At 69.8% G+C, this 43,658-nt stretch carries 91 protein-coding genes and 1 pseudogene (1 of these 92 cut by a window edge); 7 read left to right on the top strand and 85 right to left on the bottom strand.

Annotated features, from left to right (window positions below; translation table 11 throughout):
• The 8 genes from C1N81_RS39700 to C1N81_RS39665 all read right to left on the bottom strand — a co-directional run.
• Nucleotides 1–100 carry the 5' portion of a hypothetical protein gene (locus tag C1N81_RS39700; protein ID WP_394436259.1) on the bottom strand. It extends 77 nt beyond the left edge of the window, so 100 of the gene's 177 nt are visible here — the first part of the coding sequence; its start codon is at nucleotides 98–100; its stop codon lies off the left edge, out of view.
• A gap of 2 nt (nucleotides 101–102) precedes the next feature.
• Complete coding sequence (locus C1N81_RS39695; RefSeq protein WP_394436258.1) at nucleotides 103–342, bottom strand: hypothetical protein; 240 nt, start codon at nucleotides 340–342, stop codon at nucleotides 103–105.
• Nucleotides 339–545, bottom strand: coding sequence for a hypothetical protein (locus C1N81_RS39690; RefSeq protein ID WP_394436257.1), 207 nt, complete (start codon nucleotides 543–545; stop codon nucleotides 339–341). Before C1N81_RS39690 ends, C1N81_RS39695 begins: the two co-directional genes overlap by 4 nt.
• Nucleotides 542–820, bottom strand: coding sequence for a hypothetical protein (locus C1N81_RS39685; protein WP_394436256.1), 279 nt, complete (start codon nucleotides 818–820; stop codon nucleotides 542–544). Before C1N81_RS39685 ends, C1N81_RS39690 begins: the two co-directional genes overlap by 4 nt.
• Nucleotides 821–863: 43 nt before the next feature.
• On the bottom strand, nucleotides 864–1,853 hold the full coding sequence (locus C1N81_RS39680; protein WP_394436255.1) for a DNA methyltransferase family protein: 990 nt from the start codon (nucleotides 1,851–1,853) through the stop codon (nucleotides 864–866).
• Nucleotides 1,850–2,239, bottom strand: coding sequence for a hypothetical protein (locus tag C1N81_RS39675; RefSeq protein WP_394436254.1), 390 nt, complete (start codon nucleotides 2,237–2,239; stop codon nucleotides 1,850–1,852). Before C1N81_RS39675 ends, C1N81_RS39680 begins: the two co-directional genes overlap by 4 nt.
• Before the next feature lie 10 nt (nucleotides 2,240–2,249).
• Entirely contained in the window at nucleotides 2,250–2,609 is a 360-nt protein-coding gene (locus C1N81_RS39670; protein WP_394436253.1) for a hypothetical protein, read from the bottom strand.
• Nucleotides 2,610–2,677: 68 nt separating this feature from the next.
• Entirely contained in the window at nucleotides 2,678–3,016 is a 339-nt protein-coding gene (locus C1N81_RS39665; protein ID WP_394436252.1) for a hypothetical protein, read from the bottom strand.
• Nucleotides 3,017–3,103: 87 nt separating this feature from the next.
• Here C1N81_RS39665 and C1N81_RS39660 point away from each other — a divergent pair, with 87 nt between their 5' ends.
• Together C1N81_RS39660 and C1N81_RS39655 are read left to right on the top strand one after the other, a co-directional pair.
• The gene (locus C1N81_RS39660; RefSeq protein WP_394436251.1) at nucleotides 3,104–3,388 is read left to right on the top strand and encodes a sigma-70 family RNA polymerase sigma factor; all 285 of its coding nucleotides are present in this window, start codon (nucleotides 3,104–3,106) and stop codon (nucleotides 3,386–3,388) included.
• 49 nt (nucleotides 3,389–3,437) lie between these two features.
• The gene (locus tag C1N81_RS39655; protein WP_394436250.1) at nucleotides 3,438–3,638 is read left to right on the top strand and encodes a hypothetical protein; all 201 of its coding nucleotides are present in this window, start codon (nucleotides 3,438–3,440) and stop codon (nucleotides 3,636–3,638) included.
• A 1-nt stretch (nucleotide 3,639) separates the two neighbouring features.
• Here the strand turns inward: C1N81_RS39655 and C1N81_RS39650 are convergent, their stop codons facing one another.
• From C1N81_RS39650 to C1N81_RS39535, 24 genes are all read right to left on the bottom strand, one after another.
• The gene (locus tag C1N81_RS39650) at nucleotides 3,640–3,930 is read right to left on the bottom strand and encodes a hypothetical protein (protein ID WP_394436249.1); all 291 of its coding nucleotides are present in this window, start codon (nucleotides 3,928–3,930) and stop codon (nucleotides 3,640–3,642) included.
• A 76-nt stretch (nucleotides 3,931–4,006) separates the two neighbouring features.
• A complete protein-coding gene (locus C1N81_RS39645; RefSeq protein ID WP_394436248.1) occupies nucleotides 4,007–4,192 on the bottom strand; it encodes a hypothetical protein in 186 nt (61 codons plus the stop codon).
• Nucleotides 4,189–4,530, bottom strand: a complete 342-nt coding sequence (locus C1N81_RS39640) for a hypothetical protein (RefSeq protein WP_394436247.1) — start codon at nucleotides 4,528–4,530, stop codon at nucleotides 4,189–4,191. The genes C1N81_RS39645 and C1N81_RS39640 overlap by 4 nt, the downstream gene beginning before the upstream one ends.
• Entirely contained in the window at nucleotides 4,527–4,937 is a 411-nt protein-coding gene (locus C1N81_RS39635; RefSeq protein WP_394436246.1) for a hypothetical protein, read from the bottom strand. The genes C1N81_RS39640 and C1N81_RS39635 overlap by 4 nt, the downstream gene beginning before the upstream one ends.
• A 15-nt stretch (nucleotides 4,938–4,952) precedes the next feature.
• On the bottom strand, nucleotides 4,953–5,603 hold the full coding sequence (locus tag C1N81_RS39630) for a hypothetical protein (protein WP_394436245.1): 651 nt from the start codon (nucleotides 5,601–5,603) through the stop codon (nucleotides 4,953–4,955).
• 183 nt (nucleotides 5,604–5,786) lie between these two features.
• Complete coding sequence (locus C1N81_RS39625; protein WP_394436244.1) at nucleotides 5,787–7,823, bottom strand: hypothetical protein; 2,037 nt, start codon at nucleotides 7,821–7,823, stop codon at nucleotides 5,787–5,789.
• Between the two features lie 8 nt (nucleotides 7,824–7,831).
• Nucleotides 7,832–9,301, bottom strand: coding sequence for a hypothetical protein (locus C1N81_RS39620; protein WP_394436243.1), 1,470 nt, complete (start codon nucleotides 9,299–9,301; stop codon nucleotides 7,832–7,834).
• Between the two features lie 68 nt (nucleotides 9,302–9,369).
• Nucleotides 9,370–9,654 (bottom strand): hypothetical protein, encoded by a 285-nt coding sequence (locus tag C1N81_RS39615; protein ID WP_394436242.1) that lies wholly within the window; start codon nucleotides 9,652–9,654, stop codon nucleotides 9,370–9,372.
• The gene (locus tag C1N81_RS39610; RefSeq protein ID WP_394436241.1) at nucleotides 9,654–9,860 is read right to left on the bottom strand and encodes a DUF4236 domain-containing protein; all 207 of its coding nucleotides are present in this window, start codon (nucleotides 9,858–9,860) and stop codon (nucleotides 9,654–9,656) included. The genes C1N81_RS39615 and C1N81_RS39610 overlap by 1 nt, the downstream gene beginning before the upstream one ends.
• Nucleotides 9,860–10,051, bottom strand: coding sequence for a hypothetical protein (locus C1N81_RS39605; RefSeq protein WP_394436239.1), 192 nt, complete (start codon nucleotides 10,049–10,051; stop codon nucleotides 9,860–9,862). Before C1N81_RS39605 ends, C1N81_RS39610 begins: the two co-directional genes overlap by 1 nt.
• A gap of 28 nt (nucleotides 10,052–10,079) precedes the next feature.
• The gene (locus C1N81_RS39600; protein WP_394436238.1) at nucleotides 10,080–10,235 is read right to left on the bottom strand and encodes a pRL2-8; all 156 of its coding nucleotides are present in this window, start codon (nucleotides 10,233–10,235) and stop codon (nucleotides 10,080–10,082) included.
• Between the two features lie 6 nt (nucleotides 10,236–10,241).
• Nucleotides 10,242–10,388: a zinc finger domain-containing protein gene (locus C1N81_RS39595; protein ID WP_394436237.1), complete on the bottom strand. Its 147-nt coding sequence runs from the start codon at nucleotides 10,386–10,388 to the stop codon at nucleotides 10,242–10,244.
• A 190-nt stretch (nucleotides 10,389–10,578) separates the two neighbouring features.
• Complete coding sequence (locus C1N81_RS39590; RefSeq protein ID WP_394436236.1) at nucleotides 10,579–10,755, bottom strand: hypothetical protein; 177 nt, start codon at nucleotides 10,753–10,755, stop codon at nucleotides 10,579–10,581.
• An 87-nt stretch (nucleotides 10,756–10,842) separates the two neighbouring features.
• The gene (locus C1N81_RS39585) at nucleotides 10,843–11,031 is read right to left on the bottom strand and encodes a hypothetical protein (protein ID WP_394436235.1); all 189 of its coding nucleotides are present in this window, start codon (nucleotides 11,029–11,031) and stop codon (nucleotides 10,843–10,845) included.
• Nucleotides 11,032–11,119: 88 nt separating this feature from the next.
• A complete protein-coding gene (locus C1N81_RS39580) occupies nucleotides 11,120–11,293 on the bottom strand; it encodes a hypothetical protein (RefSeq protein WP_394436234.1) in 174 nt (57 codons plus the stop codon).
• Between the two features lie 56 nt (nucleotides 11,294–11,349).
• A complete protein-coding gene (locus C1N81_RS39575; RefSeq protein WP_394436233.1) occupies nucleotides 11,350–11,781 on the bottom strand; it encodes a Pycsar system effector family protein in 432 nt (143 codons plus the stop codon).
• Nucleotides 11,781–11,972 (bottom strand): hypothetical protein, encoded by a 192-nt coding sequence (locus C1N81_RS39570; protein WP_394436232.1) that lies wholly within the window; start codon nucleotides 11,970–11,972, stop codon nucleotides 11,781–11,783. The genes C1N81_RS39575 and C1N81_RS39570 overlap by 1 nt, the downstream gene beginning before the upstream one ends.
• Complete coding sequence (locus C1N81_RS39565) at nucleotides 11,972–12,202, bottom strand: hypothetical protein (RefSeq protein WP_394436231.1); 231 nt, start codon at nucleotides 12,200–12,202, stop codon at nucleotides 11,972–11,974. The genes C1N81_RS39570 and C1N81_RS39565 overlap by 1 nt, the downstream gene beginning before the upstream one ends.
• A 170-nt stretch (nucleotides 12,203–12,372) precedes the next feature.
• Entirely contained in the window at nucleotides 12,373–12,639 is a 267-nt protein-coding gene (locus C1N81_RS39560) for a hypothetical protein (RefSeq protein ID WP_394436230.1), read from the bottom strand.
• The gene (locus C1N81_RS39555) at nucleotides 12,636–12,857 is read right to left on the bottom strand and encodes a hypothetical protein (RefSeq protein ID WP_394436229.1); all 222 of its coding nucleotides are present in this window, start codon (nucleotides 12,855–12,857) and stop codon (nucleotides 12,636–12,638) included. Before C1N81_RS39555 ends, C1N81_RS39560 begins: the two co-directional genes overlap by 4 nt.
• Entirely contained in the window at nucleotides 12,857–13,123 is a 267-nt protein-coding gene (locus tag C1N81_RS39550) for a hypothetical protein (RefSeq protein ID WP_394436228.1), read from the bottom strand. Before C1N81_RS39550 ends, C1N81_RS39555 begins: the two co-directional genes overlap by 1 nt.
• Entirely contained in the window at nucleotides 13,123–13,572 is a 450-nt protein-coding gene (locus tag C1N81_RS39545) for a DUF6197 family protein (protein ID WP_394436227.1), read from the bottom strand. The genes C1N81_RS39550 and C1N81_RS39545 overlap by 1 nt, the downstream gene beginning before the upstream one ends.
• Nucleotides 13,572–13,799, bottom strand: a complete 228-nt coding sequence (locus C1N81_RS39540; protein WP_394436226.1) for a helix-turn-helix domain-containing protein — start codon at nucleotides 13,797–13,799, stop codon at nucleotides 13,572–13,574. The genes C1N81_RS39545 and C1N81_RS39540 overlap by 1 nt, the downstream gene beginning before the upstream one ends.
• A 144-nt stretch (nucleotides 13,800–13,943) precedes the next feature.
• Nucleotides 13,944–14,699, bottom strand: a complete 756-nt coding sequence (locus C1N81_RS39535; protein WP_394436225.1) for a GntR family transcriptional regulator — start codon at nucleotides 14,697–14,699, stop codon at nucleotides 13,944–13,946.
• 178 nt (nucleotides 14,700–14,877) lie between these two features.
• Between C1N81_RS39535 and C1N81_RS39530 the strand changes: the two genes are divergently transcribed.
• Nucleotides 14,878–15,486 (top strand): endonuclease domain-containing protein, encoded by a 609-nt coding sequence (locus C1N81_RS39530; protein ID WP_394436224.1) that lies wholly within the window; start codon nucleotides 14,878–14,880, stop codon nucleotides 15,484–15,486.
• Between the two features lie 472 nt (nucleotides 15,487–15,958).
• On the top strand, nucleotides 15,959–16,444 hold the full coding sequence (locus C1N81_RS39525) for a DUF6907 domain-containing protein (RefSeq protein WP_394436223.1): 486 nt from the start codon (nucleotides 15,959–15,961) through the stop codon (nucleotides 16,442–16,444).
• 60 nt (nucleotides 16,445–16,504) lie between these two features.
• Here C1N81_RS39525 and C1N81_RS39520 read toward each other — a convergent pair whose 3' ends face one another.
• From C1N81_RS39520 to C1N81_RS39510, 3 genes are all read right to left on the bottom strand, one after another.
• A complete protein-coding gene (locus tag C1N81_RS39520) occupies nucleotides 16,505–17,197 on the bottom strand; it encodes a hypothetical protein (protein ID WP_394436222.1) in 693 nt (230 codons plus the stop codon).
• Nucleotides 17,198–17,312: 115 nt separating this feature from the next.
• Complete coding sequence (locus tag C1N81_RS39515; protein ID WP_394436221.1) at nucleotides 17,313–17,609, bottom strand: hypothetical protein; 297 nt, start codon at nucleotides 17,607–17,609, stop codon at nucleotides 17,313–17,315.
• Between the two features lie 13 nt (nucleotides 17,610–17,622).
• Entirely contained in the window at nucleotides 17,623–17,775 is a 153-nt protein-coding gene (locus C1N81_RS39510; protein WP_394436219.1) for a hypothetical protein, read from the bottom strand.
• A gap of 134 nt (nucleotides 17,776–17,909) precedes the next feature.
• Here C1N81_RS39510 and C1N81_RS39505 point away from each other — a divergent pair, with 134 nt between their 5' ends.
• Complete coding sequence (locus C1N81_RS39505; protein WP_394436218.1) at nucleotides 17,910–18,161, top strand: hypothetical protein; 252 nt, start codon at nucleotides 17,910–17,912, stop codon at nucleotides 18,159–18,161.
• Between the two features lie 171 nt (nucleotides 18,162–18,332).
• On the opposite strand, the gene C1N81_RS39500 is transcribed toward C1N81_RS39505, so the two are convergent.
• The 22 genes from C1N81_RS39500 to C1N81_RS39395 all read right to left on the bottom strand — a co-directional run bounded on the left by C1N81_RS39500 (nucleotide 18,333) and on the right by C1N81_RS39395 (nucleotide 29,123).
• A complete protein-coding gene (locus C1N81_RS39500) occupies nucleotides 18,333–18,569 on the bottom strand; it encodes a hypothetical protein (protein ID WP_394436217.1) in 237 nt (78 codons plus the stop codon).
• On the bottom strand, nucleotides 18,566–19,138 hold the full coding sequence (locus C1N81_RS39495) for a hypothetical protein (protein WP_394436216.1): 573 nt from the start codon (nucleotides 19,136–19,138) through the stop codon (nucleotides 18,566–18,568). The genes C1N81_RS39500 and C1N81_RS39495 overlap by 4 nt, the downstream gene beginning before the upstream one ends.
• Nucleotides 19,135–19,584 carry a hypothetical protein gene (locus C1N81_RS39490; protein ID WP_394436215.1) on the bottom strand — a complete coding sequence of 150 codons (450 nt, stop codon included), beginning with the start codon at nucleotides 19,582–19,584 and terminating at the stop codon, nucleotides 19,135–19,137. The genes C1N81_RS39495 and C1N81_RS39490 overlap by 4 nt, the downstream gene beginning before the upstream one ends.
• Nucleotides 19,581–19,841, bottom strand: a complete 261-nt coding sequence (locus C1N81_RS39485; protein WP_394436214.1) for a hypothetical protein — start codon at nucleotides 19,839–19,841, stop codon at nucleotides 19,581–19,583. Before C1N81_RS39485 ends, C1N81_RS39490 begins: the two co-directional genes overlap by 4 nt.
• Nucleotides 19,838–20,098, bottom strand: a complete 261-nt coding sequence (locus tag C1N81_RS39480; RefSeq protein WP_394436213.1) for a sigma factor-like helix-turn-helix DNA-binding protein — start codon at nucleotides 20,096–20,098, stop codon at nucleotides 19,838–19,840. The genes C1N81_RS39485 and C1N81_RS39480 overlap by 4 nt, the downstream gene beginning before the upstream one ends.
• Nucleotides 20,095–20,295, bottom strand: a complete 201-nt coding sequence (locus C1N81_RS39475) for a hypothetical protein (protein WP_394436212.1) — start codon at nucleotides 20,293–20,295, stop codon at nucleotides 20,095–20,097. The genes C1N81_RS39480 and C1N81_RS39475 overlap by 4 nt, the downstream gene beginning before the upstream one ends.
• Nucleotides 20,292–20,663, bottom strand: a complete 372-nt coding sequence (locus tag C1N81_RS39470; RefSeq protein WP_394436211.1) for an HIT family protein — start codon at nucleotides 20,661–20,663, stop codon at nucleotides 20,292–20,294. Before C1N81_RS39470 ends, C1N81_RS39475 begins: the two co-directional genes overlap by 4 nt.
• The gene (locus tag C1N81_RS39465) at nucleotides 20,660–21,064 is read right to left on the bottom strand and encodes a hypothetical protein (RefSeq protein ID WP_394436210.1); all 405 of its coding nucleotides are present in this window, start codon (nucleotides 21,062–21,064) and stop codon (nucleotides 20,660–20,662) included. The genes C1N81_RS39470 and C1N81_RS39465 overlap by 4 nt, the downstream gene beginning before the upstream one ends.
• Before the next feature lie 115 nt (nucleotides 21,065–21,179).
• Nucleotides 21,180–21,392 carry a hypothetical protein gene (locus tag C1N81_RS39460; protein ID WP_394436209.1) on the bottom strand — a complete coding sequence of 71 codons (213 nt, stop codon included), beginning with the start codon at nucleotides 21,390–21,392 and terminating at the stop codon, nucleotides 21,180–21,182.
• 62 nt (nucleotides 21,393–21,454) lie between these two features.
• Entirely contained in the window at nucleotides 21,455–21,610 is a 156-nt protein-coding gene (locus tag C1N81_RS39455; protein WP_394436208.1) for a hypothetical protein, read from the bottom strand.
• Nucleotides 21,610–21,927 carry a hypothetical protein gene (locus C1N81_RS39450; RefSeq protein WP_394436207.1) on the bottom strand — a complete coding sequence of 106 codons (318 nt, stop codon included), beginning with the start codon at nucleotides 21,925–21,927 and terminating at the stop codon, nucleotides 21,610–21,612. Before C1N81_RS39450 ends, C1N81_RS39455 begins: the two co-directional genes overlap by 1 nt.
• Before the next feature lie 531 nt (nucleotides 21,928–22,458).
• Nucleotides 22,459–23,313 carry a hypothetical protein gene (locus C1N81_RS39445; RefSeq protein ID WP_394436206.1) on the bottom strand — a complete coding sequence of 285 codons (855 nt, stop codon included), beginning with the start codon at nucleotides 23,311–23,313 and terminating at the stop codon, nucleotides 22,459–22,461.
• Complete coding sequence (locus C1N81_RS39440; RefSeq protein ID WP_394436205.1) at nucleotides 23,310–23,579, bottom strand: hypothetical protein; 270 nt, start codon at nucleotides 23,577–23,579, stop codon at nucleotides 23,310–23,312. Before C1N81_RS39440 ends, C1N81_RS39445 begins: the two co-directional genes overlap by 4 nt.
• Nucleotides 23,580–23,607: 28 nt before the next feature.
• Nucleotides 23,608–23,835 (bottom strand): hypothetical protein, encoded by a 228-nt coding sequence (locus C1N81_RS39435; protein ID WP_394436204.1) that lies wholly within the window; start codon nucleotides 23,833–23,835, stop codon nucleotides 23,608–23,610.
• Nucleotides 23,832–24,137 (bottom strand): hypothetical protein, encoded by a 306-nt coding sequence (locus tag C1N81_RS39430; protein WP_394436203.1) that lies wholly within the window; start codon nucleotides 24,135–24,137, stop codon nucleotides 23,832–23,834. The genes C1N81_RS39435 and C1N81_RS39430 overlap by 4 nt, the downstream gene beginning before the upstream one ends.
• Nucleotides 24,134–24,643 (bottom strand): hypothetical protein, encoded by a 510-nt coding sequence (locus C1N81_RS39425; RefSeq protein WP_394436202.1) that lies wholly within the window; start codon nucleotides 24,641–24,643, stop codon nucleotides 24,134–24,136. The genes C1N81_RS39430 and C1N81_RS39425 overlap by 4 nt, the downstream gene beginning before the upstream one ends.
• Before the next feature lie 213 nt (nucleotides 24,644–24,856).
• Complete coding sequence (locus tag C1N81_RS39420; protein WP_394436201.1) at nucleotides 24,857–25,573, bottom strand: hypothetical protein; 717 nt, start codon at nucleotides 25,571–25,573, stop codon at nucleotides 24,857–24,859.
• Entirely contained in the window at nucleotides 25,570–25,866 is a 297-nt protein-coding gene (locus tag C1N81_RS39415) for a hypothetical protein (protein ID WP_394436200.1), read from the bottom strand. Before C1N81_RS39415 ends, C1N81_RS39420 begins: the two co-directional genes overlap by 4 nt.
• Nucleotides 25,866–27,266, bottom strand: coding sequence for a replicative DNA helicase (locus tag C1N81_RS39410; RefSeq protein WP_394436199.1), 1,401 nt, complete (start codon nucleotides 27,264–27,266; stop codon nucleotides 25,866–25,868). The genes C1N81_RS39415 and C1N81_RS39410 overlap by 1 nt, the downstream gene beginning before the upstream one ends.
• Nucleotides 27,263–27,508, bottom strand: coding sequence for a hypothetical protein (locus tag C1N81_RS39405; protein WP_394436198.1), 246 nt, complete (start codon nucleotides 27,506–27,508; stop codon nucleotides 27,263–27,265). The genes C1N81_RS39410 and C1N81_RS39405 overlap by 4 nt, the downstream gene beginning before the upstream one ends.
• The gene (locus C1N81_RS39400; protein ID WP_394436197.1) at nucleotides 27,505–28,218 is read right to left on the bottom strand and encodes an ATP-binding protein; all 714 of its coding nucleotides are present in this window, start codon (nucleotides 28,216–28,218) and stop codon (nucleotides 27,505–27,507) included. The genes C1N81_RS39405 and C1N81_RS39400 overlap by 4 nt, the downstream gene beginning before the upstream one ends.
• A 2-nt stretch (nucleotides 28,219–28,220) precedes the next feature.
• Nucleotides 28,221–29,123 (bottom strand): helix-turn-helix domain-containing protein, encoded by a 903-nt coding sequence (locus C1N81_RS39395; protein ID WP_394436196.1) that lies wholly within the window; start codon nucleotides 29,121–29,123, stop codon nucleotides 28,221–28,223.
• A gap of 202 nt (nucleotides 29,124–29,325) precedes the next feature.
• Here C1N81_RS39395 and C1N81_RS39390 point away from each other — a divergent pair, with 202 nt between their 5' ends.
• Complete coding sequence (locus tag C1N81_RS39390; protein ID WP_394436195.1) at nucleotides 29,326–29,499, top strand: hypothetical protein; 174 nt, start codon at nucleotides 29,326–29,328, stop codon at nucleotides 29,497–29,499.
• 65 nt (nucleotides 29,500–29,564) lie between these two features.
• Here the strand turns inward: C1N81_RS39390 and C1N81_RS39385 are convergent, their stop codons facing one another.
• The 28 genes and pseudogenes from C1N81_RS39385 to C1N81_RS39250 form a co-directional block, all read right to left on the bottom strand.
• Nucleotides 29,565–29,879 carry a hypothetical protein gene (locus tag C1N81_RS39385; protein WP_394436194.1) on the bottom strand — a complete coding sequence of 105 codons (315 nt, stop codon included), beginning with the start codon at nucleotides 29,877–29,879 and terminating at the stop codon, nucleotides 29,565–29,567.
• 65 nt (nucleotides 29,880–29,944) lie between these two features.
• Entirely contained in the window at nucleotides 29,945–30,100 is a 156-nt protein-coding gene (locus C1N81_RS39380; RefSeq protein WP_394438610.1) for a hypothetical protein, read from the bottom strand.
• Between the two features lie 23 nt (nucleotides 30,101–30,123).
• A complete protein-coding gene (locus tag C1N81_RS39375; protein ID WP_394438608.1) occupies nucleotides 30,124–30,963 on the bottom strand; it encodes a hypothetical protein in 840 nt (279 codons plus the stop codon).
• Nucleotides 30,964–30,997: 34 nt separating this feature from the next.
• Nucleotides 30,998–31,579, bottom strand: a pseudogene (locus C1N81_RS39370) (DNA cytosine methyltransferase); the annotation flags it as partial.
• Nucleotides 31,576–31,989 (bottom strand): hypothetical protein, encoded by a 414-nt coding sequence (locus C1N81_RS39365; protein WP_394436193.1) that lies wholly within the window; start codon nucleotides 31,987–31,989, stop codon nucleotides 31,576–31,578. The pseudogene C1N81_RS39370 and the gene C1N81_RS39365, both read right to left, overlap by 4 nt.
• Nucleotides 31,986–32,837, bottom strand: a complete 852-nt coding sequence (locus tag C1N81_RS39360) for a helix-turn-helix domain-containing protein (protein ID WP_394436192.1) — start codon at nucleotides 32,835–32,837, stop codon at nucleotides 31,986–31,988. Before C1N81_RS39360 ends, C1N81_RS39365 begins: the two co-directional genes overlap by 4 nt.
• 112 nt (nucleotides 32,838–32,949) lie before the next feature.
• Nucleotides 32,950–33,075 carry a hypothetical protein gene (locus tag C1N81_RS39355; RefSeq protein ID WP_394436191.1) on the bottom strand — a complete coding sequence of 42 codons (126 nt, stop codon included), beginning with the start codon at nucleotides 33,073–33,075 and terminating at the stop codon, nucleotides 32,950–32,952.
• Nucleotides 33,075–33,452 (bottom strand): hypothetical protein, encoded by a 378-nt coding sequence (locus tag C1N81_RS39350; RefSeq protein ID WP_394436190.1) that lies wholly within the window; start codon nucleotides 33,450–33,452, stop codon nucleotides 33,075–33,077. The genes C1N81_RS39355 and C1N81_RS39350 overlap by 1 nt, the downstream gene beginning before the upstream one ends.
• A gap of 77 nt (nucleotides 33,453–33,529) precedes the next feature.
• The gene (locus C1N81_RS39345; RefSeq protein ID WP_394436189.1) at nucleotides 33,530–34,072 is read right to left on the bottom strand and encodes a hypothetical protein; all 543 of its coding nucleotides are present in this window, start codon (nucleotides 34,070–34,072) and stop codon (nucleotides 33,530–33,532) included.
• Between the two features lie 66 nt (nucleotides 34,073–34,138).
• Nucleotides 34,139–34,993 carry a hypothetical protein gene (locus C1N81_RS39340; RefSeq protein WP_394436188.1) on the bottom strand — a complete coding sequence of 285 codons (855 nt, stop codon included), beginning with the start codon at nucleotides 34,991–34,993 and terminating at the stop codon, nucleotides 34,139–34,141.
• Nucleotides 34,990–35,868, bottom strand: a complete 879-nt coding sequence (locus tag C1N81_RS39335; RefSeq protein WP_394436187.1) for a PD-(D/E)XK nuclease-like domain-containing protein — start codon at nucleotides 35,866–35,868, stop codon at nucleotides 34,990–34,992. Before C1N81_RS39335 ends, C1N81_RS39340 begins: the two co-directional genes overlap by 4 nt.
• Nucleotides 35,869–36,107: 239 nt before the next feature.
• Nucleotides 36,108–37,220, bottom strand: coding sequence for a DNA polymerase III subunit beta (locus C1N81_RS39330; protein WP_394436186.1), 1,113 nt, complete (start codon nucleotides 37,218–37,220; stop codon nucleotides 36,108–36,110).
• On the bottom strand, nucleotides 37,217–37,477 hold the full coding sequence (locus C1N81_RS39325) for a hypothetical protein (protein ID WP_394436185.1): 261 nt from the start codon (nucleotides 37,475–37,477) through the stop codon (nucleotides 37,217–37,219). The genes C1N81_RS39330 and C1N81_RS39325 overlap by 4 nt, the downstream gene beginning before the upstream one ends.
• A 66-nt stretch (nucleotides 37,478–37,543) precedes the next feature.
• On the bottom strand, nucleotides 37,544–38,095 hold the full coding sequence (locus tag C1N81_RS39320; RefSeq protein WP_394436184.1) for a hypothetical protein: 552 nt from the start codon (nucleotides 38,093–38,095) through the stop codon (nucleotides 37,544–37,546).
• Nucleotides 38,092–38,346, bottom strand: a complete 255-nt coding sequence (locus tag C1N81_RS39315; RefSeq protein ID WP_394436183.1) for a hypothetical protein — start codon at nucleotides 38,344–38,346, stop codon at nucleotides 38,092–38,094. Before C1N81_RS39315 ends, C1N81_RS39320 begins: the two co-directional genes overlap by 4 nt.
• Nucleotides 38,346–38,603, bottom strand: a complete 258-nt coding sequence (locus C1N81_RS39310; protein ID WP_394436182.1) for a hypothetical protein — start codon at nucleotides 38,601–38,603, stop codon at nucleotides 38,346–38,348. Before C1N81_RS39310 ends, C1N81_RS39315 begins: the two co-directional genes overlap by 1 nt.
• The gene (locus tag C1N81_RS39305; protein ID WP_394436181.1) at nucleotides 38,600–39,181 is read right to left on the bottom strand and encodes a DUF6197 family protein; all 582 of its coding nucleotides are present in this window, start codon (nucleotides 39,179–39,181) and stop codon (nucleotides 38,600–38,602) included. Before C1N81_RS39305 ends, C1N81_RS39310 begins: the two co-directional genes overlap by 4 nt.
• Entirely contained in the window at nucleotides 39,178–39,546 is a 369-nt protein-coding gene (locus tag C1N81_RS39300) for a hypothetical protein (RefSeq protein ID WP_394436180.1), read from the bottom strand. The genes C1N81_RS39305 and C1N81_RS39300 overlap by 4 nt, the downstream gene beginning before the upstream one ends.
• Nucleotides 39,543–39,722: a hypothetical protein gene (locus tag C1N81_RS39295; protein WP_394436179.1), complete on the bottom strand. Its 180-nt coding sequence runs from the start codon at nucleotides 39,720–39,722 to the stop codon at nucleotides 39,543–39,545. Before C1N81_RS39295 ends, C1N81_RS39300 begins: the two co-directional genes overlap by 4 nt.
• Nucleotides 39,719–40,117: a hypothetical protein gene (locus tag C1N81_RS39290; RefSeq protein ID WP_394436178.1), complete on the bottom strand. Its 399-nt coding sequence runs from the start codon at nucleotides 40,115–40,117 to the stop codon at nucleotides 39,719–39,721. The genes C1N81_RS39295 and C1N81_RS39290 overlap by 4 nt, the downstream gene beginning before the upstream one ends.
• A complete protein-coding gene (locus C1N81_RS39285) occupies nucleotides 40,114–40,413 on the bottom strand; it encodes a hypothetical protein (RefSeq protein WP_394436177.1) in 300 nt (99 codons plus the stop codon). The genes C1N81_RS39290 and C1N81_RS39285 overlap by 4 nt, the downstream gene beginning before the upstream one ends.
• The gene (locus C1N81_RS39280; protein ID WP_394436176.1) at nucleotides 40,410–40,691 is read right to left on the bottom strand and encodes a hypothetical protein; all 282 of its coding nucleotides are present in this window, start codon (nucleotides 40,689–40,691) and stop codon (nucleotides 40,410–40,412) included. Before C1N81_RS39280 ends, C1N81_RS39285 begins: the two co-directional genes overlap by 4 nt.
• Nucleotides 40,688–40,894, bottom strand: coding sequence for a hypothetical protein (locus C1N81_RS39275; RefSeq protein ID WP_394436175.1), 207 nt, complete (start codon nucleotides 40,892–40,894; stop codon nucleotides 40,688–40,690). Before C1N81_RS39275 ends, C1N81_RS39280 begins: the two co-directional genes overlap by 4 nt.
• Nucleotides 40,891–41,556: a hypothetical protein gene (locus C1N81_RS39270; RefSeq protein WP_394436174.1), complete on the bottom strand. Its 666-nt coding sequence runs from the start codon at nucleotides 41,554–41,556 to the stop codon at nucleotides 40,891–40,893. The genes C1N81_RS39275 and C1N81_RS39270 overlap by 4 nt, the downstream gene beginning before the upstream one ends.
• Nucleotides 41,553–41,864 (bottom strand): hypothetical protein, encoded by a 312-nt coding sequence (locus tag C1N81_RS39265; protein ID WP_394436173.1) that lies wholly within the window; start codon nucleotides 41,862–41,864, stop codon nucleotides 41,553–41,555. Before C1N81_RS39265 ends, C1N81_RS39270 begins: the two co-directional genes overlap by 4 nt.
• The gene (locus tag C1N81_RS39260; RefSeq protein WP_394436172.1) at nucleotides 41,861–42,130 is read right to left on the bottom strand and encodes a hypothetical protein; all 270 of its coding nucleotides are present in this window, start codon (nucleotides 42,128–42,130) and stop codon (nucleotides 41,861–41,863) included. Before C1N81_RS39260 ends, C1N81_RS39265 begins: the two co-directional genes overlap by 4 nt.
• A gap of 88 nt (nucleotides 42,131–42,218) precedes the next feature.
• Nucleotides 42,219–42,515 carry a hypothetical protein gene (locus tag C1N81_RS39255; RefSeq protein WP_394436171.1) on the bottom strand — a complete coding sequence of 99 codons (297 nt, stop codon included), beginning with the start codon at nucleotides 42,513–42,515 and terminating at the stop codon, nucleotides 42,219–42,221.
• 1 nt (nucleotide 42,516) lies between these two features.
• Nucleotides 42,517–42,771 carry a helix-turn-helix domain-containing protein gene (locus C1N81_RS39250; protein WP_394436170.1) on the bottom strand — a complete coding sequence of 85 codons (255 nt, stop codon included), beginning with the start codon at nucleotides 42,769–42,771 and terminating at the stop codon, nucleotides 42,517–42,519.
• A 187-nt stretch (nucleotides 42,772–42,958) separates the two neighbouring features.
• Between C1N81_RS39250 and C1N81_RS39245 the strand changes: the two genes are divergently transcribed.
• Nucleotides 42,959–43,381, top strand: coding sequence for a helix-turn-helix domain-containing protein (locus C1N81_RS39245; protein ID WP_394436169.1), 423 nt, complete (start codon nucleotides 42,959–42,961; stop codon nucleotides 43,379–43,381).
• Nucleotides 43,382–43,658 lie beyond the last annotated feature (277 nt).

The raw sequence follows: 43,658 nt of genomic DNA, 5'->3' as shown, positions 1-43,658 counted from the left end.
GCCACATGCGTTCGTCGTCGGTACGCGGCCCGGCCGTGACGGGCGGCACACGTGCCTCGAGTTCGGCGGCGCGTGCGCGGAGTTCGTCGGCGGCCTGCATGATCAGTCTCCGTGTCGGTCGTAGCGGTCGTCGAACCAGGCGCGGTCGGCCCGTGCGGCTTCCTGCGGCGTCTCGTCCCAGTCCCGCCCCCGGTGCTCCTCCAGCCGCTCCGCCTCGTGGTCCTGTACGTGTGCGGGGGGCGGCAGTCCGGCGAGGGCCGCACGCACGGTGTCGCGAACGTCGGCGGCCAGGCGGGGGTCGATCGGGTCCGTATCGGCCAGGGTCGGGTTCGGGGCGGTCATTCGGCTTCCCATCCGCAGTAGGGGCAGGGGTGTTCATCAGGGTCGATGCAGACAACGCAGTTCTCGTCCTCGTCGACCTCCGGCACGCCCGTGAGGTCGACGCCGCAGATCGCCCGGTTGGGGTCGCAGCAGTAGAGATGGGTGATCTCGTCGCCGACCGAGGTGGCGGCCGACGGGGAGGGCGCCGTGAGGGTCACGCTCATCGCGGCCCCCTCTCGTAGCGTTCGAGCATGTTGTTCCACCCGCGCACGAGGCGCGGATTGCGCGCGGCCAGGCGCTTGTTGACCGCCGCGATCGTCTCGGCGGTGTTCCAGCGCTCCTCCTCGTCCTGCGGGCGGGCGAGGTCGCGGCTGGTGTAGCGGCGGCAGGCGTCGGCGGCCGTCGTCACGTCATCCCGCAGCTGGTCGGTCCACTGGCGGGCGGACAGGGAGGCGACCGCGTCGGGGATCGGGATGGCGGTGCGGATCGCGGCGATCATGGGGTCCTCCTCTGCCTCATCGGAAACGTTCGGGGCGAGTCGCTCATGCGGCGTCGAGGTCGTCGAAGCCGAGTTGGCCGTCTGCCCCTGACGTTGTGGCGTCCGTCTTCGGGCGGGGCCGTTCCAGAGATCTAGCGACGGCCTCAAAGGCTCGCGTGGCCTTGCGGAGGTCTGCGGCGATCTGCCGGGCAAGCGCGGCCGGGTCGGCGAACTCTGCCTCTTCGGCAGCGGGCGGCTCAACGCTCCGGCTCGGCCAGGCTGTCGGTGCCGCATTCGAGTCGCGCATCGCCGGGATGGCGACGATGACGGTGGACACGGTGGTACCGGACTCTACGAACGCCCCCTTGGGGAGCGCCTCGACGGTCCCCCTGCGCGTCTCAACCAGGCTCCGGAAGGCGGCCGTGCGCCCGCAATCTTCCAGGATGGCTCCCGACATGACGGAAACGAGGATCCCGTCCGGCTTCAGAAACCGCAGCGCGTGTTCCACGTGCCGCATGTCGGCGCCCTTGGTGAACGGCGGGTTCATGACCACGCGGTCGTAGACGGGCCGGGCGGGGACGGTGAGGAAGTCGGCTACGTGCACGCTGCGGGCCATGCCCGCGTCGGTGAGGACGGCCGCAAAGCCGGGGTCCTGCTCGAAGCAGTCCACGGCCGCACCTGCGGACGCCAGCGCTGTGGCAATCGCGCCGGACCCGGCGGACGGCTCCAGAGTCTCCATCTCCGCCTCGATGGCCGCCAGTTCCATGAGCCGTTCGACGACCGGGCCGGGTGTAGGGAAGTACTGGGCCTGGTTGCGCTTCTCCCGGAGCGTGACGACCTGCCCGCTGGCCAGAACAGGGGCTATCGCCTCCGCGGCATCCATCGGGAACAGGTGGACTGCTGCGGCACGACTCCACCGTCCGCCGGCGGCCTCCAAGACTTCGTTGACCCGCTGGTACGTCTTGGGGTCCATGCGCGGTCCGGTCAGGGCGAGCCTGGGCCCGTCTATGGATGCTTCGCGCAGCGCCTGAAGGATGTCGGGGGCGACGTTCATCGCGGACCGTCCGGTGTGGCGGTGAGGGATGCGGCGTGAGCCCAGTCGTCGGTGCTCGCCGGTATGTCGCGGGTGAGGCCGAGCAGGAGGCGCCGTACACCGTCGGCGACGTCCATCGGGTCAGCGGCAAGGGTGAACGGCAACGGCTCGCGGACGTCCAGGTCGCGGTCGGTGCTGTAGTGCCAGCCCATGGTGTGGTGCCAAATCACGTACAGGCCTGCGGGCCAGGCGCTCTCGTTGACGGCGTGCTGCTTCGGTGTCCACTGGAACCACCCCTGCTCGTAGTCGTCGAGGTGGGCGTAGAGGACGGGGAAGAACCCGGCCTGCGTCATCGCAGTGTGGACGGCGTCGAGGTAGGCGCGACGCGAATCGATGCGGTTCTTCATGGCGGGCTCCTTACGCGGCGAGTGCGAGTCGGGCGGCGCAGGTCTTGAACAGGTCGCGCCGGGGCTTGTAGTGGAGGACGATCACGGCCACCTGCCGGGGCGTGTACCGGGTACAGTCCCGCATCCGGCGCCCGGCGTGGGTGCGGCCCGGGATGCCGTCGACTCCAGCCTTGGCGGCGATCTTGCGGAGGGTGCCGACCATGCTGGCCGCGTCCCGGCGGGAGAGGCCCTGCGCCATCGCGTGCGTGGCGAGCGTTCCGGTGCCGTTGCGGCGGATCCGGCGGGCGGCGCGTGTGGCGGTGCTGCGGGCCTTCACTGTCGCGCGGCGTGCGAGTGCCGCCTGACGCTTCGCTCGGACCTTGCGGTGCATGCGGTTCCCCCTGGGTGCGGATGTGCGGGCGTGCGGAGGGCCCGGTGGCGGCCGGGCCCTGGGGTGGGTCAGGACCTGCGCGCCAGCAGGTACGGCTTGCGGGAGCGAGGTCCTCGCCGCTCGACCGTCCAGCCAGCGGCTTCGAGGGTCTTCGCGTAGGCGTCGACCATCCGGTGACGCTCGGCCGCCATCTCGTCACTGCTCATCCGGTCGTCGTAGCCGTCGTCCAGGACGGTGAGTTCGGGCATGCAGTGCGTGATCCGGACCGTGTCATCGTCCGGGGTGCCGTCGATCGTGTAGCCAGCCTTGATGCACTTGCCGTACCGGTCATCCACGGCGACATCGTGCTTGGCGAACAGGATCCGCCCAGCCTTGTCCAGTGCCTCGGTGTACTTGAAGCGGGTCATTTCCGTCTCCCCTGCTGGTCCCCTTGGCGACACTTCAAATGTAAGGGGACCCCTTACAGGTGTCAACCCACCCCTTACACTGAATCCATGACCACGCCGCCGAGCCCCTTCGAGAGCCTTGAAAACCTGTCCAAGCAGGCCAATCCGACCGAGCGCGCCAAGAGCGTCGGCAAGGTGCTCGAAGCGATCCCGGACCTTCAACACTGGCTTCGCCAGGTCAGACAAGGCGCCGTGCAGGAGATGCGCGAAGACGGTATGAGCCACGCCGACGTCGGCCGGGAACTCGGCATCAGCCGCGCCCGAGCACAACAGATCGCCGAGGGCCGGGCCACAGGAAAGCGCGCCGAGAAGTCAGCCGCGCCCGACGCCTGATCCGCGGATTCCCGCCCCGCCCCCGCACCGCCTGCGCCACACTGCCCCCATGGACGATCTCGTCTTCATGGTGCGCGCCACCACCCGCCGCGCCTGCGCCGAACAACTCCAGCGCCTCTGCGAGCAGATGAGCCTCCAGCCCGCCACAGCGCCCACCGACACCGCCGGCCGCGGCTGGGTCGCACGGGCCGTACCCGCGACGAAGGCCCCGGACGCCGATGGCGGCCGGGGCCCTGTCGTGAGCGGGTAGTTCAGGCGGGCAGCGTCATCTCCTCCGGGTCCGGCTTGTTCTTCTCCCACGCCTCGGAGCAGCTGGCGCACAGCCCCTCGGAGACGGGGGCACCGGAGCCGAGGAACTTGTGCTCGGCGCAGAAATACCCGCCGCAGCCGTACTCGTCGCCGCCCGGCGTGTTCCCGCACAGGTAGGCGAGGCCGCGGTCGATCTCCGTCTCGCAGCCGTCCTGCTCGCAGACCGCGCCGATGCCGTAACCGGCCTGGATCGGCTCGCCGTTGCGGGTGATCTCGTAGCTTGCGTGTCCCATGGGGTGATCCCTTCTCGTAGTCTCTAGTGCAGCACCCCGGGCACTTCGATTGCCCGGGGTGCGCTGATGTTGCCGGTCAGGTGTGCCGCGCCTCTGCCCGCAAGCGGTGGGCCGTGTCGACGGCGACAGCCGAAGCGACGAGCAGCCATGCGGCCACGGCCACGCCTGCGGTGAAGACGGCGGACTCGCCCGCCACGATCGCCGCTGACGCGGTGGCACCGGCAGCAGCAGACGGGGCGGCAACCGCGACAGGACGGATCATGCGGTAGCCCCGGCCGCGTCGACGACGACGCCGAACTCGTCCTCCGGGTGCTCCAGGTCGCCGTCGAACGCGATCGTCGGCTCGTAGCCGGGCTGGGTGGCCAGGTTGAGCAGGTAGGTGGCGAACCGGATGGCGATCTCGTCGGCGTGCTTCGGGTCGAAGCGAAGAGCGTTCAGCGCCTCGAAGGCCAGCTGGTGGACGGGACCGCTGCGGTCACCCGACCACCACGCCTTGCACGCCTCGACATTGAGGGCGATGGCACGCTCACGCGTCCGGTCGGTGGACTTCGGGGCGTCGGGGGCGCCGGCGTGCTGCGACGACTCGATGGTCATGGTCATTTCTTCTCCTTGGGGTTGGGTCGGATCTTGGTTGCGGCCCATCCGGCGGCGAGGATTACGCCCGCCAAGGTGAGGCCGATCATGGGGAGGTTGGCGGTAGCGGTGCCGATGATCCCCATCAGCGTTCCACCGACGAGGACGACGACCGCGCAGATCGCTCCGGTGCAGACGACGACCACGGCGAGGATCAGAAACGTGATGACGATCAGGCGTTCCAGCTCCGGGGACAGCCGCCGCGTCTCCGGCATCTGCACGACGATCTGCTGTGGGGCCGGCGGCTGGCCGACCGTGAAGTGGTAGGGCCGCCCGTCCGGGCTGTACATGATGTTCGGCGGGCGGTGGTGGGCGGGGGTCCACTGCCCGGCCGCAAGGTTGTCGGTCGGGCGCGGCTCGGGCAGCGCGGTCATGTGTGCAGGTCTCCTTCAGAGGGTTTCGCCGGTGCCGTGACATGCACTGCACTGGACGTCGGGCATCCCGTGGATACGGGAGTCGAGGGGGATCCGGCCCTTCTTGCAGCCCGCACCGCAGGGGATGACGGGCGTGGCCGTGTAGTCGGGATCGGGTTCGTGGCCGCCCGCCTGGATGTCCCAGGCGGCGGTGACTGCGGCGGCCTTGACGGTGGCGGCAGCATCGTCGACGACACCGCGGACCTTGCGCGCCGCAGCCTTCGCCGCCTTCTTGCCGGGGCTGGCCGCGGCCCGGACAAGGGCGCGGCGGTGACGTCGCAGGCCGGGCTTGTAGCCGCGCCGCCACAGCGTCTTGACGCCCTGCCGGAGGTCATCGACGACCAACTCCGGGTGGAGGGTGCCAGCGAGGTGGACGCCGCCGTGGGTGACGTCGAAGGTGTCCTTGTGACGGGCTTTGGTGCGGCCGGTGCGTGCGCCGAGGATCATGACCAGACTGGCGCCGTTGATCTTCCCGTCGGTCCAGTGGTGGCTGTAGTCGCAGTTCGCGTGGGCGGGCTCGCTCTCGAAGCGGCCTGCGTCGAGCGTGAAGCTCGGCGAGCCGCACTCGGGGCACAGCATCGGCTCCCCGTCGACCGTCATCTCGACGACCTTGACTGTGCCGCTCATATCGGGATCTCCTTCTCATTTCTACCGCTACATGAACCGCTAGGTACCGCTACCGTGCAGGTCAGGGCCGTGAGGGGTACCGCTGCGAACCGCTTCCACATAGCGGCGCCGGTGATCGTCTAGCGGTTCATAGCGGTTGGTCTCACGGCTCTGACCTGCGGCGCAGCGGTTCATAGCGGTTGGTCAGGCCGCTTCGGCGAGAGCCTCGCCGGTGATCTGCTTGATCGTTTCCAGGCGGTATCCGCGCGCCCCGCCCGTGCCCTGCGTCGTCGACAAGTCGACCCTGATGCCGAGTCCGTCGACGGCCAGCTTCAGCTCCGCCATCAGACGGCGAGCCGCGAGCAGGCTCGTCCTGCCCTCCTCGTCGCCGAACTTGTCGGCACCCCAGGCGGACGGGTCATGCTTCGCCAGGTACTCCAGGATCTCGGCCGTGAACATGAAGTCGGGGTCATCGAATGCGGTGAACGCGCCCCGCACCATCTCCACGATCCGCGGCAGGTCGGTGCGGATCCGGTCCGCCTCCGTCGCCCCGAAGTGGTCCAGCCCGGCGATCCGCAGCGACTCCTCGTCGACGACCGGGCGGCCCGCCGCAGCCCGCTCCTTGCCGCGGCGGCGCCCGTCCTTCCCGTCGAGGAACACGAACTTGTACTTCAGCGGCTCCCGGGAGCCGCAGCCGCGGATGTACGCCTGGGAGGCGTCCCGCAGGTCGTCGCCCTCCGCGTTGCCCTCCGCCGGGTCGAGCCGGTCAGGGCGCCATCCCTGGTCGCCTGCGCCGCCGCCGAACACCTGCACGACGTCCTGGCGGCGGCACGGGCCGACGATCCGCAGCGCGATCGTGTCCGCGATGGCAGCGCCGATGGAGTCCTTCGTGGCCTCCTGCGCGGCGAGGACCAGCGTCACGCGGGACTTGCGGCCCGTCTGCAGGATCTTGACCGCGAGTTCCTTGGCCCGGTCGGACAGCTGCGGGTACTCGTCGATGAACAGGACGATCGCCGGGCGCTCCCGGGACGGCTCCCAGTTCTCCTTCATCCCGTACTTGGCGAACAGCCTCGGCCGCGCCTTCCCGATCTTCAGGGCTTGTTCGAGGATCGTCTCGATCTGCCCCATGGCGTCGTCGCCGATCGCCCGCACCCCCATCGCCTCCGCGAGCGGGGCGAGCCCGTTGCCGCCCGGGTCCAGGTCGCCGACGACCACGTCATCACAGGCGGTCAGCGCATCGGCGAGGGTGCGCAGGATGACGGACTTGCCGCCGCCCGATCCGGCGATCACGATGGCGTGGTTGCCGAGCAGGGACGGCTCGAACTTCTGCCCGTCCATCCGGTAGGCGACCAGCTGCTTGTCCTTCAGGTGGCGGCTGTTGGGCTTGCGCTCCGGCGCCGCGGGAATCTTCTCGAACGGATCCGACTCCACCAGGCGCAGAATGACCTGCCCGCGGGACTTGCGGACGGGCTGGCAGTGCAGACCGTTCTCCGGCAGGTCCAGCGGGGTTTCCAGGTCGGGCGCCTTGGTGACGATGTTGGCGGGTGTGCCCTTCGCCAGCCGGACGGTGACCTCCCAGCCCCAGGAGTGACGGCGGTTCGCCTCCACGTCCGCGACCGCGATCCCCTCGGACGCGAGCGCCCGGCGAACGCATTCGGCGGCCTCGGTGCGGTTGCGGGCATCCGCGATCGGGAACGGGTCCCCGTCCTCCGGGTTCACCTGGACCCTGCCCGGGTCGGCGCCACGCGGGCGTCCACGCCAGGTCCCATAGGTGACTGCGGCCATCGCGTACAGGGCGGCCATCCACAGCCCACCCTCGACGAGCCCGAACGTACCCGCAGCGGTGACTGGCACGGCGACGATGCCGCGGCGGATCAGGTACTTGCGGCGGCGCTCCTGCAACTGCTCGGCACGCCGACGGTAGACGCCCTCAGCGGCGCCTTCCTTGGCGGGGTCGCCGGCTGATGCCTCCACGTGGGCGAGGGCGGTGCGCATCATCTGCGGGTACGGTCCGACCATTTTGCCGCGTTCGATGCGGGCGATGTGCCACCAGCCGCGCGCGGACCAGCCGATCCACACCACCGTCCAGTGGTTACCGACGGCTTGGGCGTGACGGCGGGCGATCGCGGCCCGGGAGTGGATCCAGTCAGGCAGGTGGCGTTGCTGCGGCACAGGCCGCTTGTCGACGGCCACCGTCACCGGCGGGGACGGAACCGTCTGCTGGGTGGTCTCGGTGGTCATGGCGGGGCTCAGTCCTTCTTTTCGGCGGGGGTCTGGGAGGCGGGGGCCGGCTGCTTCCCGCGGGTGACGCCATGCTCAGCGAGGACGGTGGCGAGGAGCTGGCGGGCGGTTCCCGAACGGCAGCCGACCTTGCGGGCGACGATTCGATTGGAGGGGTGCTCCCGAAGGTCTTCGCCCTTCGCGGCGGCGTCGGCGACGAGCTTGCGGACGGTGTCGAGACGGTTGTCGGCGACGGCCTTTCGGACGCGGCCGGTTTTCGTGTCCTTCCCTTGCGGGAAGCGGGGTGCAGCGGTTCCGGCACCACGCGTCCGGGGGCGCTTCGGCGTACCCATGGGAAGCACTGGGACGCGGTGCTCCACCCATCCGCCCTGCCCTCCGGGAACCAGCAGGGCGACCGGAAGGAAGGGGGCCTGTACGGGGGTACGCGTGTCACGGGACGCGTCCGCCTGCGAGCCTGCTGCCGTGTCCGGAGTCGCTGCGGGAACCGGCGGGCGGGACGCATTCGGGCGCGTCCGCAAACGCCACCGACCGTCCCACGACTGCGCCTCCCCGCGCCGGAACGCAGCCCGGCGGGAAGCACGGATCTCCCGGATCGACGGCTCCCCCGGAGCCGCCCCGTTCGCCCGCTCCCACACCTTGTTCCACGCGGTCGGCAGCGAGAGGCCGGTGTTGTCGGCGACCCGGCGGGCCCGCCGCATCAGGATCGGGTGGCGGCGGCCGAGACGCTTCCAGCGAGCGATCTCGTCGGCGGTCTTGCCGGAGATCGCGGCCCGCCGGGACCGCATCGACACGGAGAACAGGATCATCGCGGCCAGCGAGGCAAGGGTGTAGGCCCCGGCCCGGTACATGCCCGCCGGCGAGTCGTCCTCGATCAGATGCCCGGCGCCGTTGATCGCCGCGGCGATGAGAGTGGTGGCCCACGTGATCCGCATGAGGCCCTTGTGGGGGCGGCCCTTGTCGATGGCCTGCCCGGTGAGCCCCGCGAAGGTCAGCACCATACCTTCGGTGAGGACCGGGACGCCCGCGGCGAACAGGCCCATGCCGAGGTAGGCGGCGGCCCCAGCCTGCCCGGACCAGCCCATGACCAGCGACACGGCGACAACGGGCAGCCCCCACACCGGCATGTGCTGCATGAGCCGGTTCTGGGCGCGCTGCCAGGCGGCGCGGCGCTCCTTGCGGCGGCGAGCCCGCAGCTTCTCCTTCTCGGCGCGCGCCTGCTGCTTGCGCTCCTGCTTGGCGCGGCGGACCTCTTCCTTGAGCTTCCGCTGGTGCTCGGCGTCCTTGCGGCGCTCCTCACGGTCCTGCGCCCGGTCGGCGCGGGCGTTCTCCCGGTCAACCAGGGTGTCGCGACGCTTCTCCTCCCGCCGCGACGGGGCGGGGGGCACGGGCGCCTGCTCGTCGACGGGTTTGGGCCGCCCTTCCCCGAGGTCGGGCACGGGCGTCCCGTTGACCTTCTTCTCGACGGATGTGGCGGTCACGGGGTGTCCTTTCAGATGCGGTCGCGGGGGCGACGGGGTTGTCGATCAGGTACGGGATGGCGCGGGGATCACTCGCCCGGCTTCGGCAGGGCGCGGCAGTTGGCCGCGTGCGCGTTGGCCTGGTCGCGGGCGCTGCGCAGCCACCAGCCGACGCCGTTATCCGTGGCGTCGCAGCCGAGGCACCGCCAGCCGTGGTCTTCGACGGAGCCGCCCGAGCCGCAGACGATGACGGTGGCGCCGCCTTGGGTCAGGAAACGCATGTGGATCTTCCACTTGGTCTCGGCGGGGGCGGTGGTCTCGGGCATGGCGGTCTCCTTGCGGCGGGTCATGAACGCGGGCAGGGGCAGGGACATCAGCGGCCTCCTCGGCTGCGTCGGGTGGTCGTGCGGCGATACCCGAAGGGGCCGGGCAGGTCCATCGAGGTGGTGTGGCGGCCGGTGGAGCTGCGGGTGTGGTGCGGGCCGCCCTTGAATCCGAACGTCCACGAGATCGACTTCGCGTTGATGTTCAGCCGGACTCCGGGCAGGATCCGGAAGCTCTTGCGGAACGTGAGCGGCATCAGGCCGTCCTCCTCTGCGGCGAGCGGCGGCGGTAGGCGACGACCGCCAGGCCGAGCAGCACGAGGCCGGGGGCCGCGTTGACGACCGCCATGGCGCCGTCGGCGACGAGCCCGATCGGGGCGGCGGCACCGGACCACAGCCCGGCGATGAAGAGGTAGGCCGTCACGAGGGCGATCAACAGGGGCCGCATGACGGCCTCCTCTCGGATAGGGGGTGGATCAGGTGACGAGCTTTCCGGCGTGACCGCTGGCCTTGCAGGCGATGCACGCCTGGCAGTCGCCGGTGTTGCGGCGGTGGATGTCAGGGTCGTAGGCGTGGGCCCAGCACTGGCGGCACTGGCCCTTGGGCGGGTTCGCGGCCCGCTGCTTCGACACGAGCGCCTACTTGTTGCTGGAATCGGCGAAGAGCGAGCCCACGAGCCCCACCTCGTCGGCGTGGTTCTCGCACCAGGAGCACGGCAAGTCCTTGCCGCCGCGATGCTTCTCGTAGTGGGTCTTGCAGCCGGAGCAGTGGAATTCGGGGGGCATCAGCGGTCGTCGCCCTTCGGCTCGGGTTCCGGCATCCGCATGGAGAAGGTGACGGTGAAGTCGCCGTCGTCCTCGATCTCGACGTCGCTACCGGTCTCCGGGTTGGTGGGCATTGCGTGCTCCTTCCTGGCCGGGGCTGTCCCGGCTCCCCACTCCCGCCCGTACCGAGACGGGCGGGATAGGCAGCCGGTCAGCGGCGCCACCAGGGCACGTGCTCGGCGGTCTCGCCCTTGCGGTCGTTGGCGGCGAGGTAGCCGGGGTCGGTGTCGTCGGCGTCCCGGGTGTTGTAGCGCTCCAGGTCGGCCGACGCCTGCCGGTGCGCGGCGACCGCTTCCGGCGTGCCGAGCAGCTTGTCCCTCAGGCTCATGTCGGATTCCTCTCGGGTTGGGTTGGTGCCGCTGATCGCGGTTCCCCTCGACCGGGTCCGTGCGAGACGGGCCCGGCGGGCAGCCGGTCAGCGGTGGGTGATCTCCTCGGGGTAGACCCCGGTCACGCTGCCGTCGCGGTCGTCCTGGAACTGCACGACCTCGGTGCCGCTGACGTTGGTGGTGCCGACGACCGTGCCCGTCTCGCCGCCCTTGTGGGCGGTCGGCTCGACCGGGTTGGTGACGGTGACCTTGTCGTCCTTGCTGAACCGGCCCATCAGGGCTCCTCTCGGGTTGGTGCCGGACTGTCCGCCACCCCTTCACCGCCGGGGGTGCAGGGTCCGGCGGATCGGGCTGGGGGCAGGCTCAGCGGCCCTTCTGGACCTTGGCCGCCTGGGTCATGGCGGTGACGGTCTCCTGGAACGTGCCGGTGTTCTCCTTGATCGCCTCGGTGATGACCTGGGCGGCCCGCTGGCCGTCCCCCCGCTGCATGGCGGCGGTGGCCTCGGCGGTCTTCTCGCTGATGAAGTTGCGAGCCATATCGGGTCCTCTCGGTTGGGGTGGGCCGCCGCATCTGATGGCGCGGCGGGGCAGAGCTACAGAAGGTTGGTGGCGGCGGCCAGCACAGCCACAGCCAGGGCGGTGAGCGTCAGGTCGACGGCGAACTGGAAGGCCCGCATCTTCGCCACCGTGATCTTCGAGAGGGCGACGACATGCGCGGCCTCCTCCTCCGAGGCCAGCGCCGCATCCGCCTCCGACGGCGACATCCGCGCCCACAGCAGGAACCCGGACCGGCCGTCCCCCAGCCGGGGCCGCACCGTCAGCAGTGCGACCACGATCGAGACGAGCAGCAGCACGCCCGCGATCACGGCCAGGGTGAGCGGCAGACGCCCCAGACCGAGGTCGTGCCCGGCGGTCCACAGCCCGGCCAGTGCCACACCGTCGAACGCCAGCAGCAGGCTGGCCTTGCCGTCCACGCGGGCGATCAACGACTGCGCCTCGGACCGGGCCGTCGACAGACCGGACATCACGACTCCTCGTGCGCGGCGTCGAAGTCGGCGCGCGTGCATCCGGCAGCGATGGCGTCTTCGGTCATCTCGGTCGCCACCGACAGCACCACCCCGGCCTCGTGACTCCCCCGCCCGTACACGTCCACGACCTTCACGGCCAGAGACACGGCCTTCACCGCGCGCCGGGCGGCGTCCTCACGGGCGGACATCAGGCAGCCGCCGGGTAGTTGAAGCCGTCCAGCTCGTCGGCGAGCTGCGGGCCGACCGAGCGCAGGATGCGGCGGGCGCCGACCTCGTCGCCGGACTCGCGGGCAGCCGCGTACCGGGTGAACAGGTCGCTGATGCTGAACGCCGACGGAACAGCGATCAGAGTCGTGGCGCGCGCCTTCTCCCCCTCGGGGGTGTGCGCGGCATCGGCGTCGAGCAGGATCGGAGACATGACAGGGGTCCTCTCAGGGACGCAGGGATATGGGGTGGTGCTGGATGGGCGGGGAGCCGCCGGTACGGGGCGGAGGGGAGTTGGTACCGGCGGCCACCGGCCCGGCCAGAGCCAGGGGTGGAGCCGCGATCTGCGGGGCCGGGGGATGTGGCGCCCGCAGACCGCGGGGATCAGGGAGTGCTCGCGGTGACCAGGCGCAGCCCGCCCCGACGCGCGGCCGGGCTCGGCTTCGACGCCCCGGACGGCCTCTCTGGACGGTCCGTGTCCGGCACGTCGTAGGCGACGAACGCCGTCGCCATGTGCTCGTCGGTGACCGGGTCCGAGATCGAGATCCGCAGCCTCGGACCGTTGCTCAACGGCAGCAGCGCGTTGTACCGGGCCGCGATCTCCTCGGCCATCGCCCGCGCCGCCACACGACGCGCCCGCTCAGCGGTCATGACGTCACCGCCACGACGAGGAACCGGTCACGGCCGATGTCCTGCCGGACGGTCGCCGGGGTACCGGCCTCCGTCAGCTGGCGCGCCTTCTCCTCCGCCGGGAACTGGCCGCGGGGGTGGCCGACCGGGAACTCGGCGAGGATCTTGCGGGGCGGGCGGACGTAGGAGGCGGCCTCGTGGGCGGCGACGTCGGCGGGGCTCATGGTGGGGGTCGCCATCACGACCACCCCAACAGGCGCCGCACCCGACGAACCCGTTCGATCCGGCGCGCCGCAGCACGGTGCGCGGCAGCCAGACGGGCGTAGGAGTCGCGGGCCTTGCGCACGCGCTTCAGCTCGTCGGGGGTGGCGCCGCCCGGGAACCCGGAGGCGAACGTCATCACCGAATTGCGGACCGACAGATCGCGGGCCTGCTGCTCGGCCCGGCGGGCCATCGCCTCGTGGACGGCGGGGGTGATGCGCGGGGCGGGGAGTTGGGTGGTCATCACGCCACCGCCTTCGCCGCATACGAGCGGGCGAACACGGCCGACTCGCCGACCAGATCCAGCACCTCGGCCAACGTCCGGCCGGGGGTGTCGTTCCAGGCGGGCATCGCCACACCCTCACCACACCGGACCCTGATCATCAGGTGCAGCAGGTAGTAGACAGCCCGGAACACGGGACCGTTCGTGACCTGGCAGGCGGCCCCGGCCAGACACCAGCCGCCCTCCGCCGAACCGAGCTGGTACTGCACCCAGCCGTCGCGGGCCAGCAGCACGGCCATGGCATCCAGACTCTCGGCCGCCGGCAGCGCCGTACCGAGGTCGTCCAGCTCCCGCCGCAGCAACACAGACTCCGGCAGGGCGATCAGATGGAACGCGGCCGACAGGCGGGACAGGCGCTCCGCCTCGGCGACCGGGGAGTAGGGGGCGGGGGTGGGGGTTGCCGTGGCCATCAGGCCACCTCCTCGGCGGTCGTCACGACCGCGTTGCGCTCGAACTCGTCGAGCGAGGTCTGAGGGATGCGGAAGCGGGGGCGGATGCCGCCTTTGGCGATGTCGATTGCCGTGAGGTGGCCCGCCCGGATCAGCTGGCGGACGTGCTGGGTGGTGCTGCCAAGTCGCTTGGCGACCTGCTTGGTCGTGAGGTAGTCGCCCTGGGGGGCGACGGAGACAGACGTCACTGGGTGCTCCCCTGCGGTCGACTGGGGTGGACACCTAGATAGAAGCAGACGCTCTAGAGCACTGCAAGTACTCTAGAGCGATTGGAGCTGTTTTTAGGCATCAAAAAAGCCCCCGCCGTCAACGGAGGGGGCTGTTGGTGCAGGTCAGCGCTCGAAGTCGTAGACCAAGAGGAACCGTGACGCGTCCAGAATCATGCGATTGACCTCGACGACCCGGCCGTCAGCCTGCCTAGCGATCCGGTGCTGCTCGAGCACGGGGGCACCTGCCGCAATCTGCAAGTCCTGAGCCTCAACCGCCGTGGCGGCACGGGATCTGAACTGCTCACTAAAACGAACCGGCTTGTGCCCAGCCTCTTCCAGGCGGACATAGATCCCACCCTGCCCGGCGTCGAGTTCGGTGATCCGTGTATCGCGGGCGAACTCGTCAGGAATGTACGAGGTTGCCCGCATGACGGGAATCGCATCGACGGTGTACTTCCGGTTGCGACGCCACGCTTTAGCTCCAAGCTCAAGCCCCAAGACGCGCGCAACATCGTCCGGCACGTGCGGAAAGTCGACCTGCAAGTCGGTAACTTCCCAGTCGCGTCCGTCAACATCGACTTCCCACATCGAGAGAGCATCACCCCACTGCTCTGGGTACAACCGCTTAAGCGCGTTGCGAACGATCGGCTTCCACTCCGCGAGGAACCAGCCCGATCCTCCGCGAGCCTCGACGAGGCCCTCGTCGCGCAGGACTCCGAGCGCTTGCCGAACGGTCATCAGCGAAACGCCGTAGTGATCACGCAGGGCCCGCTCCCCAGGAAGCTTGCGCTCCGCCTCGAACTCGCCGGCGGCGATCCGCTGGCGCAGGTCGTCGGATACCCCAACGTACTTGTGGGGCTCGCCGGACTTGGGTGGCACAGGCTCTCCTTCTGACGGATTCATCTAGAGCAACGCTACCCGCTCTATATCACTGCTGGTCAATGACCCTCTCACGCCATTCCAGCGGAAGGGCTAGCTTGAATTGCTCTAGAGCGCTACGGTTCCGTAGTCGTCACGTTGCTGTGCGTACCGCCACAGCAGAGGGGAGTCCTGCCGTATGCACTTCCGAGGGAAGTCCAAACACGAGAGCGGCATCAGCTGCAAGACGCACAAGATCTACTCGCTCTCCTGCGACGACTTCGACGCACTCTGGGCGCGCAGCTGCGGCGCTTGCGAGTCGTGCGGCTATGAGCCAACCGACTCGCAGTACGGGCTCGTGATCGACCATGATCACAAATACGGCAGCACGGCCGTCCGGGGGCTCATCTGCCGTTGGTGTAACGCGGCTTTGGGGAAGCTGGAGAACCCGGACATCAATCCGGCGTTCGGGCCAGGACCGGGCGCCTGGTTCCGCAGCTACTTTCGTCGCGCATGGTTCGTGCGCGTCCCCGATCCTCAGGCCGACGTCGACGTCCCCGTGGATCGCGCGCGACTGAAACAGGAACTCGCGGAGTGGAGGTCGTACAACAAGGCGCTCTTCTCCACCAACCCTCAGACCGCTCTCGTCCCACTCAACAAACCGTCGGTGGCGGCTCAAATCCTTCGGGAGGAGATGAGCCATCAGGCATTCGGCGCCCTCGCCCGCACCGTCAAGGCCCTTGCGGAGCAGCCGAGGGGCAGTGGCGCCACCCAAGGTACTGGCAGCTCGGCACAAGAGACCGGGTGAACCCATGAACCTCTTCGCGCCGTTCCCCGCCGTACCCCGTTCCGCCCGCGCACTCCGTGGGGCGCGCGCCAGACCCTACCGTCTCGGGCAAGTCGGGCGTGCCGCTGGTGGGCGCCTTGAAGTCGGCCGTCTGGATTGCGACGGGCGCCCTTCGACGGCATGCGATGGTCGTCTTCTGGTCAGCTTCGAGAGGCAGGGGGCTTGCACGGATGCAACTTGCGCGGATGCATGCCGCCTGGTCATTGACGTGCATATTCCCGCTCTCGCGAATGTGTCACCCGGGTCTCGGTGAGTCTCGGCGAGTCTGGCGGAGCCGGTTTTCGATGGCCTGAACATGAACTCGCCCCGCAACAGGCTAGGTTCGACCCCGTTCGGAAAAGCGAAGGGCCCGGTGCGCGAACACCGGGCCGACCAGGAGCGCGAACTCGCTGGTCACAGATCCACCCACCCTGCGAAGAGATGAGGTATCCGAATGTCCGACACTCTAGCGCAACACGTGTTGCGCGTCCCTGCGCCGGAGGCTGAGCCCGCCCCCTCCCCCGCTCCCCGCAGCTGGTCGTTCGTGGACCGCACGTCGGGTGAGCGCCGGTCCTACACCTGCATGGAGGGCTGCACCCTCAACCACGCGTCCGACCAGGAGTCGCCGACGTCGCGTGAGGACATCTGGTGCTGGCTGTGGGATGAGTCGCTGACGCTGCCGGTGAATGAGAACGGCACGCCGGAGGAGTTCCGCGTCCTGTCGACGGTGATCAAGGTGGAGCCGTGGTCGCCGACGATGGCGGAGCGTCTGCCGTATGCGGTGGTGGAGCTGGTCGACGACCACTTCATCTCCGGTCTGGACCCGGACGGCTACGAGACGCTCATCAACACGTTCGCGGCGCGGCTGGAGCGGATGCGGGCGACGCACCGCCGGCTGGTCGAGGTGCGGGCGGAGTGGATGGCGCGCTCCACGGCCTGACCCCGGACGCACAGCAGAGCGCCCCCTGCCGACTCCACGCGGCAGGGGGCGCTCTGCTGTTCAGGCGGCCGTCCGTTTGCGGACGGTCTTCACCGCCACCGCTCCGTTGTCGTCTTCGGGTCGGTCGTCGATGACGATGCGGACGGGGGTGCCGCCGGCTGTGTCGGTGACGGCCTCGACCGCTGCCGTGATCTTGCTTTGGATGCGTTGGGCGATGGCTTTGGTGACGGGGTCGTCGGCGTCGGCGCGGGCGCGGTGGAGGCTGACGATGGCGGCGACGAGGCTGGGCCCGGAGAGTCGGACGCTGACGAACCCGTCATGGTCTTTGACTTTGCCGGGGATGTGGAAGTGGCGGGTGTTTCCGGCGACTTGGATGAGGAATGCCCAGGTGTCGCGGTGGGCTCGGATGGTGGCGTGGGCGATGCCGGCTGCGGCGAGCAGCGTGTCGGAGCCGAGTTCGGGGTCGCCTTCCGCCGTGGGGGCCAGCTGTGCCGCGCGGGCGGCAGACTGGAGGCGGTTGAGTCCGCTGTTGATGGTGGCGAGTTCGGTGCTGAGCCGGTTGAGGCCGTCGGTGATGGCGGCGTTGGCTTGCCGCTGGTTCTGGTCGATGGCGTGCTGCTGGTTGGCGACTTGCTGGGCGAGTGTCGCTACGTCGTTGCCGATCTGTGCGAGCCGGTCGAGGACTGGCTGCAGGTCGACGACGCTGTTGGTGCTGCCGTTTCCCTTGTTTCTGCCGTTGCCGATTGACGGCATGGCGCCCCCCTGTGGTCGTCAGCTGACCTGGTCAGGGTGGGGCCCGGTTGAATTGTCGACAAGTGCATGAACCGGCCAACGAGAGGCACGTACCCGGCGCACATGCCAGCGCGCGCTACCTCAGCTTCCCCCGCCCGCCACCGGGCGCAGCATCCGCCCGCCGTCCCCGCATGGCCCGCCGGTTGACCCGGGGCCGGCGTGGTTCGCCTTCGAGTCCGACGGCACGCCGCGCCAGCTGGCCGATCCTCTCCTCGCTCAGCCCGGACATCTGGGCTGCTTCGCGGACGGCGGCCCCGCAGGCGGGGTCGGTGCAGTGGGCGGGGGACGCGGTGAGCCCGAGGCTCGGGTAGGTCATGTCTTCGGGCGGCAGGTAGATGGCCGCGCATCCGACGCACACGTAGATCGTCCGCATACTGCTCCGCTCCTCAGCCTTGGCCGCTGCCGTGGCAGGTGTCGCATGGCCCGGTCCATCGCCGGACGACGGGCACTTGCTTGCCGTCCTTGTCGATCTCCACGGTGTGCTGCTCATGCTCGGTCACACCGCGTCCGCTGCACGCTTTGCACGGCTCGTCGGCCATGGCTCCAGGATGCCCGCTGCGGGCGGCCGTGTCAGGCGGCTGGGTCGGCTTCACCGGTTGTGGTGACGGGTGATCTCGTCGGCGGCGTGTGGACGTGCCCGTGCCTCTCGTGTCGTTTCTTCGGTTTGCTGGTCATGTTCTATGACGAGATCGACAACCCGCTGTCGGTGCAGATGGACGCTGGCGGCGAGCTGCTGCCGTTGTTGGCGCACGGGGAGGCTCGGGCGGCACGATACGCGTTGTGGCTGTTCGGACAGGGCGACGGGCCGGCGTCGGAGGCGGCACGGGAGCTGGCGGGGCGGCTGGACCGGCGGCTTCGGCTGGCGATTCCCGATGCTTCGACGGAAGTCCCCGGCGTTCCGGGTGCGCAGTACGGGGATCTGTAATGGACGCCGACTGCTACGCCCCCGCCGAGCCCCCGCTTCTCCCTCTCCTGTCGCTGCCGGAGGCCCACGACGTGCTCGTCGTGCTGGCCGCGGTGGTGCACGGCGGGGACCCGGACCGGGAGGTCGCGCGGGGGCTGCTGATGAATTGGCGGCCCGGGTGCCGTCCGCGGACTAGCGGCCCGTCTTGGCGATGGCCATGAAGTCGATGTTGTCGGCTTCGTAGTCGATGGCTGCGGCGGCGCTGTGGAGGTCGCAGTCGGGGTCGTCGGCGAGGTTGCGGTGGGTGTTGGCGATGGCGCGGAGCAGGGTGACGACTTCGTGCGCGGAGATCCACGTCTGACCATCGCAGTCGGTGATGATGTTGAGGTGGCGGCTGGCGGGCTGAAGGTCTTCGTCGTCGTCGCTCACCGTCGCCTCCTCGCGGGCCCATACGGGCTCTGCCATTCCGGGCGCCCGTCGCGGCGCGGCAGGCGCGGAGACGGGCGTACAGGCGGCTGCACGGGGTCGCCGCAGTCGTCGCAGCCCTCGGCTTCGGGCGTGTGCCGGAACGTGTCGGCGCCGCCGTATCGCTCGGCCAGCCGCCCGATTGCCCGGTTGACCAGCTCGAGGATTATCGCCGCGCGCATGGCCCGCGCCTCCTCGATGCGCTCGATCGCCGCCTGCAAGTCGTTCCAGGTGGCGGCCGACGGTTGTCCGGCGGTGGGGTCGATGGTGGCCGGGTCGAGGGTAATCTCGCCGAAGTCGACACTGGCCACGCAGTCGAGCCGCTCCCAGCCGTCGCCGCGGAGATCGGTGCCTGCGGGCGCGATCCACACCTCGGTCGGGCCGGCGACCGCCTCGTCGATCCAGCCGCCGACGACGCTGCACCCGTCCGCCTGACGCTCGCCCTCGGGCGCTGGCCGGCTGCGCATGGCGTCGCCGCTGACGGTGTAGTCGTGCAGCACCTCGTCGATCCGGGCCAGGTGGTCGTCGGTCACCGCTGCTCCCCCGGTCCGACGGCCGCATCGAGGGCGGCGTGGACGGCCCGCCAGATCATGGCGTTGCGGTGGACGGTGTCGGAGGGCAGGTGCTGACCGAGTGCCCGTATGTGGTCCCACACGGCGTCGTAGGCGGACTGCCGGAGGTCGGTCGCTTGAGTCGCTGCCTGCACATCCAGGCCGAGGCCGACGCGTCCCACGATCCGGCGGGACAGCGGCCACCTTGCCGGATCGGCCATGAAGGCGTGCGCCCAGTCCTGCCGGTAGTCGCAGGGCTCGCCGTAGGGTTCCGGGCAGCGCCAGCCGTCCTCGCGGGCGATGAGCACGGGCGAGCCGGGCGTGTGCTCCCCGCCGCAGGTGAATGGATGCATGTCGCCCTCCCGCTGGAAACGGTTCAGGGCTTCGACCTGGTTCGGCGTCCAGGGGGCACGGATGATGTCGGTCACCGCTGCTCCCCCGCACTGTTCGCCTTGCGGCTGTCCAGGATTGCCCGGGCGCCGTCGATGCTCTCCTGCGCGATGTCGCTGATCTCCCGTAGGGCGGGTCGGAAGACGGTCTCATCTGCGGTGTCGCACCGCTGTTGGGCGTTGCGGAGGCGCTTGGCGAGTTCGGGATGGGCGGCCATGTAGGTGGCGCGGGCGGCCAGCAGGAAGAGTGCCCATGGCTGGACGCCGGGGTGGAAGTGAACGGGGCGGTTGATCATGCGGCTTGCTCCTGTTCTGCGGGTGGGATGAGACCTTTCCGTCGGGCCACGGCGATGGCTGCGGGGCGCTTCTCGTCGCGGGGAAGGTAGGCGACGTCGAGGCGGCGGTAGGCGCCGTTAAGGAGGCTGGCGACCTGTTCCCGGGTGATGCCGAGATCGCGGGCAGCGGTGGCGAGGGTGGCCCCGTCGGCTGCGACAGCGGTAAGGGCTTGGGCTTGGCGCGGGGTGAGCGGCATCCGCTTCGGTCCGGGGGTCACGGCGTCCTCCTCGTCGTCCGCCCACCGATGCCTGTCTTGATCGCCCCGTTGGGGTGGAGGTGCCCGTCGGCGGTGGCCAGCATCTTCATGGCGCGGGCGATGACGTCGCGGCGGGGTTCGCCCCGGTAGCAGCGGGTGAGGATGTCGTCGGTCGCCTCATCCGGGGTGATCGACTTAGGGCGGTGGGTGGTGGTCATGACGTCGCCTTTCGTCGTCCGCTGTACCAGGGCAGTGCGAGCCCGTCGTTCTCGGCGCGCGGAATCAGGTGCAGGTGGAGGTGGAAGACGGACTGGGTGGCTTCCCGCCCCCGGCTGGTGATCAGGTTCATGGGGCGAGTGCTCCACTGCATCAGTTCGGCCGCGCGCCGCATCGTCGCGGCAGACACCTCCGGGTCGGCCGCGAAGTCCCGCACGTGAGTCTTCGGGATGACGAGCGCGTGGCCCTCAACGACGGGGTTCAGGGGGATGATCGCCATGGCGTCGGGCCAGTAATGCCGGTGTACGACCAGAGCTGCGGGTGCGCGACCGGCGACGATCTCGCAGAACGGGCAGGTCTCGTGGGTCATGACGCCACGTCCTCGTCGTCGGCGGGGTCCCAGGTAGCGAGCGGGTCGCGGTCGGTGGTCGCCCACGTGTAGGTGGGGCAGGGCCAGGGCTGCTCGCATTCGTCGCAGTCGCCGGAGGTGAGTCCGCCACCGCCGTGGTTCTTGCTGTGGGCTTCGGCGATGCGGGCGAGCCGCTGGCCGGGGTCGTTGAGGACGATGCGGGTGGCGCCGCCGTGACCGTGAACTGCCTTGATCGACCGGAGTCCGGCCGGGTGGGCGGTGGTGGTGGGCCAGGTGCCGAGCCAGTGGATGACGGCTTCCCCGTCGCTGAAGATCACGCCTTCGGCGACCTTGCCGGTGCCGGAGACGCCGGAGATGTCGGTGTCGCGGACGAGATCGAAATGGGTGGGCTTGCTGGTCACTACTGGCTCCTGTCGTTGCGGGTGGCGGTGATGCGGCGGGCCTGCCAGGTGAACCAGGCGGCGGCTGCGGTGGTGGCGGCGAGGGCGAGCATGGCGATCACGGCAGGCCAGGAGGTCACGGCTGGCTCCTTCGCGCTGCGACCGGCCTGGACGGCTCGGTGCGGTCGAGGAGGTCCATGGCGTGCTGAAGCAGGGCGCGGCAGATGGCTCGCTCGCGAGGGTCTTCGACGGCGGCGCGGTCGATGTACTGGACGATGCGGTCGCCGGTGTCGCTGGTCGTGGCGTAGGCGAGGGTCGGGCCGTTGGGGAAGTCGATGTTCAGGTTCACGGTGTTCCTCACGGTTGGTGCGGGGCGGCGGCCGGAACCACCGCCCCAGGCGGGTGGGCTGGTCAGTCGTCGACGAAGATCAGGGCTGCGATGCCGAGCCAGGTCAGGACGGCGGCGATCCCGCCGACAATGGCGGCGAGTTGGCCGTCTGCGGTGAGGCCGAAGGTGACGCCTCCGGAGATGCCGCCGAGGGCGAGGCCGAGAAGGAACAGAGGCATCAGACCGCCTCCCCGATCTCCAACACGAGCCCGTCCTGGAACCCGCCGCGGGCTGCCGCCTTATCGGCCCGCGTCCGCTCGAGGTCGGCGAGACTGTGGCCGTGCAGGGCGGCGAGCGCGTGCACGACCTCGACCACGTCGGCGAGCTCCTCGAGGAGCCCGGCCTTGTCGGCGTCGATGACCTCGCGGGTTTCCTCGGCCAGCTTCATCCGCAGCAGGACAGGCAGTTCGGCGGGGTCGGCTTCGCGGACGGCGAGGGCCTGACCGTGGTTGGCGGCCAGCTTCGGGATGCCGTCGCGGATCAGCTTCTCGGTCACCGGCCCTCCCCCGCCTGCACCCGGCCGCCCGCAGCAGCAGGTCGGCGATCCACTTCTCGGTGGCCTGCCTGGCAGCGGCCTGCAACACCCCGGCCCGGTCCCGCTCGGGGAGCAGCGCCAGCATCGCGCCGATCAGCACGTCGACCACCGCCGTGTGGGCTGCGACCATGTCCTGCGCCATCGGGTCGTCGGCGGCGAGGACGACGGTGCGGTCACGGTCGGGGGCGGCCAGACGGGCACGGAGGGCGGCGTTCTCGGACTCCAGCGCAGTGAGGCGATCCGTTGGGGTGTTGGGGCACCGCCGCGTCTCACCAGCCTTCCGGCGGAGGGTTGCGGCGGCCCAGTGCCCGAAGCGTCGGCTAGTCTTGTCGCGCCCGTACAGGTCGAACTCGTCGGCAGCCTCGTGCAGAACGGCGGCACGGTGGGCGTCGACCGCGGCGTCGAAAGCGCGCGGCTCGACGATCTCGCCGGTGTCGCTGGCGAGGCTCAACGCCATCGAACGAAGCCGCTCCCGGGCGGCAGCAACAGTGGTCATGACGCACCACCCGCCGCCTCGTCGGCGAGCCGGAGGAGTTCGTCCCGGCACATGTCGACAAAGTCGCCGCCATACGGGATCCGCTTCTCTTCGACCGCCCGCCACAACGCATCGGCGGCCTCGCGGTACATGCTGGCCCGGTCGGCGGACACGGCCTGCAGTTCGGCGGCCCGCTCGCGGATCGCATCCCACGGCGCGCCAGTGCCCAAACCCAGCGCCACGGACAGTGACAGACGGCGGTCATCGCTGGCCGCACGAAGATCCACGATGGTGGCGCGCATCTCGGTGAGGGCCGTGCGGTCCTCGTCATGCCACTGGTGCAGCTTGGTGTTCTCGGCCGCGTACTCGCCGAGCAGTGGGGCGCGGCGGGTCAGCTCGTCGCTGAGCACCTTGGCGCGCGCCCGAGCGTTCCGCCACGCTGCCTGGTAGCGGTCGGCGGGCGCGGACGTCGCGGTGAACGGCTGCTGGGCCTGCGCGATCATCAGCTCGATGAGCATTCCGCTGATCGCGTCACCGGACGCGTGTCCCTCCTCGGACAGCCAGACATCCGAGTACCTGTCCATCGTGAACTCGCCGCCCTTCCAGCCGGTGTAGGTGGCGCCGACGGCGGACCGGGCGGCGGCGAGCATCTCCCCGACCGTGATGTTGTGGGCGGGCTCGAAGGCCAGCTCGTGGTAGTAGCCGCGATACGAGTGCGGGTTGTTGAAGCCGCGCTTGCAGACGAGCGTCGGATCGGCGGCTTCCAGGGCGGTGATCAGCTCACCAAGTTCCATGGTCATCTCCAGATCGGTCTGGGAAGGTGGGGCGAGCAGCGCCCGGGTTCCGGCCGGGCGCTGCGCGGGGGCGGTCACGGGGCGGGCGTCAGCCGGGCCGGGCAGAAGGTCGCGCTCATCCCCTCGGCGAGGTTGATCCACATGAACGAGCCGCTGGTCAGCTCCCGGTCGGTGCGGAAGAAGCAGTCGGCCAGCTCGGGCCGCCCCTTCTCCGCGAGAACCGATGTGAGGTGCGGGATCGCGTGCGCTGAGACGGCACGGATCGCGTCACCCCGGTCCGCGAAGTCCACGGTGATCGGCGGAATGTTCCAGTCGGTATCGAAGTCGATGCGGTAGGCGGTCACGGGCTGCTCCTTCGGGTCGAGTTGGGGATCACGGGGCGGGGTGGGTGGCGGCGGTGAAGCACGCCTCGCAGTTCCGGTCGCCACACGGCTCACCAGCGGCGTGCGCGGCGCCGATCCGGTCCAGTTCGGTGCGGATCTCCGGGTCGTTGACGATCGCGTCTGCGATGGAGAACGCGAGCTTCCACGTGTCGACGTTGCAGTTGATCTCCTGGGCCAGCAGATGGCGGAGACGGTCATCGGCGGGCGGGTAGGTCACCGCTGCACCGCCTTCGAGATCAGCTCGGCGAGCGGCGGGATCGGCTCCCCGCTCCGGGCGTTCGCCGACGCGCACCCGTCCAGCCAGTCCGCAACCTGCATCGCCAACTCCGGCGTGAACGTCGCGGCCAGCACGCCCTCCGGGCCGCCGATCGCGCCCGTGACACCAGCCGCCCAGCCCGAACCCCAGTACGTGTTGATCGCCATCGCCCGGAACGCATGCTCGGCGAAGGTGCGGAGACGGGCCGCGGACTCGTGCACGGCCAGCGCCGGAGACGGGGGCGGGAGCTCGACGGCGGTCACCGCTGCACCGCCCCAGCCTTGGCGTGCGCGCAGTCGGCCCACGCGACGACGGGCGGGAACGGGTCGGCGTCTCCCGGCGGCGGCTCGGAGCAGGCCTCGCAGACCTCCATCGACTGGAAGTGCGAGCATGCCTCAAGGCTGGTGATCTCGTTGCCGTTGTCGTCGAAGAACTCGTCGCACTCCCGCTCCAGGCACTCCAGCCCGGCGGCCTCGACGGTCACCGGCCGGTGCTCCGGCTTCGCAGCCCCTTGCTGCGGCCGGGTGTGGGAACGGTTCTCGCAGCGAGACCACGGGATCATGTCGCCGGATTCGGCGGTGCAGGCCGGGCAGCCGGTTCCGGCGGGAGCGGACAGGCAGAGGATGCCGTCGTCGTAGGGCTGGTGGCCCAGCGTCATCCACTCGTCCCAGGCGTCGGTGTGGCGCTCGGGGATCGGCTTGTGGGGGCAGTGCTCGGTTTCGGCGTCCCAGTAGAACTGCTTGGGCTCGTGGTCGTGGAGTTCGGTCATCGGGGTTCTCCTTCAAGTGGGCTGTTTTGTCCTGCTATCGGTGGTTCAGGTGCCGAGCGGAGCGGTCACGCGCCTCGCTGGCGTTCGCGGCGCCGGACGACCTCCGGGACCCTGGAGCGCTCCCGGGCTGTTAGAGAGCCACACAGGGACCTTCTCGGGGCCGCGGCGGGCCAGGGGTGCGGTTGTGGGCAGGACCGGTCCCCGACGCGGGCATCACGCGGCCCGGTGTTCGGCTGGCAGATCGGCGTCGCAGTAGAAGCCGATCGTCAGCATCGGATGGCCGTCCGCCGACGTGTGCTGCCGGACGACCTTCCACACCGCGGTCGCCATGCAGGCCGGGCGGCCGTCCTGCTGGCGGTGGAAGTTCGTGGTGCAGTCCGCGTAGTCGCTGTAGTCCGGCAGCAGCCAGCCCCTTGCGCTGTGGTGGGCGCGGACGGCGGTCTCGTCGCGGCCGACGAACGCCGGGTCGCCGTCGACGATGAGCCGGTCATAGACGGCGGCGATCTTCGCCAGGTCGCGGCAGGATCCGTCGCAGCGCTCGCCGTTCAGCCGCATCACCTCGGAGCCGGTGCGGGCCAACTGCCGGGCATGCAGCCGCTGGTGGAGTTCCTCCGCGGTCGTCCAGTCCATGTCGGCGGCGGTCCACTTCGGGCTGCGGGTGCAGCCACGAAAGTGCTGGACGGCGACGAGGGTGGCCAGGTTGGTGTACTCGTCGCGGCGCTTGGACTGCATCCACAGCCAGCGGGCGAACGTCGGCCGCAGTGTGATCAGCGGGAGACTGCCGTCGCCGGTGCAGCCGTGGGCGTACAGGCGGCCGTTGCCGCGGAGACGAATCTCGTCGCCGCACCAGTCGCAGCGGCCCAGGTTCGGCAGCGGGACGGGGGTCGGCTCCGTCGTGTGGGCGGGCCAGGTGGTGATCGTGGCGGTCATGCTGCGTCCTCCTCGGCGTTCCGGTGCTGGACGGTGGGCAGTTGGACGACGGCTGCCTGGTCGCAGCGGATGCAGGAGCAGCGGCCGTGCATCGGGGTGGGGCCGGTCGCGGCGGCGCCGATGGGCCAGCCGCCACGATGGGCAAGCGTGTGGCCGTAGTCGGCCGGGGCGGGTGCGGCGGCGGGCTGGGGTTTGGCCGGGGCGGGTGCGGCGGCGATGACTGAGCGGAGGTAGTCGCCGAGGTCGCCCTGCTTCCGCATGGCTGCGATGTCGTCGGTGCTGAGCTGGGGCATCAGGGGGCCTCCATGTCGACGAAAGATGCGTAGTGCAGCTGGGCGGCGACGGTGACGTCCCCGATCTGGCCGCCGCGGTGCTTGTCGACGATCAGGTCGGCTTCGCCTGCTCGAGGGCTCTCGCGCTCGTAGGCGTCTTCGCGGTGGAGCAGGATGACGATGTCGGCGTCCTGCTCGATGGAGCCGGATTCGCGGAGGTCGGACTTGGTGGGCCGCTTATCTTGGCGCTGTTCGGGGCCGCGGTTGAGTTGCGCCAGGATGATCACGGTGATGCCGAATTCGCGGGCGAGGAGCTTGATGCCGCGGGACAGCTTGGAGACTTCGTTCTGCCGGTTCTCCGCCTTGGGTGCGGTCATCAGTTGCAGGTAGTCGACGATGACGAGCCGCAGGCCGTCGGCGCGCACGTGGTGGCGGACCTTGGCGCGCAGGGCGGGCAGGGTGAGGCTGGAGACGTCGTCGATGTACAGCGGCGCTGCGGCGATCTTCTGTCCGGCTTCGGCGGCGCGGGCCACGCCGGCGTCGTCGACGATGCCTTGCTTGAGGTGATGGAGGGCGACGCGGGCCTGGGCGCACAGGATGCTGTTGGTGATCTCGTCTTCGCTCATCTCGAGCGTGTGCAGCAGCGTCGGAATGCCGTTCTTGATCGCGGCGGCGCGGGCGAAGCCGGTGGCGATGGTCGTCTTGCCCATGGCCGGGCGGGCGCCAATGACGACCATCTGGCCGGGCGCCCATCCGCCGCACAGCAGCTTGTCCAAGTCCATGAAGCCGGTGGGGATGCGCTGTTCGTTGGTGGGCGGGGTGATGCAGCGGTCGAGGGCGGCGCCGACGAGTTCCCGGATGTGCTTGGCCTGCCGGGCGGCGTCGGGCTTGGCGACGCCGTCGAGGGCGTCTTGGAGGGCGGCGACATCGGTGTCGGGGTCGAAGGCGGCGCTGTTGCCGCGGCCGGCGGCGTCGTGGCCGAGGGCGACGATGCGGGCGGCGATGGCTTTCTTGGCGACGCGTTCGGCGTGCCAGGAGGCGGCGCCGGGCTGCGCCCACCGGTACAGCTCGGAAAGTTCGTTCTCGGCGAGGGGGCGGACGGGCATGCGTCCGTCGGCGTGCCAGGCCTCGAGCTGGCGGGCGATGGGCAGCCAGCGGATCTCGCCGTCGCGGAAGCGGGTGCGGAGTTCTTCGACGGCGAACCACACCCAGCGAAGTTGTTCGGTGCTGATGTCGGCGGGGTCGAAGCCTTCGGCGGCGAGTTCGTCGACGATCTCGGGGCGGGCCATGGCGGAGGCGGTGACGACGCGTTCGGCTTCGATGTCGCGTGGCATGCGGGGGCCGAGGCTGTCGTTGGCGTCGGGGTTGTCGTCGCGCCACAGGTCCCAGTCGGGGCTGTCGATGTCGGGCTCGGTTGTCACGCCTGCGGCTCCTTGCCTGGTTCGGAGATCTGGGCGTTCCAGCAGTGCTCGCAGTTCCGGTCGCCGCAGTGCTCGCCTGCGGTGTGGGCTTCTGCGATGCGCTTGAGTTCGCCGCGGACTTCGCGGGAGGTGACGATCCCGTCGGCGATGAAGAACGCCAGCTTCCAGCTGGTGACGTGCGGATTGATCTCCTGCGCGATCAAGTGGCGCAGGCGGTCATCGCGGGGCGGGTAGTCGCTCACGCGGCCTCACCCCGGCGGCGGTCCGGGCCGGTGAAGACGACCCGCTCGCACATCTCGATCAGGCGGCTGGTGACGCGATCGCCTAGACGCTCGGCGATCTCCTTGGGCAGCAGGTTCGAGGTGATCAGCGTCGGGAGATGGTGCTCGTACCGGTGGTTGATCAGCCGGAAGTTCACTTCCTCGGTGAACTCGGTGGGCTTGCGGTCGGCACCGAGGTCGTCGATGAGGAGGATGCGGGCGTCGCGGTACTTGCGGAACTCGGCTTCGGAGTCGATGCCGTGGCGGGGGCGCAGGGCCGCGTACAGGTCGGCGGTGGTGGTGACGACCCAGCGGGCGGCGACGCCGGTAATGGCGAGCTCCCGGATGGCGCCGTAGGCCTCGTGCGTCTTGCCCGTGCCGGTCGGGCCGAGCAGCAGCAGGGAGCGGCCCTGGAAGACGGACGCCACCGGGGCGCTGCGCTCCGCCTGGTGGTCGCGGGCGCTGGCGACGAGCTCCTGCATCCAGGTGTGGATCGCGGGGTTGTCCACGGTGGCGGTCCGGTAGTGGAACGGGACGATCTTCGCGGCTTCGGTGATCGAGTAGCGGGCGACGTTGGCCGGGGTGTACGGGTCGGTCTCGCCGGAGTTGAGCCAGTCGACGGTGACGCCGCGGAGGGCGAGCAGCTTCTCGAGGTGGAAGCGCTTCGGGTTGATCGGCGGAATCCACTGCATGGTCAGTCCCATCCCTGGTGGTAGTCGGAGTCGTTCGCGGGGTTGCGGTGCGGGCCGCTGTGCGATGACGGCGGGGTGTCGATCGGGTCGTCGTAGCTGCCTGCGTCGAGCCAGGTGTTGGAGTAGGGCGTGTAGTTGTTGTCTTCGTTTTTGCGGGCGAAGGCGTAGGCCTTGGCGGCCTTGACGATGTGGCCGGGATCGGCGCCGCGGTCGAGCGCGTCGCGCCACGCCTGCTTGGTCTTCTCGGGCTTCATGGGGCGCGGGTAGAGGAGCCAGAAGTCGCCGAAGAGCTTCCAGGCGTAGTCGCGCTCTTCGTCTCCGTGCGCCGCTCGAGAGCCGTCGCGGGCGCCATAAGAGTCTTTTGGTTCAGCTCTTGGTTCTGTCTTTTGGTTTGGGTGACGTGGGCGTCGCCCCTCCTGCGACGTGGACGTCACCCCATCCGCGACGTCGGCGTCACCGGTGACGTCCACGTCACCCCTGACGTCCACGTCACCCGTCATATCGGGCGTCGCACTGTCTGAGCTGGGCTTCTTCTTTCCGCCGCGCCGACGGGATGACGCCAGCGTCACCCGTGACGTCCGCGTCACCTCATCGGAGCTGGCGCGACCTCCCGGAACGACGAGATGGAGAGCCAGGTCGTACACCTCCGGCCGTTTCCCCTGCGGCAGGTGAGCAGCCTTGCTTTGGTCGCCGAGCCGGATGAGGCCGAGCTCGCGGAGCTGCTTGAGGTCGCGCTGGACGGAGCGCTCGGCCTTGCAGGCGTAGGCGGCCAGCCGGGCGACCGACGGGTAGGACCCGCGGCCTTTCTTGTCGGCGTGGCGCGCTAGTCCCGTCAGGGTGGCGACGAGCTGTGCGGGCATCGGTGGAGCCTTCTCGAGCGCCCAGTCCATGGCCTCAGTGCTCACTTCTGATCTCTTCTCAAGGAGGGGTGTCTCTCGGGTGGCGACTGTTCTTGGACAGCCCTCATGGAGGCTTCGGCGGGGCGGAGTTGATGCCCCGGATGCACTTCGATCCTACCGCAGGGTGCCCGTGCACCCGAGGGGCAAACGAGAGGCACTCCGTAACAGAGTGGTGCCTAGTCAGTGCACGGTCAGCTACGCTGGTTGTATGACGACGAAGGGAACGCCCGGCCGCGTGATCCGTGTGGACGACGAGACGTGGGCGGCATTCGGAGAGGTGTGCGCAGCCAAGGGTCTGTCGCGCGCCGCTGACCTGCGCGTCTACATCAACCGCGAGATCGCCGCCCACAAGCGCCGGCAGAAAGCCGACTCGTCCGGCTGATCGCATCCCTCCCCCTTCCTCCCGGCCCCGCGATGGCGGGGCCTTTGTCGTGTCTGGCTGATCGGCTAGCTGATGGCGGGGATGACGATCCAGCCGGGTTCGGCGGCGGGCATCACGCCGAGGGCCTCGGCCGCGGCGGCCAGCTGCCGGTTCCAGCTGGCGTACTGCTCGGGCGCGACGTCCTGCGGGCGGACGGTTCCGTAGCCGCCGAGGTCGATGTCGTGGTGCTGGGTGACGAGGTAGCTCTTCTCGCGGTCGTAGGCGCCGGCGTTGAGGAAGCCGACGTCGGTTCCGGAGGGGACGCCGTCCTCGAGGCGCCCGGCGTCCATGTCGGGGATTTGGAAGCCGTAGGCGAAGTAGGCGGAGTGGTAGAAGCCCATGTCGGTGGTCCTTTCGGTGGCGGTACGGATGGGTCGTTGCTAGCGGCCGGTACGCGGCCGGCGGGTCACGCGGCGGCGGGCAGGTCGTCGTCTGCGCGCTGGTGGAGCACTCGGAGGGCGTGGGCGGCCTGCTGCCAGACGACGCCGTTGCCGAGGGCGCGGAGCATGGCGGACCGGGTGAGGCCGGGGGTGTCGGTGACCCAGCCGTCGGGCAGACCCATGAGCCATTCGGTGAAGACGGGGCTCAGTCGTCCCAGAGCATCAGTGGGCCAGGGGGCGGGCCGTCCGAGGACTCGTTCCCAGCGGCGGATGGCGGGTCCGTAATCGCCCCAGTCAAGGTCGGGTTGCCCCGGCCGTAGGTCGAGGACGTTCGCTCGCTGTCCGCTGCGGCCGGTGTCGGCAGGAGCTGCCCGCTGAACACGACGTCCGAGAGCGTCCAGCCCTCGTTGACGTTCGGGTTGTCCCGCTTCCGTCCCGCCGTCGCGTTCCTGGTGCCCTTCGCGTCCCCGGCCATCGGCGTCGGCAGCAGCTTCGGCGGCGCAGACGGGGCAGTCGTCGGGGCATCGGCCGGGCTGTCCGAGTTCTGGGTCGGTGCAGTGAAGGCATCCGTTGCAGAGCCCGTCGGTGGCGTGCTCGGACTCGGGGCAGAGGCAGGTGGGGCAGGCGGGGTCGACATCTGCCGGACGGCTATCGCCAGCGGCGTCCCCTGCCCGTTCCCGTTGATCCCCTTCGCCAGGTTCCGCTGCCGCCTGGCCTCCCAGGATTCCAGCGATTCCCCGTCGTTCGGGTTCGTCGCCGTGGGTGTCGGCAGCAGGTTCACCACGACCTCGTTCAGCGGCCGGGCGTTGCGGTCCATCAGATTCGACTCGCCCGACTTCCAGTCCCGCGCCGCCGGGGTGGGCAGCAGATGCTCCACCTCGTCCGCCAGCGTCGGCCCGTGCCCGCCCTGCTTCCGCTTGTCCGGATGCTGCGAGCCGCCGTTCGACCCGAGATTCGACGTCGGCGTCTTGAACAGCTTCCGCGTCTCGTCCCGCAGCCCCCAGCCCGCCGACGATCCCCGGTCCGTCCCCCCGTCCGACGCCACCGGCGTCGAGAGCAGCCGGCCAGGCGCGAATGATGATGCGGCGCCTGCGGTGAGGTGCGCCGATTTCGTCGGCACCGAAGCGACCCCATTCCGCATCGAGCCCGAGGGTGGCCAGGTCCCCAAGGACAGCTCCGCATGCCCGCAGTACATGCTCAGTAGGTCCGTCTCCCAGGCACCACGGGCAGGGTTCCAGGTCGCTGGCAGCGGGAGCCGAGAGGAGCCCTTCGACATTTTCAATCACCACGAGTTTCGGTTTGAGGATGGAGATGGCGTGGGCCATGTGGGTCCACAGGCCGGATCGGGAGTCGGGGGTGAGGCCGACGCGGCGGCCCGCAGAGGAGACGTCCTGGCAGGGAAAACCCCCGGTCAGGATGTCGATGGGGCCGTGCTCCTCGATGACGGCGGCCCAGTCGACCTTGGTGATGTCGCCGAGGTTGGGGACGCCGGGCCAGTGCCGCTCAAGGATCTTCGCCGCGAACTGGTGCTTGTCCTCGCGGCCCTTCTTGTCCGGCGGCTCGTACTGGGAGTGCCAGACGACTTCGGCGTCGTAGACGTCCATGACCGCGAGGTCGAGGGCGCCTGTGCCGGTGAACAGGGAGCCGATGCGCAGGCTCATGTGGCTCCTCCGAAGATCGCGCGGAACTGTTCCCGCATGGGCTGGTCTTCGACGTGGTCGGGGTGGACGCATCCGTCGTGGTCGCAGCCGGCGCGGACTTGGCCGACGGGTTCGCGGCCCCACCGGATGCGGAAGGCGATACGCCGGATGGATGCTTTGGGTCCTTCGTGACCGAGCCGCAGGGTGTTGGCGGCGTGCGGCCACAGAAGGTGCCCGCCGTCGACAGGTTGGGCGAGCCGCCAGAACCGGTCTTCGGGGCTGCCACTCGGGGTGGGGCCGGGCTTGTGCTGGGGCAGGCCGAGTTCGGCGCGCAGGTCGCGGGCACGGCGGCGGGAGACGTGCAGTTGCCGCTCGATCGCCTTGTCGCTGTAGCCGGCGTGGAGGAGCTCCTCGATGGCGGCGCGGATCATGCGGCCACCTGCTCGGGTCGCTGGCTGAACGCCCGGTACAGGTGGCTCTTGGTGACGCCGAGCCGGTGGGCGGCCTGAGCGGGCGTGTAGCCCTGGGTGTTGATCAGCCAGCGGGCGTCTTCGGCGATAGAGGTGTACCGGTCGACGTGCTCGCCCAGATCCGGGGTTGCTGCGGGGCTGTCGATGTAGTCGTCGTCCCAGGCGGCCGGTGGCGCCCAGCCGTTGGCGGTGGCTCGCCGCTTGGCTTCGTCGACGAAGCGCGGATGGACACCGCGGGTGGCCGGGTCGACGTTCCACAGGCGCTCGTACAGTTCGGCGACACGTCGGACGGTGTCGGCGGCGACGACGTCTTGGCGGACGTGATCCCAGATGAGGCGGTGGTGCTGGATGCCCATCTCCGCGCCGAGGCGCTTCTGTGGCCATCCGTTGGCGATGAGTGCCTGGAGCCGGCGGCGGGTTCCGGTGCCGTCGACCCGCGCCATGGGTGCAAGCTGTTCGAAGGATGGCTTGATGGCGAGGATCTTGTCGGCGGTGGTGGTGCGGACCCGTTTCGTGCGCGGGGCGCCTTCGTGGGGTGCGCCGTAGAGGATGCGCGAGACGGCGCCGCAGGAGACGCCGGCGAGGCGGGCGACGCGCTGCCAGCCGATGCCGTGGCTCATGAGCATGCGGATGTGCTGTCGGACGGGTTCAGCGTCGACGAAGGGCTGCCAGCGGCCGTAGGCGACGAGCCGGTTGCGGGTGCGGTCGTATTCGGCACTGCGCGCGAGGCATTCCGGGCGGCGGCAGTTGTAGTTCTTCAGGCAGGTGAGGTTGCGATGGTGGGGGGCTTGGCGGACGGCGGTGGTCATGTGCGCCTCCCGGGGAGTGAGCAGCCGATGAAGAAGCCGGCGAGTGCGGCAAGGAGAACGGCGGCGGTGAGCGTCCAGCCGTTGACGGGGACCGTGGCGAGGAGGTCGCGGATCACGTCTGCCTCCCGTGTCCGTGGTCGATGACGCATCCGATGGCGGCGCAGGCGGCCCCGGTGAGCGCCCCGAAGGTGATCAGGGCGGCGAGGGCGAGGGCCGGGTGGGCGAGGAGGGTGCTCATCACGCCGCCGCCTTCCGCTGCTCGACCCGGCGGGCGATGCGGGCCTCGAGATGCAGCCGTCCGGCGGCGGTGAGCCGGTACTCGCACACCCGCTTGCCGTGCGCCTTCGGGTTGATCGACACGACTTCGCCGACGACCTCCAGGACGACGGGGTGCTCCTTCTCGACGAGGGAGCGCAGGTACAGTCCGGCCTTTTTGCAGTCGTCCTCGGGGAGGAGGAGGCGGAAGTCGTTGGAGCCGAACGGGCGGCTGCTGCGGCCGAGGTGGAGGACGGCCTGGTCGAAGACCGCTTCCGTCCACTGGTCGACGGGGCCGAGGGCGCGGAGCAGCCGGTTGGCGCGGGCCTTCGCCTGCTCGGGGGTGATGGAGGTCGTCATGGCGGAGTCCTTCCGGGATGGGATGCTGGGTTCCGGGTCGGCCGCATTACGGGTGCGGCCGGCCCGTGGCGTGCGGGCTAGAAGGGGACTTCGTTCTCGGGCCTACCGAGGGCGAGCTCCTGGAGTCGGTTGCCGATGGCGTCGTGGAGGTCGGCTCCTGCCAGCCGCAGTTCGTAGGCGATGGCGCGGGCCCACGTGCGGACCTCTTCGTTCTTGCTGTCGATGAGGGCTTCGGCGAGGTGGCCGACGATGACCCGCTCCATGGCGCGGATCCGCTGCTCGGCGGGATGGATGGGCGCCCACGGGCCGCTGGCGGCTTCCGGTGCGGGCTGGCCGTGCTTGTCGTAGGCGTCCTCGTGGATGCGTCCGCAGTCGCCGCAGCGCCGTTCCTCGTCGCCCATGAGGGAGCAGGGCATGCGGCCGGTGTCGAGGACGTGCTTCAGGTCGCGGATGTTGCGCAGGTAGATGAGCCGGTAGTCGGAGTACTGGCGGGTCAGGTCATCGAAGGGGGAGTCGGTCTTGGCCTGGTAGGCGTCGGCGACTTCCTGCCAGCGTCCGAGGAGGGTGTCGAGGAGTTCGCGGGGCGGGGTCTGCGGTGTCTCGGTCTGGTCGATGGTCATGGCGTGTGGTCTCCTTTTTGGAGGTCGCCCCGCACGGCCCGCGGGGCGACTCTCGGTGGGTGCGGGCTACTTGGTGGGCTCGCCGGCCCACGGGTCGTCGTCGGGCGGGGTCTGCTTCTTGCCACCGCCCGCGTTCTTCTTGATCTCGCTGCCGGTGATGCGGGCCTGCGGGAACGCTTCGTCGACGGCGATCTCGCGGCGCTGGATCGACTTGTGAGTGATGAGCAGCTGGGCGATGTCGGCGCCGTTCCACTGGGCGCGCGGGCGGCCGAGCTTCTGCTCCAGGCGGTCGGCGTTGATGCCGAGCTGCTGGAAGACCTGGACGGCGCCGTCGATGCGCTCCGGGAGGGGCTTGCCGTCGCCCTTGGCGAGGGTTTCCCGGCAGAGGTCTTCGGCCTCTTCGATGAACCAGTCCGGGATCACCGCGAAGATCGCTTCACGGAGGCGGCGGGCGCCGTTGTTCGCGTTGTTCTCGTAAATGTCGCGCAGGTCGATGAGGGCTTCGACCTTGCCCTTGGCGAACTTGGCGTGCGGAACGATGAAGGTCAGTACGTGCCGGGTGTTGGCTTCGACGTCCCACGCCCACGCCTGCATCTCGGACTGGCGGTACTCGTCGTCGCGGCGCATCTCGGTGACGCCGTACTGGATGTTTCCCCAGGTCTGGGCGAGCGCCTTGGCGAGGTGGATTGTCGATCCTTCGACGGCTCCCCCGGCGCGCGGGAAGCGGAAGCGGGACTTCTCGGCGAGGGCCATGGAGCTGCAGGCGGCCTGCATGGCGGAGCGGGAGCGGTCGACCTCGCGGGGGAACTGGCGGGCCACATAGATAGCGGCCTGCACCTCGGCGACGGCACGGGACTGCTCGACCGCGGTGGACTGGCCGATGCGGTCGGGGCCTTGGGCCTGCTGGACGGGGAAGTTCATGAGAGGTAGAGCTCCTTGTCGCGGTTTTCGGCGTAGCCGGGGAGGGCGAGGTAGTTGGGTTCGTGGTCGGCGTAGCCGGGCCAGTAGCCGTCGGCGGTGCACTTGGCGAAGATCTCGATGGCGTGCCGGTTCTTGGCTTCGGCGATGACGCGGGAGCCGAACTCGATGCCGATGACGTTCACGAGGTACGGGGGCTTCTTCTCCTGTGCGATGAGGAGGAGTTCGGCGTCGATGCCGCCGAGGCCCAGGGCGCGGGCGCCGGCCTCGTACCAGTCGGCTTGCTGGTTGTAGCCGTACTTGTCGATGTCCTTCTGCATCGCTTCGTTGCTGGCGTCGGTGGTGGTCTTGTAGTCGGGGATGATCAGGCGCCCGCCCTGGATGGAGGGCAGCCAGTCGAAGCGGACGCGCCGGCGGATCCCGGACGGTTCGTCGATCCAGAACCCGGACTGTTCGGGCGCCCCGTAGGCGGGGTCGAGGAGGGCGGCGGCGAGCGGGTGGCGGCGGATGGCGTCGGCCATGTCGGTGACCATCTGCATCTCGTGCTGCTTGAGCGGGATGGCGCCCATGGCGCGGGCTTCGGCGACCTCGGCTTTGGCGGCCTTGGTGTTCCAGGTGTCGTGGTCGACGACGACGAGCTTGGGGCCGTTGCCGAGGACCATCTTGTGGGCGGCGTTGCCGTAGTCGAACGTCTTGGTGGCGGGTTGCGGGTGGTCCTGCTCGTACCGGAACTTGGCAGGGCAGGAGGGGGGCAGGAGCTTGCGGGCGCCGGACGACGACAGGGACGTCTTGTCGGCGTGGTAGTCCTCGTTGGAGAGGTCGTTGTGCAGGCCCAGGGCGGGCGCTGCGGGGGCGTCGACCTCGACGGCGGCGGTCATGCGGTCCGCCTGGTGCAGTCCTCGCAGCGTCCGGTCTCGACGTCGAACGGACCGTCGGTGTCGCCGCAGTGGGGGCACCTGAGTGGCGCCGCCTGCTTTGTGGTGCTTTCGGTGCTCATGTGATCTCCATGAAGGTGTGCTGATGGGGGGCGACTCGCCCCGGACGGGGGGTGGCGGGGCGAGTCGCCCTGGGATGCCGCGGGCGGGGAGGTGGCCCGCGGCGGGCTATCGGGTTGTGGTCAGAGGCGGACGGGCATGAGGACGTGCTGGTAGCTGCTGGCCTCGGGGTCGGCTGCGGTGATGACGGCCGGCCGGGTGGGTGTGGTGAGGTGGACGCGCACGTCGGGGACGTTGGCGGCGGTGAACGCGTCGAGCAGGTAGCCGGAGTTGAAGGCGATCTGCAGTTCGGGGCCGCCGAGGTGCTGGCCGTCGATGTGGTTGAGGGCGACAGCCCCGGTGTCGGCGCCGACGGCGCGGACGGTGATGTCGTCGCCGCCGAACCCGAGAAGGATCTTGGGTTTGCCGTCGCCGGTGACCAGCGTGGTGCGGCGGACGGTGTCGACGAGTTCGGCGACCGGCACGATTGCCTCGGTGTCACCGGTGGTCGGGAACCGCTTGTAGGGGATCCGGTTGCCGGGGTCGATCAATCCGATGGTGGAGCTGCGCACCTGGTCGCCGACCCCGACGGTCTTCCCGGCCAGGGACAGGCCGATGGTGCCGTCCAATCCCTTCACGGCGGCCTCCAGGAAGCTGCCGACCATCAGAGTCTCCAGCCGCCCATGCTCGCGGGCCGGGGTCCACGGGATGCTGCGGGCCGCCATGCGATACCGGTCGGTGGCCCACACCAGAAGCTGGTCGCCCTCGGCGGCGAACTCGATGCCGGAGCGCCACAGTTCGTTGCCGATCTCCTTGTAGTTGTACTGGGTGGCCTTCGCCACCTGCTTGACCGCGGCCAGCAGGTCGCTTGCCTCGACGGTGCCGTCCACGTTACGGCGGGCGGCGAGCCCCGGATAGTCGTGGGCCGGGAAGACACTGAGCCGGAACACATCCCGGTCGGCGGTGATCTCCAGCTGCTGGTTGGCGTCGGCGAGCTCCACGAGCTCCGACTTGTAGGCGGACATCACCTGGGCGGCCATGAGCCCGGAGACCGCGATACGGCCCGGCTCCATGACATCGGCGGGCAGGGTGGCGCGGGCGTCACCGCAGTCGCTGATGCCGGAGACCGTCACCTGGTCTTCGCTGGCCTCGATGAGCAGGCACGACAGAATCGGATTCGACGGCTTCGCATCCAGTTGCTTGGCCGCCCAGGTGAGCAGATCGGCGAACTGGCGTCGCGCGAGCCGGGCCTTCACGCCGCCTCCTCCTCGGGCTGCGCCTCGGCCGGGTGGACGGCGTCGGCGGGCAGCGCGTAGGCCGCGCCGGATGCGACGCCGACGGTGACCCGGTCGTTGCCGTTCGCGGTGTAGCGGGCGATCACGATGCCGTCCGTGACGACGCCCTCGTGGTCGAAGGTGACGCGCTCGAAGCCGTCGGGCAGCCCCAGCGGCTCGGGCTTGGCGTAGCCCTCGGTGCGCAGGTCGGTGAGCGGGAACAGGTACAGCTCGTCCATGGGGTTCTCCTGGTGGTCTTGGCCGCCGGCCGTTCGGGAGCGGATCACCGCCCGGCCGGCGGAGTGCTAGGCGGTTTCGTGCTCGTCGATCCACTGCTGGGCGATGCGGCTGGCGTAGGACCGGTAGACGGTTTCGCTGGTGTCCCGGTCGACGACCCAGTACGGGGTGGCGCGGTAGTCGTAGTTCGCCGTCTTGTGCACGTAGTGGCGTCCCCGCTCCCCGTCCTCCCGTTTGCGGATCAGGCTGATCTGAATAAGGTGCTTGCCGCGGTGGTCCGTGTAGCGGTGCCATCCGCGCAGCCCGTGCAGTTCGGTGTAGGCGTCGAGGCGGTCGGCGTGCCACTTCCGGTCCTGCTCGGGCGCCGTCTCCTCGGCGGCGGCAAGCAGTCCCAGCACGGCGGCCTCCCGGCAGGAGTGCCATTCGCGGACGCCGCGCCCGGTTTGCTCGCATTCGACGGCTCGGCGGGCGAAGGCGCGTGCCTGGTGTCGGGCGACAGCGGTGAAGTAGTCGTCAAAGGACTTCATCGACCAGTCGTCGATCGAGTCGCGGTCCGGGAGCGGCCCGTCCGGCATGCCGGAGAGGTCGGTCAGGTGGACGGCGGGGTCGATCGTCGTCACGACGCCTCCTTCAGGGCCGTCCGCCGCATGGCGTCGCCCGTGGGCCTCAGCAAGGCCGGGCTCTCCCAGCCGCGGGCGAGGTAGTGGGCGGTGTCAGAGGCGTCGCAGATGACGCGCCCGTCCGGGGCGAGCGTCCAGTCGCAGTCCTCGATGTACTTCACGGCGGCGTCCCGGCTGTAGACGGCATAGTCGGTGTCCATGCCGCACACGTCACAGGTCGGCAACCAGCTCAACGTCGACACGATCGGCATCACGCCACCACCTTGAGGGCGGGCAGCTTCTGGGTGAGGGCGCTCGCGCTTTCCAGCTCGGAGATCCGCAACTGTGCGGCGGCGAGAAGTCCTTCGGCGATGTCGGCGCGCGCCCGCTGGGTGCGAAGCTGGGCGACGGTCTCGTGGAGCCGGTTGCGGTACCAGGTGACGCGGCGACGCAGTCCGGCGTTCTCCTGCTGCAGGATCGCGTTGTGCTCCCCGGCGCGGCGTTTGCCGTGCCCCTTGAGCCAGCTCATGACGCCTCCGCCCGCAGTGCGTCCGCCGTGCTGGTCAGCAGGTCGATGGCGGCCTGTTTGCCGTTGCCGGGGTAGTCGCACCAGGCGGCCAGCGACGGCGCGTCGATGCGGGCCTCGACGGCCTGCTCGGCGGCGTGGGTGAGAGGGTCACCGCCCACGTGCCGGGGGGTGCCGTGCACGGCGATGTTGATGGCGCCGATCGCGTCGACCTGGCAGCGGTCAAGGTCCGTTCCGCCGGCGGCCTGCCGGGTGTTGTACAGGTAGTGCTTGCAGAACCCGTTCGCTTTGATGGTGTCGGCGGCCAGGTCGAGGACCGCGGCAACGTCGGCCCGGGTATGCGCGGTTGTGGTCACTGACCCTCCCGGAGAGCCGTAGATCATTACTGGCTGGGGGCCGAGGACGGCGTTGAGGAGTTCGCGGATGCCCTGCATGAGCTGTGGGTCGTTGGCGATCTGCCGGGCGGTGAGGTGCGGGTTTTCGGCGGCGACCTGGGCGGCGATGCGGCGGGCGGCTGCGATGCGCTGCTCGTCGGTGGTATCGCCGACGGTGAGGTCGGTGCCGATTTCGAGGCTGCTCACGCCGCCTCCCCGAGCTGCTGCACCGGCTCTGCCGTCGGCTGATGCATCGCGTGCGAGCAGGGGCCCCACTCCGGCTTGCAGGCGGGCACGTTGCGGGTCCGGCCGTCCAGGCAGATGTCGCAGAAGTGGGCGTAGTTGGGGTTGTCGAGGCATGGCTGGGTGGGCAGGAAGATGACCCCGTCCTCCAGGCAGCACCGCGGCGAGTTCAGGCCGCAGTGCCCGTACTGGTCACCCGACCGCCAGGTCCACACCCGGCCGAGCCGGTCGGTGACGTCCGGGTGCTCGGCCTGTTCGAGGGCGGCAAGCTCCTCGCGGGCGACCATCCACCGGGCGATCAGGTCATTGACAGAGTTCGCGGCGGTCACTGCTGGCCTCCGATGTCGTCGAGGGCGGCACGGATGTCGTGCTGCTGGTCGCGGGTGGGGTGGCCGCAGCCGGCGAGGTCGGCGGCGGCGATCAGGTCGGCGGTCGTGGCCGCATCCGAGTCCGTGTGGCCGTTCTCGGCGAGGACGTGGGCGGCGGCGGTGGCGTCGAAGGTCACTGGTCCTCCTGCGGGTTGAAGTCGTCGTCGGTGGCGTCGGTCCAGCCGCAGCAGGCCCAGTCGCCAACGTCGAGCGCGGCGATCTCGCGCTTGCGGGCGTCTTCGTCGGGAGCCCCGAACCGCCAGCCGATGGCGCACGTCTCCCGGGTGGCCGGGTCGACGTCGATGGTCAGGCAGTCGAAGCGGAGGTCGGCGTGCCTGCTGCTGCGGTAGATGCGTCCGGCCTCGAAGAAGCCTGGGTCGGGCAGCGTCCGCAGGTTGTCGGGGCGGATGGCGCCACGGGAGACCTTCGACGCGAGGATCGCCGCCGTCTCGGCCCGCTTCGGCTCGCCGTGGGCGTAGAACTCGCGCGACTTCTTGATCAGCCACGCGGTGACCTCGGAGTAGTCGCTCATGCCGCTGCCTCCGCTGTCTGCGGGAGGCTGCTGCTGTATCCCATGACGGTGACGGGCACGCCCTTGATGTCGGTGACGGCGGTGAGGTTCGCGCCGCCCAGGTAGGCGGTCAGGGAGATCTCGTTGTCGTCCAGGTCGAGGGCCTCGCGCCATGCTTCGAAGTCCCCGAAGCCGCCGTGTAGACGGACGGTGACCCGGTAGGCGTCGATCTCGAACAGCGGGGCGGGCAGCCCGGGGTGCTCGTTGAGGAGCTGCTGGGCGGCGGCGACGGCGTCCGCCATGTCGATCAGCTTCACGCTGCACCTCCGGTGCGGATGTCGATGTGGGTGAGGCAGATGCCGCCCGCGTAGCCGTCGACGGAGACGACCGGGTCGCCGGAGCCGAGCGTCCAGGCGGGAGTGCGGGTGACGGTGTGGAGAGCGCGGCACAGTTCTGCGTCCTGCGGGTCCAGATACCGGCCTTCGGCCTGCCGCTGCCGCACGGCAACCGCGAGAGGGTCATCCGGCCGAACGCCGGGATAGGCGACCACAGGCGTGCCGACCGGGTGCTTCGCGTTGAACTCGTCGGCGGTCACGAGACGCCTCCGGGGGTCCATCCGGGATAGTCCGCTGCCGTGGAGACCGGCTCGTCGGGGTGGGTGACGAGCCAGGCGGCGAGGGAGTCGAGGCGGGCGATGGCTGCCTGGCGGCGCTGGCGGGCGACGAGACGCTTGACGTCGGCCTCCACCTGCGCGGTCGGCGTGTCCAGGGCGGCGATCGTGCGGGTCTGCGTGGTCACGACGCGGCCTCCTTCCACTCGCCGCGACGGACCGTGCGCTGCACGAGTTCGGCGTTCGGCCAGCAGTCGCGGTACCTGGCTAGCCGGGATTCCTGATCGGCGCGGTCGAAGGTGCCACCGTCGAGCAGCACCCCGTCCTTGGGCCAACGGATGGCCGGGACGCGGATGCCGTACTCGACGACCTGCTCCCTTTCGGGACGCGCACCTTCGGCGGCCTTGCGGACCACGGCCACCCACTCCGGCACCGGCAAGGGGTTCTCCCAGCGGAGAGACTCCTCCTCGGCGCCGTCGCACACGGCGTGCACGTCGTTCAGGCAGCGGTTCAGGTGGGCCATTTCCTCGGCGACCGTCGGCTCGCTGCCGACGTACTTCGCCAGCTCGGCGCGTGCCTCGTCGCGTTCGGCGCGGACCGCAGCCAGCTCGGCGAGGAGCGCGGGCACGTCCTCGCGGGCGTGACCGGAGAAGTCGGCGTCGTAGTGGTGTCGGTCGGTCGTGTTCTCGAAGGACGTGAACGGCCCGAAGGCGACGGCGAACGGCGGGTGGGAGCAGCCGTACTCGGAGCAGTCGCAGTAGTCGTTCTCGACCTTCCACGGGCCGGGCGTTGCGGCCTCGGCCCGCTCGCGGATCTCGGTTTCGCGCTGCGGCGACAGGCGCTCGGTCACGACGCCGCCTCCTCGCCGAGAAGGGTCCGGGCGATCAGGTCCAGGCGATTCGCCTGGTACGCCGACCGCTCCATCGACTGCATGTGGCGGACCTGCTTCAGCGTGTCGGCGAGGATCGCGCTCAGCCGGTCGACCTCGGCGAGCAGGGCGGCTTCCCGCTCCTCGTCGGCGGCTTTCCGGAACTGGGTCGCCGTCTCCGGGTTGTTCGTCGTGTCGGCAATCAGCCGGAACGCGGCCTCCTTCGCCGTCAGGCCGTGCGCCACCGTCTGCGGCTCGGGCTCCTGATGCGGGGTGCGGGGCGTGGTCATGCCGCACCGCCCAGGGCGTCAACGGCATGCACGGAGTAGGTGGTCCAGGAAAAGCGGCTGCCCTTCCGGTTCCTGCGGCGCTGCATCAGCCGCCAGACCTCGCCGGGCCGGTACTCGTCCCAGCGGTAGTCGTAGTCGACCGGGTCGCCGTAGCGGAACTGCCGGTTGAGCAAGTCGTCCTGCGCCAGCCCCAACGTGGAGGCGACAGCTAGTGGGTGATCGCCGATCATTCCGACGAATGCGACGGGTGTTTCAATGGAGGACACGGGGTCCCCTTTCTTCTCAACGGTGGAGGTGGATCTCGGAGGCCCTGCTGCCGGTGTGTGGAAGCCCGGCGGTGGGGCCGACTGCCGTCTAGGCGGCGGCGCGGGCCGGCCGACGGTTGCGTCGGCGGATGGTCCCGACCTGGGCGTTGATCTCGGCGATCTCGATGAGCTGGGACTCGCTGAAGACGAGCCGCTTGCTCATGCGGTGGTGCGGAAAGCGCGGGCCTTCGCTGCCGTCGTCGGGGCGGTTGCAGCCGTCGCGGAGCCAGCGTTCGCCCGCTTCGCTGGCGGGGTCGTTGGGGTCCTGCAAGCCGAGCCGAATGGCGGCCTGCTTGACGCTGTAGAAGCCCTCTAGCGTCGTGGGGGCCAGCTTTCGGGTGGACATGTCACCTCTTCTCTGGGGGTTCCTCTTGGGGGTTGAGGAGCAGACGTTGGGAGTCGGCCGGCAGGCCGAGCGCGGTGCGGAGCCGGGCGTAGGTGTCCGGTCTCATGCGGGTGCGGTAGCCGTTCTCGAGGTGGCTGAGGTAGCGGCGGCTGATGCGCGCCTTCTCGGCCAACTCGGCGGTGCTCAGCCCTGCCTGCATGCGGAGCTTGCGGATTTCCGCCCCGTTCACCGTGTGGGTGGGTGGGGGTTGTTCCATGCACAGAATCTAGCGGTTTCTAGCGCCTTCGTCTAGCGGTTTCACGCTGCTTCTCGCGGAATAGCGTCGCTAGCGGGCGCATCGGCGGCGCATAAGCGGGGGCTGTGCCCCCATAAGTGCGTCAAGATTCAGCCCTAGTCGACCCCGGTCCTAGCTGGTCCTAGCGGGTCCTGGCAGGATGTGACCCATGGGTACTCCCGACCTCGAACGCCTCGCGGCGCAGGTGCGGCAACGGCGCGCCACGCTCGGACTCAATCTCGAGCCGGCCGCAGCCTCTGTCGGCATGAGCAAAGACACCTGGAAGAAGGTCGAGGCTGGTCAGAAGGTTCGCGACACGTCCTACGCCAGGGTCGAGAAGGCGCTCCAATGGGCACCCGGCAGCATCGGCCGGATTCTTGCAGGGAAGCAGCCGATCACTGCCAGCAAAAGCCAGGGCGGCGCCGACGACGACACGCGTCTCTCTACCATCCCCAAGCCGGAGCTCGAGCGGGCCGTCGGGGACGCTGTGCAGGCCGCCGCCATGCGCACGAAGGGATCGTTGACGGCAGACGAGATCCTCGAACTGAACGACCGGGTACTGCAAGAGCTGCGCGAACGCGGGATCTTGTAACCGAAGTTCAGCCTAAAGTCGTACAACCATTCGCAGCCCCGACTGTTCCCTGCATTTCGGGCCGCCACTTTGGTCCTCCGTGGTCCCAAAGCCCCGCTCACGTGGCAAAGTTGAGCTCGAATCACCTTGGGGGTCCCCGCAACCCGGAAGGGGGACTCGTTATGCAGAGCACCTTGCTGATAGCCGATCTTGGCCCTGTGTTCGAAGGATGGGCCGGGCGAGCCGACGACAGGATGTTGTGCGTAGCGCCTCCCGCGGCCGAGCAAGACCACGGTGC

It is taken from the genome of Streptomyces sp. SGAir0957, from assembly GCF_043523415.1.
This window is presented reverse-complemented; position numbering and strand designations above follow the sequence as displayed.

What these genes read in the sequence shown, in the direction of transcription:
- C1N81_RS39560 (WP_394436230.1), bottom strand. Translation starts at nt 12,639, where the DNA reads ATGACCGCTGAGCGGGCGCGTCGTGTGGCGGCGCGGGCGATGGCCGAG.
- C1N81_RS39455 (WP_394436208.1), bottom strand. Translation starts at nt 21,610, where the DNA reads ATGCCTCTGTTCCTTCTCGGCCTCGCCCTCGGCGGCATCTCCGGAGGC.
- C1N81_RS39610 (WP_394436241.1), bottom strand. Translation starts at nt 9,860, where the DNA reads ATGCCGCTCACGTTCCGCAAGAGCTTCCGGATCCTGCCCGGAGTCCGG.
- C1N81_RS39670 (WP_394436253.1), bottom strand. Translation starts at nt 2,609, where the DNA reads ATGCACCGCAAGGTCCGAGCGAAGCGTCAGGCGGCACTCGCACGCCGC.
- C1N81_RS39475 (WP_394436212.1), bottom strand. Translation starts at nt 20,295, where the DNA reads ATGACCACCACCCACCGCCCTAAGTCGATCACCCCGGATGAGGCGACC.
- C1N81_RS39585 (WP_394436235.1), bottom strand. Translation starts at nt 11,031, where the DNA reads ATGGGCCGGTTCAGCAAGGACGACAAGGTCACCGTCACCAACCCGGTC.
- C1N81_RS39570 (WP_394436232.1), bottom strand. Translation starts at nt 11,972, where the DNA reads ATGTCCGCCCGTGAGGACGCCGCCCGGCGCGCGGTGAAGGCCGTGTCT.
- C1N81_RS39575 (WP_394436233.1), bottom strand. Translation starts at nt 11,781, where the DNA reads ATGTCCGGTCTGTCGACGGCCCGGTCCGAGGCGCAGTCGTTGATCGCC.
- C1N81_RS39640 (WP_394436247.1), bottom strand. Translation starts at nt 4,530, where the DNA reads ATGACCATGACCATCGAGTCGTCGCAGCACGCCGGCGCCCCCGACGCC.
- C1N81_RS39650 (WP_394436249.1), bottom strand. Translation starts at nt 3,930, where the DNA reads ATGGGACACGCAAGCTACGAGATCACCCGCAACGGCGAGCCGATCCAG.
- C1N81_RS39290 (WP_394436178.1), bottom strand. Translation starts at nt 40,117, where the DNA reads ATGAGCGACTACTCCGAGGTCACCGCGTGGCTGATCAAGAAGTCGCGC.
- C1N81_RS39250 (WP_394436170.1), bottom strand. Translation starts at nt 42,771, where the DNA reads ATGGAACAACCCCCACCCACCCACACGGTGAACGGGGCGGAAATCCGC.
- C1N81_RS39355 (WP_394436191.1), bottom strand. Translation starts at nt 33,075, where the DNA reads ATGAGCACCCTCCTCGCCCACCCGGCCCTCGCCCTCGCCGCCCTGATC.
- C1N81_RS39530 (WP_394436224.1), top strand. Translation starts at nt 14,878, where the DNA reads ATGCACTTCCGAGGGAAGTCCAAACACGAGAGCGGCATCAGCTGCAAG.
- C1N81_RS39245 (WP_394436169.1), top strand. Translation starts at nt 42,959, where the DNA reads ATGGGTACTCCCGACCTCGAACGCCTCGCGGCGCAGGTGCGGCAACGG.
- C1N81_RS39665 (WP_394436252.1), bottom strand. Translation starts at nt 3,016, where the DNA reads ATGACCCGCTTCAAGTACACCGAGGCACTGGACAAGGCTGGGCGGATC.
- C1N81_RS39315 (WP_394436183.1), bottom strand. Translation starts at nt 38,346, where the DNA reads ATGCCGATCGTGTCGACGTTGAGCTGGTTGCCGACCTGTGACGTGTGC.
- C1N81_RS39525 (WP_394436223.1), top strand. Translation starts at nt 15,959, where the DNA reads ATGTCCGACACTCTAGCGCAACACGTGTTGCGCGTCCCTGCGCCGGAG.
- C1N81_RS39515 (WP_394436221.1), bottom strand. Translation starts at nt 17,609, where the DNA reads ATGCGGACGATCTACGTGTGCGTCGGATGCGCGGCCATCTACCTGCCG.
- C1N81_RS39310 (WP_394436182.1), bottom strand. Translation starts at nt 38,603, where the DNA reads ATGAGCTGGCTCAAGGGGCACGGCAAACGCCGCGCCGGGGAGCACAAC.
- C1N81_RS39520 (WP_394436222.1), bottom strand. Translation starts at nt 17,197, where the DNA reads ATGCCGTCAATCGGCAACGGCAGAAACAAGGGAAACGGCAGCACCAAC.
- C1N81_RS39555 (WP_394436229.1), bottom strand. Translation starts at nt 12,857, where the DNA reads ATGGCGACCCCCACCATGAGCCCCGCCGACGTCGCCGCCCACGAGGCC.
- C1N81_RS39360 (WP_394436192.1), bottom strand. Translation starts at nt 32,837, where the DNA reads ATGACCACCGCCGTCCGCCAAGCCCCCCACCATCGCAACCTCACCTGC.
- C1N81_RS39415 (WP_394436200.1), bottom strand. Translation starts at nt 25,866, where the DNA reads ATGCCCCAGCTCAGCACCGACGACATCGCAGCCATGCGGAAGCAGGGC.
- C1N81_RS39400 (WP_394436197.1), bottom strand. Translation starts at nt 28,218, where the DNA reads ATGCAGTGGATTCCGCCGATCAACCCGAAGCGCTTCCACCTCGAGAAG.
- C1N81_RS39335 (WP_394436187.1), bottom strand. Translation starts at nt 35,868, where the DNA reads ATGACCGCCGCCGTCGAGGTCGACGCCCCCGCAGCGCCCGCCCTGGGC.
- C1N81_RS39365 (WP_394436193.1), bottom strand. Translation starts at nt 31,989, where the DNA reads ATGATCCGCGCCGCCATCGAGGAGCTCCTCCACGCCGGCTACAGCGAC.
- C1N81_RS39485 (WP_394436214.1), bottom strand. Translation starts at nt 19,841, where the DNA reads ATGATCAACCGCCCCGTTCACTTCCACCCCGGCGTCCAGCCATGGGCA.
- C1N81_RS39545 (WP_394436227.1), bottom strand. Translation starts at nt 13,572, where the DNA reads ATGGCCACGGCAACCCCCACCCCCGCCCCCTACTCCCCGGTCGCCGAG.
- C1N81_RS39695 (WP_394436258.1), bottom strand. Translation starts at nt 342, where the DNA reads ATGACCGCCCCGAACCCGACCCTGGCCGATACGGACCCGATCGACCCC.
- C1N81_RS39630 (WP_394436245.1), bottom strand. Translation starts at nt 5,603, where the DNA reads ATGAGCGGCACAGTCAAGGTCGTCGAGATGACGGTCGACGGGGAGCCG.
- C1N81_RS39265 (WP_394436173.1), bottom strand. Translation starts at nt 41,864, where the DNA reads ATGACCACGCCCCGCACCCCGCATCAGGAGCCCGAGCCGCAGACGGTG.
- C1N81_RS39385 (WP_394436194.1), bottom strand. Translation starts at nt 29,879, where the DNA reads ATGGGCTTCTACCACTCCGCCTACTTCGCCTACGGCTTCCAAATCCCC.
- C1N81_RS39470 (WP_394436211.1), bottom strand. Translation starts at nt 20,663, where the DNA reads ATGACCCACGAGACCTGCCCGTTCTGCGAGATCGTCGCCGGTCGCGCA.
- C1N81_RS39660 (WP_394436251.1), top strand. Translation starts at nt 3,104, where the DNA reads ATGACCACGCCGCCGAGCCCCTTCGAGAGCCTTGAAAACCTGTCCAAG.
- C1N81_RS39425 (WP_394436202.1), bottom strand. Translation starts at nt 24,643, where the DNA reads ATGACCGAACTCCACGACCACGAGCCCAAGCAGTTCTACTGGGACGCC.
- C1N81_RS39350 (WP_394436190.1), bottom strand. Translation starts at nt 33,452, where the DNA reads ATGACGACCTCCATCACCCCCGAGCAGGCGAAGGCCCGCGCCAACCGG.
- C1N81_RS39580 (WP_394436234.1), bottom strand. Translation starts at nt 11,293, where the DNA reads ATGGCTCGCAACTTCATCAGCGAGAAGACCGCCGAGGCCACCGCCGCC.
- C1N81_RS39680 (WP_394436255.1), bottom strand. Translation starts at nt 1,853, where the DNA reads ATGAACGTCGCCCCCGACATCCTTCAGGCGCTGCGCGAAGCATCCATA.
- C1N81_RS39565 (WP_394436231.1), bottom strand. Translation starts at nt 12,202, where the DNA reads ATGTCTCCGATCCTGCTCGACGCCGATGCCGCGCACACCCCCGAGGGG.
- C1N81_RS39685 (WP_394436256.1), bottom strand. Translation starts at nt 820, where the DNA reads ATGATCGCCGCGATCCGCACCGCCATCCCGATCCCCGACGCGGTCGCC.
- C1N81_RS39505 (WP_394436218.1), top strand. Translation starts at nt 17,910, where the DNA reads ATGTTCTATGACGAGATCGACAACCCGCTGTCGGTGCAGATGGACGCT.
- C1N81_RS39595 (WP_394436237.1), bottom strand. Translation starts at nt 10,388, where the DNA reads ATGCCCCCCGAATTCCACTGCTCCGGCTGCAAGACCCACTACGAGAAG.
- C1N81_RS39420 (WP_394436201.1), bottom strand. Translation starts at nt 25,573, where the DNA reads ATGACCGCCACGATCACCACCTGGCCCGCCCACACGACGGAGCCGACC.
- C1N81_RS39550 (WP_394436228.1), bottom strand. Translation starts at nt 13,123, where the DNA reads ATGACCACCCAACTCCCCGCCCCGCGCATCACCCCCGCCGTCCACGAG.
- C1N81_RS39390 (WP_394436195.1), top strand. Translation starts at nt 29,326, where the DNA reads ATGACGACGAAGGGAACGCCCGGCCGCGTGATCCGTGTGGACGACGAG.
- C1N81_RS39615 (WP_394436242.1), bottom strand. Translation starts at nt 9,654, where the DNA reads ATGTCCCTGCCCCTGCCCGCGTTCATGACCCGCCGCAAGGAGACCGCC.
- C1N81_RS39255 (WP_394436171.1), bottom strand. Translation starts at nt 42,515, where the DNA reads ATGTCCACCCGAAAGCTGGCCCCCACGACGCTAGAGGGCTTCTACAGC.
- C1N81_RS39380 (WP_394438610.1), bottom strand. Translation starts at nt 30,100, where the DNA reads ATGGGTCTGCCCGACGGCTGGGTCACCGACACCCCCGGCCTCACCCGG.
- C1N81_RS39645 (WP_394436248.1), bottom strand. Translation starts at nt 4,192, where the DNA reads ATGATCCGTCCTGTCGCGGTTGCCGCCCCGTCTGCTGCTGCCGGTGCC.
- C1N81_RS39345 (WP_394436189.1), bottom strand. Translation starts at nt 34,072, where the DNA reads ATGACCATCGACCAGACCGAGACACCGCAGACCCCGCCCCGCGAACTC.
- C1N81_RS39625 (WP_394436244.1), bottom strand. Translation starts at nt 7,823, where the DNA reads ATGACCACCGAGACCACCCAGCAGACGGTTCCGTCCCCGCCGGTGACG.
- C1N81_RS39510 (WP_394436219.1), bottom strand. Translation starts at nt 17,775, where the DNA reads ATGGCCGACGAGCCGTGCAAAGCGTGCAGCGGACGCGGTGTGACCGAG.
- C1N81_RS39325 (WP_394436185.1), bottom strand. Translation starts at nt 37,477, where the DNA reads ATGGACGAGCTGTACCTGTTCCCGCTCACCGACCTGCGCACCGAGGGC.
- C1N81_RS39605 (WP_394436239.1), bottom strand. Translation starts at nt 10,051, where the DNA reads ATGCGGCCCCTGTTGATCGCCCTCGTGACGGCCTACCTCTTCATCGCC.
- C1N81_RS39690 (WP_394436257.1), bottom strand. Translation starts at nt 545, where the DNA reads ATGAGCGTGACCCTCACGGCGCCCTCCCCGTCGGCCGCCACCTCGGTC.
- C1N81_RS39675 (WP_394436254.1), bottom strand. Translation starts at nt 2,239, where the DNA reads ATGAAGAACCGCATCGATTCGCGTCGCGCCTACCTCGACGCCGTCCAC.
- C1N81_RS39635 (WP_394436246.1), bottom strand. Translation starts at nt 4,937, where the DNA reads ATGACCGCGCTGCCCGAGCCGCGCCCGACCGACAACCTTGCGGCCGGG.
- C1N81_RS39655 (WP_394436250.1), top strand. Translation starts at nt 3,438, where the DNA reads ATGGACGATCTCGTCTTCATGGTGCGCGCCACCACCCGCCGCGCCTGC.
- C1N81_RS39590 (WP_394436236.1), bottom strand. Translation starts at nt 10,755, where the DNA reads ATGAGCCTGAGGGACAAGCTGCTCGGCACGCCGGAAGCGGTCGCCGCG.
- C1N81_RS39340 (WP_394436188.1), bottom strand. Translation starts at nt 34,993, where the DNA reads ATGAACTTCCCCGTCCAGCAGGCCCAAGGCCCCGACCGCATCGGCCAG.